Genomic DNA, 56,202 nt, shown 5'->3' with positions numbered 1-56,202 from the left:
GCGCGCCGCCTCCAGGAACAGCTGGACGACGTCCACTACTGCCTGCTCATCACCCCCGGACGGGTCAGGGTGAGCGCCTACGACGGGCAGGGGGACTACGGCGCCGAGGTCCTCGCCGACTTCGAGCGGTTCCGGCAGGGGGAGACGAAGGACCACCGGTCCCGCTTCCGCTCGGACGAGGTGATGAACCATGTCGAGGAAGCCGTCCTGGACCGGGTCGCCCTGCTGTACCCGGACGTCTTCGCGGAACTGGAGCGGTTCCGCGAGCGGCACGCGGACTTCCTCGACCCGGGGATCACGGCCTTCGAGCGCGAGATCCAGTTCTATCTGGCCTACCGGGCGTTCACCGCGCCGCTGGAGCGGGCCGGTCTGCCGTTCTGCCTGCCCGAGGTGGCGGCGGGCGCGAAGGGCGACCGGGAGCTCGGCGCGGAGGGGATGTTCGACCTCGTGCTCGCGGACAAGCTCGTCCGGGAGGGGGCCCGGGTGGTGCTCAACGACTTCCGGCTGAGCGGCCCGGAGCGGTTCCTCGTCGTGTCGGGGCCGAACCAGGGCGGCAAGACGACGTTCGCCCGTGCCTTCGGGCAACTGCACCGACTGGCCGCGCTCGGCTGCCCGGTCCCCGCGCGGCGGGCCCGGCTCCTGCTGTGCGACGGGCTGTTCACCCACTTCGAGCACGGCGAGCGCCTCGACGACCCGGGCGGAAAGCTGTACGACGACCTCCTGCGCGTGCACGCCGTCCTGGAGCGGGCGGCACCGGGCGGCGTCGTCGTCCTCAACGAGGTGTTCACCTCCACCACGCTCGACGACGCCGTGCTGCTCGGCACCCGCACCCTCCGGCAGTTCATCGACCGCGGTCTGATCGGCGTCTGCGTCACCTTCGTCGACGAACTGTCCCGGCTGGGCGAGGCCACCGTGAGCATGGTCGCCGCCGTCGACCCCGACGACCCGGCCGTGCGCACCTTCCGCATCGCACGCGGCCCCGCCGACGGCCTCTCCCACGCCGTCGCCGTCGCCGAACGCCACGGGCTCACCCACGACCGCCTGCGCGCCAGGATCCGGCCGTGAGGGCGCGGCTCCTGCACCGCGACCGCGACCCGGCCTGGGACACCGCGCCCGGCCCGCAGGAGGACGACCTGACGCGGGACCTGGACCTCGGGACGCTGTACGCGGCGATGGCCGACGGCGACGCCTTCCTGTACGAATGCGCCCGCCGGGTCATGATGTCCCCGCTCACCGACCCCGAGGAGATCCGCTACCGGCAGGACGTCCTGGCCGACTGCCTGCGGCAACCGGAGACGGTCCGCGAGCTGTACGCCCTGGCCACCGAGGCCCTGGCCCGCGAGAAGCGCGTCTTCGGCAGCTTCGTACGCTCCCCCGAAGCGTCCCTCGCCCGCTCGCTGGACGTCCTCGCGCTGTTCCTCGGACTCCTCCAGCGGCTGCGGCACCTGGCCGACACGCGTGCCGGGGAGTTCCGCTCCGCCGGGTTCCGACGATTCTTCGCCATGCTGGCCGCCGAACTCGACGACGACTGCCTCACCCGGCTGCGCGGCCACGCCGAGCGGCTGCGCTTCCGCGGCGGTGTCCTGGTCAGCGCCCGGCCGACCCACGGCTGCCGGGGCGCGGGATACGTGCTGCGCGAACCGCCGCACAAGCGCGGCTGGCGCGACCTGTTCACCTCCTTCGGACCCCCGGCGTACACGTACCACCTGCCCGAACGCGACGAAGCCGGGGCCAGGGCGCTCGGCGAGCTGCGCGGGCGCGGCCTCGACCTCGCCGCCGACGCGCTGGCCCGCTCCTGCGACCACATCCTGGCCTTCTTCACCGCGCTCCGCCGCGAACTGGGCTTCTGCACCGGCTGCCTCAACCTGCGCGCGGCGCTCGCCGCCCGCGGCGCACCGGTGTGCCGCCCCGATCCCGCGCCCCCGGGCACACCGGTCCTCACCTGCCGCGGCCTGTACGACGTGTGTCTCGCGCTGCGCGGCACCGGCCCCGTCGTCGGCAGCGACGTGGACGCGGACGGGGCCCGGCTGCTGGTGGTCACGGGGGCCAACGAGGGCGGCAAGTCCACCTTCCTGCGCGCCGTGGGACTGGCCCATCTCATGGCGCAGAGCGGCATGTTCGCCGCCGCCGTCTCCTTCGCCGCCGACCCGCGCGACCAGGTGTTCACCCACTTCCGGCGGGAGGAGGACCCGGACCTGGTCAGCGGCAAACTGGACGAGGAGCTGGCACGGATGAGCGGCATCGCCGACCGCCTCACCGCGCGCGGCCTCGTCCTGTTCAACGAGTCGTTCGCCGCCACCGACGAGCGGGAGGGCGCGGAGATCCACCGGCAGATCCTCGGCGCCCTGACCGAGGCGGGGGTGAAGGCGGTGTGCGTCACCCACCTCTACGAGCTGTCCCACGGCCTGTACACGCACCGCCCGCACGGCGCCGGGACCGTGTTCCTGCGCGCCGAGCGCACCCCCGACGGCCGCCGCACCCACCGGCTGGTCGAGGGCCCGCCCGAACCCACCGCCCACGGCGCCGATCTGTACGCGCGCGTCTTCGGCGAGCGGCCGACGGCTCCGGTGGGCGCGGCACCCCTCGACGAGCGCGGAACGGGACGCCCATGGACTGGCTGCGCACCGCGGTCACGGCCGATCTGATCGGCCTGGCGGCCAACTTCGACAACTGGGGGGTGGGCCTCGCCTACGGTGTCGCCGGGATCAGGTTCCCGCACCGGATCAACGCGCTCGTCAACACGGTCGGCCTGGGCAGCGTCCTGCTGGGCGCGTACGGGGGAGACCTCGTCTCACGCCGGGTGCCACCGGCCGCCGCCGGCCTGGTTGCGTGCGGGGTGCTCGTGTCGGTGGCGCTCCTCTACCTGTACCAGATGTACGTACGGCCCCGCCGCGTCCACCGCACCGCGCCGCCGGTGTCCGCGCCCCCCGGCCCGCGCCAGGGCCTGCTGCTCGGCGTCGGCCTGTCGTTCACCAATGTCGCCAACGGCTTCGGGGCCACGGTCTCGGCGGCGGTCCCGCTGTGGGGCGTCGCCGCGGCCGTCACGTTCTGGGGCTACGCGATGATCTGGCTCGGCAACAGACTGGGGACCGGGGTGGCCGCCAGGGTCGTCGGCGCCTGGTCGCCCGCCGTCGCCGCCGCCGTGCTGATCGGTGTCGGTGTGCACGAGGCGACCGGGACATAGCCCGGTTCCGGGCCCGCGCCGCCCGGCCCCACGGTCACTCCGCGGGCACCGGGCGGTACAGCAGCAGGGCGGCGGGCGCAGCCGTCAGGGTCAGCGCGTCGGGGGCGGTGGCCGTCTCGCCGTCGTAGGCGTAGGTCAGACCGCGCAGGCCGGTCAGCCGCAGCCGGGGCACGACGTGCTGTTCGGGAAGGACGAGCGCGTGCGGTGCGTCGACCGCCTCGGCCAGGAGGGCGGCCAGCCGCCCGTGCCGCTGCCCGGCGTCCGCGTCGAGCAGCCGCACGTCGAGCAGGCCGTCCGACAGCCGCTCGCGCGTCGGCAGGGCGTGCAGGGAGTGCTGCCGGTACACGCCGTTTCCCGCGAAGAGGAGCCAGAGGCGGCGTGGTGTGCCGTCCAGGCGCAGCGTGAAGGGCCGGGCGGTGCCGCTGGCCAGGGGCAGCGCCAGCGCCGTGGCGGCCCGCCGTCCGCAGCGGCGGCGGACCAGTTCCCGCAAGCGGACCAGATCGGCGTAGGCACCCAGGGCGAAGGTGTTCAGGAACACCCGGGGCGGCCGGTGGGCGCCCGGCGTGCCGATCAGGGCCACGTCGACGGCCGCTCCCCGGCCCTCCTGCACGGCGGCGGCCGCCACGGAGACGGAACGCAGACCGGCCGTACCGGCGAAGTGGTCGAGCGCGCCGCCGGGGAAGACGGCGAGCGGGAGGCCGTGGCGCAGCGCGGCGCGGGCCGCCGCGTTGACCGAGCCGTCACCGCCGACCACCCCCAGCGCCCCGCCCGCCTCGGCCGCCGAGCGGGCGGCCGCCTCCAGGGCGGCGGGCAGGCCGTCGGGGGAGCGGACGGTGACCGGGCGGGCCCGGGGCAGCAGGCTCCGCAACTCGGCGAGGGCGCGCTCCGCGCCGGTCGCGGCCGGGTTGGCCACCACCCGCAGTCCGGCCCCGCCGGGCAGCGGCCGTACGCGGGACGGGTCCGCGCGCCCCATCGGCGCCGGACGGCCCCGACGCTCCGCGGCCATGGCGCGCTCAGCCCCGTCCGGGCGTCACCGGGAACGGAACGGGGGGAGCAGGGGCAGCGCCGACAGGGCGCGGGTGACCCGGGTGCCGTTCTGCGGGCGCCACAGGTTGCCCAGGTAGGGCGCGTACCGGCGCCCGCCCCGGTGGAAGAGGCCCGGCAGATGGCCCGCCAGCGGCGGTTTCATGTCGAGCTCGCGCAGCCGGGGGAACGCCACGAACTCGGCCGTCATGCCCTCCTCCCGGGAGGCGGGCGTCTGGCCGGGCGCGCGGCCCGCGGTGAACACCAGGTCCACGGTCCGCCGCCCGCTGTCCGGATCGACGGCCTCCAGGACGAACGCGACCCGGGCCGGTTCCACCGCGAGGCCGGTCTCCTCGCGGGTCTCGCGGCGGGCGCAGGCCACCATGCTCTCGCCCGCGCGGGGGGTGCCGCCGGGCAGCACCCAGTCGTCCGCGCCCCGCGCGGTGCGGTGGACGAGCAGCACCGACTCGCCCCGGAAGACGACGGCGGAGCAGCGCAGCAGGACATCGTCGGGCATCCTCATGCCGATCTCCTCGCAGATGATGTGCGGGTGTTACCGGTAGAGGCCATCAGCAGGAGGTCCTGCGGTTGTGGCGAGCCCCATCGCCATGGCGACGCCCTCCCATTGTGGCGTACGTCCCCGGTCCGTCCGCAAGTCCTCCGCGCGGCCCGGCGGACCCCGCGCGCGGCCCGGCCGGTCACGCGATGCGCAGCCGGATGCCGACCCAGGTGGTCGCGACGCCGCCCGCCGCCATGGCCAGCGCCCACAGGACGGGGCGGGCGGTCAGGAGACGGGCGAGTGCGGCGCCGAGGACGGACAGGGCGAGGACGGCGAGGGCCACGACGATCCACGGCGGGCCGGGCAGGACCGCGCCCAGCGCGAGCGGCAGCGCGGCCCCCGCGAAGCTGGCCGCACAGGCGACGAGCGCGGCCCGCCAGGACCGCAGCAGGGCGAGCCGCCCCAGGTGCGTGGTGGCCATCTTCCGGTCGTGGCCGAGGCTGAGCTGCCGGGTGATGTGCGCGAGATGGGCCCGGCGTTCGGCGTAGTCGGCCACCATGACGGTGAAGGCGGAGGTGACCAGCGCGGCACAGCCGACCCGCACCGCCAGGCTCCAGCTGACCGGTGTGCCGGACCCGGTGAGGGAGGCGGAGGCGAGGGTGAGGGCGTTGAGCAGGCCGTCGGTGATCCCGAGGACGAGGGGGAGCCGGACGGTCTCGGCGGCCCTCATGACGGAGACGGTCATCTCTTGCGGGGGGTCCGGTCGAGTGTGTAGGCGCCCGCGACCACCTCGTCGGTGCTGTGCACGACGGCACCGGCGTGCTCGATGGCCCGCTGGATGGCCGGCAGGTCCAGGTCGTCGCCCTCGATGGTGACGTCGGTCCCGATGGTCTCGACGTCGATCTCGGTCACGGAGATGTTGACGGCCTGGACGCCCGGCACGTTCTCGATCTTCTGCGCCAGATGGGTGAGGCTCGGCTCGCTGATGGCCATGTCGACATCGAGGACCAGTCGGCGGATCGGCATGAGCGGTGTCCTTGTCGAAGTGCCTGCGTGTCCTGTCGGTGTGCCTACGCGCCGGGACGGTCGTCCGGGCCGAAGCGGACCAGTTCGCATTCCTCCAGGATGGCCGCCCCTTCGGAGACGATCCCGTCGAGCTCCGGCAAGAACGCCCGTACCTTCTCCGGGGAGTCGGCGAAGACGACCGCCATGGGCAGGTCCTCGCTCAGGGACAGGATGCGCTGGGTGTGGATGCGGGAGTGGGCGCCGTAGCCCTCGACACCGCGGAAGACGCTGGCCCCGGCGATGCCCGCCTTGTGCGCGCGGTGCACGATCTCGGTGGCCAGGGGCTTGTGGTGCACGGTGTCGTTCTCGCCCACGAGGACGGTGACCTTCAGTCCGGGGCGGGTGTGCCTGCTCATGCGCGGTTGCTCCGTTCGGTTGATGTACTGCTCGTGGGTTCCTGGTGCGGGGGCGTTCTCACCCGGTGTCCTCGGGGGGCGCCGCGGCGGGGACCACGAGCACGGGCAGGGCGGCCCGCTCGGTCACCCGCCGCACCACGTCGCCCAGCGGCCGGGCCCGCAGATGGCTGTCCGCGCCGTGGCGGCCCAGGACGATCAGGTCGCAGCCGTGCTCGGCGGCGCTCGCGACGAGGTCGGCGGCGATGTCCGTGCCGGTGCCCCAGTCCAGGCGGAGCTGCCCGGCGAAGGGCGGCAGCGCCTGCCACGCCCGGTCGAAGCGCTCCTGCGCCCAGGCGCGCTGGGCGCCGAGGTCGCGGGTGCGCTCACCGCCGGTCTCGGTGTGCTCGGACGGTACGAGCACGGCGCGCACCAGGACGCCGCCCCGGTCGCCCGCCAGGGCGACCGCGGCCGCCAGCGCCGCGCGGGCGGCGGGCGAGGCGTCCCAGCCGACGAGGATCCTGTGGAACGGTGACGCGGTCATGGGCCTCCTCCTTCACGAGGACGGGTCGCGGGCACGGCCGCCGCCGGGCCGCTCATGACAGGGCCGCCACAAGCGCCAGGGCGCCGACCAGGGCGATCAGCATGTAGGTCAGATAGGCGTCCAGGCGGCCGCACTGGAGGCGTTTGGCCGCGGCCACCAGCGCGCGCAGCGGACGGTAGAACGGCTGGTACAGATACACCTCGACGACCTCCACCACGTCGGACGCGTAGTCGAGGGTGCCTCCGGTCGCCGCCGTGCGCACCGGCCCGGCACCCTCCGGTCCCGGGTCCGGTCGCGCCGGTCCCGGTTCCGGTGGTTCTCCGGCAGGGGTGGCGCGGGTCCGGGTGCGCAGCACGGCGCCCAGGACACGCCGGGTCGGGTTGGCGTACCCGAAGGGGGTGTACCGGTCGTCGCCGTGCACACCGCCGCTCGCCGAACGCCACGCCGGGACCCGCCGCACCCGCAGGGCCCCGCCGCGCGAGGCCGCCACCAGCAGCACCAGGACGCCCGCGCACAGCACCGGCATCACCACCCACAGCCAGCTCGGGGAGAGGCTGGAGAACCCGGCGAAGACGGGCTGCACGACCCAGGGAGAGACCAGCGCGCCCGCGCTGACCTCCTGCGGCACCAGCGGTGCCAGACCCGCGCCGATCACCCGCAGCTGAAGCGGGGTCAGGGCGGCGGCGGCCAGGCCGCCCAGGGCCAGCAGCAGGACGCCCGCGCGCCCCGCGGCCCCCAGGTCCGCCCGGCACGGGGCGCGGCGGGCCGGACGGTCGTCCCGGGGGCCGAGGACGACCATGCCGACGATCCGGACGAAGGTGACCGAGGCGAAACCCGCGGTCAGCGCGATCAGGGCGCCCGCCACCGCGAGGGCGAGCCCATAGGGGAAGGCGGAGTACCGGAACTGCTGCATCAGGCTCTCCAGCAGGAACCACTCCGAGACGAAGCCCGCGGTGGGCGGCAGCCCGGCGAGGGTGACGGCACCGGCGGCGAGCCCGCCGGCCGCCCACGGCAGGCGGCGCGCGGTGCCGCGCAGCCGTTCGAGGTCGCCGGTCCCGGCGTCCGCTTCGAGGGCCGCGGCCCCGGCGAAGAGCAGTGTCTTGGCGACCGCGTGCGCGATCGTCTGGAGCGTGGCGGCGATCAGCCCGGCGGCGGTGAGCCGTTCGCTGCCCGTGAGCGCGCCGACGAGCGCGACGGCGTACCCGGTGCAGATCAGGCCCGCGTTCTCGATGCTGGAGCAGGCGATGACCCGCTCCAGCCGGGCCTGCACGGCCGCGTGGGCGATGCCGAGGAACGCGGTCAGCGCGGCCAGCAGGAGCAGGGTGACGGCGAGCCAGGCGGGCGGCGGACCCAGCAGCGCGAAGGTGCGCCACAGCCCGTAGAAGCCCGCGTTGACGGCGACACCGGCCAGCACCGGACGCAGTCCCGCGGGCGCGGCGGCGTAACCGCGCGGCAGCCACACCTGCACGGGAGCCAGCCCGGTCTTCACGGCGAAGGCGAGCACGAGCAGCGCCCAGGTGGCCGAACGCGCGGCGCCCGCGGGCAGTTCGGCGAGCCCGGCCAGGGAGAAGTCCCCGGTGCGGGTGGTGCCCGTCAGCAGACCGAGCAGCAGCGCGGCACCGGACACCTTGCCGAAGCCGAACGTCGCCACGGCCGGACCGATACGGCGGTGCCCGGCGGCGGTCAGCAGATAGAAGCCGAGGGTGATGCCCTCCCAGGCCATGACGAACAGGAAGACGTTGTCCGCGCTCTCCACCACGGCCACGGAGGCGAGCACCAGGGCGTGGTACGCGGCCGGGCCCCGGCCGGGCCGCCGCGCGGACGCCCAGCCCGCCGCGGTGAGACCGGCGGCGACGGCGACGGCGAAGGTCAGCAGCCAGAACAGGCCCGAAAGGGCGTCGACGCGCAGGGCGGCCGCGCCGAACCCGAGGGTGCCGCCGAGGTCCAGGCGCGGGGCGTGCCCCGGGCGGCCCAGAGCGACGGCGCCCACCGCGGCCAGGCAGCCGCTGCCCGCCGCGCCCAGCAGATACGGCACGGCGTACGGTGCCCGCCGCCCCGGCAGGACGTCGACGAGGGCGGCCGCGGCGAACAGCAGCAGACCGGCCGCGATCAGCTCACTCACCCCGGCCTCCCTCCGCCGTCCCGCCGTCCGCCGTCCCGCCGTCCGGGGGCTTCCGGTCCGGGGGCTCCCGGTCCGCGCGGCCGAGCCGGCCGGTGGCCAGCAGCAGCGCCTGGAGCAGCGAGAACGGGCTCGGCGGCGATCCGGGCACCCAGATGTCGACGTCCAGCAGGCCGCCGATGCCCGAGTGCGTCGCGTAGGTCCCGGCCCACATGCCGCCGCTGCACGCGTCGGTGCCGGCGGCGATCACCACGACGGGCCGCGCGGTCGCCTCGTAGGTGCGACGCAGCGGCGCGGCCATGCCCCGGGCGCCCGCCCCGGTCACGATCAGCACGTCGGCGTGGCGCGGACTGGCCGTCAGGAACATGCCCAGCCGGTGGATGTCGTAGACCGGATTGACCAGGGCGGCGATCTCCCATTCGTCGCTGCCGTCGGAACCGGCGTCCACGTGCCGGATGTGCAGGGAGCGGCGGAAGCGCGCGGTCCGCGCCGCGAGCCGGGCCCGCAGGGCGGCGACGGCCGCCTCGTCCTCCACGGCCCCGGGCACCACGAGCGCCGCCCGCGCGACGGCGGCCGTCGCGGCGCCGGACGCCGGCGCGAACACGTCGGGGCGGACCCGGACACAGCGCCGGCACAGCACACAGCGCCCCCGGTCCAGCCGGGGCGTGCCGTCGGGCGCGGCGTCCAGCGCACCGGTCGGGCAGAGCCCGCCCAGCTCGGCACGGGTGACGCGGGGCGCGGCGGGCCGCACGGTCACGGCGGCGGGGAAGTCCCGCTCGTACGGGTCGGTCCCGCGGGGGTAGTGCGTGGTGACGATCCCCTCCCGCAGCCCGCGCACGAACCAGGGCGTCACAGCGCCACCCCCGCGATCGAGAGACCGAAGCTCGCCTCGATGAACGGGAAGTCGGTCAGGACGTCCCCGGCGAACACCTCGTGGAACAGCACGAGGTTGTGGAAGGAGGCCGACCGCGGCACACAGCGGCTGATCCGGCCCTCCCGCAGCCGCAACAGGTACAGCGTCTCGCCCTGCGGCGCCTCGGCCGAGCCCACCGCGAACCCGCTCGGCGCGTCCGGAACCGGGACGCGCAGGGCCGCGTCGCCGTCGAGGGCGCGCAGCTCGCCGCTGGTCTGGTGCAGCAGCTCGAAGGACCGGGTGAGCTCCGCCCCGCGGACCAGGGTGCGGGCCATGACGTCGCCCTCGGCGAAGTCGGGCGGCGCGCCGAGCCCCAGGGACGGATAGGCGTCGTACGGGCGTTCGTAGCGGACGTCGGGTCCCGCTCCCGAGGCCCGGCCGAGCGGTCCGAGTGCGCCGTGCGCGCGGGCGACGGCCGGCGGCAGCGGGCCGGTGCCGCGCAGCCGGTCGAGGAAGGAAGGGGTGTGCAGGGCGGCGCGCCAGTCGGCCCGCACGGCGTCCCGCAGCGCGGCGAGCGCGCCGTCGAGAGCGGCCGGGGACAGGCACGGCAGACCGCTGACACCGCCGGGCACGACCGTGCCCCGCCCGAAGCGGCTCCCGCACAGGCGGCCGGTCAGCCGCAGGACGCGCTCCTTGTGCAGGGCGAACCGGGCGGTGGCGACGGCGAGTCCGGCCGCGTCGGTGAGTTTGACCATGACGTCGAGATGGTTGGCGACCCGCTCCAGCTCGGCGTACAGCACCCGGACCAGACGGGCCGCCCACGGGACCGTGAGACCGGCGCACCGCTCGACGGCGTGGCAGAACGCGAGGGCGTGCGCGACCGAGGCGATGCCCTCGACGCGCTCGGCGGCCGCCACGCCGTCCTCGACGGTGCGGCCCTCGAAGCGTTTGGAGACGCCGCGGTGCTTGTGGAACACCCGGATCTGGACCCGCGGGATGTCCTCGCCCGGGGTCTCCACCAGGTACTCGACGGACTCCACGACACCGGAGCGCACCGGGCCGTGCGGGATGGTGAACACGCCCGGACCGATGACCGCGCGCGGGAGCGCCGCCTCGTCGGGCACGAGCGGGCCCGGGGCGCGCGCGGTCCCGGGCAGCGGGGTCCGGCCGGGCTCCTGGAGCGGCAGCAGCAGCGGGTCGAGCCGCGGATGGCCCTCGGGGACGACGCCGAACAGATCGTGCAGGGCCCGCTCGTACCAGAACGCGGCCGGGAGCCACGGGCTCAGCGACGGATACGACAGGCGCCCCGGCGGCAGGACCGTCTCCAGCACCAGCGGCTCGGCACCGGTGTGCGGGAACAGCACGGCGAGCAGCCCTGCCGAGCCGTCCGCCCCGCCGGTGCCGAACAGGCCCGCGAACCGTGCTCCGGGCCGCCCCTCGCCCGCCGCCGTGCCCCGCAGCACCCGGCCCCAGGCGGCGGTGCTCAGCCGCCGCACGCCGCCGTCCGGTGCCGGTGCGCTCATGACGCGCCTCCCAGTTCCGCCGCGCCCCGGGCCAGCAGCGCGGCCAGCGCGTCGGGCGGATGCACGCCCAGGACCACCAGCGCCACCAGGCCCGCCGCCACCGGCACCACCATCCACACACTGCGCGCGCCCGGCTCCCCGGCTCCCGGCACGCCGTCCGCGGGGGCCGGGGTGAGCACGACCTGGGTGGCGGCGATCGCCAGGCCGAGGAAGGCCAGCGTCACCAGGACCACGAGCACCGCCGCCACCCCGTGGTGCCCCGACTCCAGGCCGCCCGCCACGATCTGGAACTCGCTGCGGAAGATCCCGGACGGCGGCAGCGCGGACAGCGCCAGGACCGTGGCCAGGAACATCGGACCCGACCAGGGCAGCACCCGGGCGGCGCCGCGCAGCCGCCGGATCTCCTTGGTGCGGTACGCGCGCACCAGCGCACCCGCGCCCATGAAGGCGTTGCCCTTCGCGGCCGCGTGCGCCAGGACGTGCAGCAGCACCCCGGCCAGCGCGATCGGCGCGCCGAAACCGACACCGACGGTGAGGATCCCCATGTGCTCGACGCTGGAGTACGCGAGCAGGCGCTTGATGTCGTGCTGGTCCAGGACGTACAGGGCGGCCAGCAGCAGCGAGGCGATGCCGAACACCAGCAGGACGGTGCGCGGGAAGTGCGGGCCGAGGGTGCCCGCGGCCACCTGGTGGTAGCGCAGGACGGCGTAGAAGCTGACGGCGAGCAGGGAGCCGGAGAGCATCGCGGAGACGGTGCTCGGCGCCTCGGCGTGCGCGTCGGGCAGCCAGGTGTGCACCGGCACCAGCCCCGCCTTGGTCCCGAATCCCAGCACGGCCAGCACGAACGAGAGCCGCACCGCGGTGTGCGGCAGGCGCGGCGCCGCCTCAAGCAGCGGGGCGAACCCCAGGTCGTAGGTCTGCCCGAGCACCCGGGAGCCCGCGTAGTACATGAAGATCGTGGCGAGCAGGGCGATGCCCAGCCCCGCCGAGGCGAGCAGCACGTACTTCCACGCCGCCTCGGTGGCGCCCTCGGTGTTCTCCACGGCCACCAGCAGGGCCGAGACGACGGTGGTCACCTCGACGGCCACCCACAGCAGGGCGAGCCCGTCGACCAGCGGCGCGCACAGCATCGACCAGGCGAACAGGTTGAGGCCGACGTAGAAGCGGCGCGCGTAGCGGGGGAAGTCGCGGCTGTGCTCGTCGTGCCGCAGATAGCCGACGCTGTGCGCGGCGCAGCAGGCGTAGACGAACGCGGTCGCCAGCACGAACACTGTCGACAGGGCGTCGGCGCGCAGGATGCCGGTGTGCAGGGCGGCCCGGCCGCCCCGGGGCACGAGGGCGCAGGCGAGCACGAAGCAGGCCGCGCCCGAGGCCACGGTCAGGCACTGCGCCAGGCGCACGGGCGCCGTCAGGGCGGCCGCCGCCGGGAGCAGCGGCAGCAGGGCCAGCAGGGTCAGTACGGCGGTCACGGGCTCTCCTCGCCTCCCCTCAGCCCTGGAGCGAGGTCAGGGACTCGGTGGACAGGGACGCGGTGCGGTGGTGGTGCACGCGCATCAGCACGCCGAACACCACGACGGCCACCAGCAGGTCGAACAGGAACGCCACCTCGATGATGAGCGGCATACCGGCGGCCACCACCAGCGAGGCGAGCGAGACGCCGTTCTCCAGCGAGTAGAAGCCGACCGCCTGCGAGACGACGTCGCGCCGCACGATCATCAGGACGAACGCGACCAGCACGACGGACACCGAAAGACCGAGCGCGGCGGGCGGCAGGAAGCGGCTGCGCAGATCCAGCGAGCCGACCGCGAAGAACCCGAACCCGGCGAGCGCGAGCGACAGCAGGGTGGCGGCGGCCACCCCGATCGCACCGGACCCGGCGATCTCCACCCGGGCGTCGCGCAGCAGCCGGCCGATCAGCCACGGCACCGCGACGACCTTCAGCAGCAGCGACACCACGGCCAGGGCGTACAGCTCGGGCAGGTCGCGGGCGGCGGCCACGATCACCGCGAGCACCGACACCAGGAAGGACTGCACCGCGTACAGACGCACCTGGGAGCGGGACAGGGAGGCCCGCAGCATGGCGAACTCGGTCAGCAGGAGCAGCACCGCGATGGTGTTGGTGGCGCCCTCGAAGGTGGTGGGCGCGGTGCCGGCGGCGAGCGGGGGAGTCATCAGCCGCCTCCCAGATAGAGGGTGAACACCGCGAGGACGGCGAGCAGGAACGCGGCCGCGACGAACTCACTGATCTTGAAGAGGCGCAGTTTGGCGAAGCTGTTGTCGATGACGGCCACCACACAGCCGAGCAGCGCCGTCTTGCCGATCAGGGCGCCGATCGCCAGGACCACCGAGAGCACGCCGGTGGTGGAGGACAGCCCCCAGGGCGCCAGGAAGACATCGAGGAGGATGGTGTAGAGGATCAGCTGCTTCATCGCCGAGCCCCACTTCAGCAGTGCCAGGTGGGGCCCCGAGTGCTCGAAGGCGCGCGCCTCCTCGATCATCCCGAACTCATTGGTCCCGGTGTGCGTCTCGACCGGGATGCGGGCCGTCTCGTAGAGGATCACCAGGAACAGCGCCGCGGAGGCCAGCAGATGCGCCGGGCGGATCACCTGGTCGCCCGAGGAACGCACGGCGGCGGCCTGCGCGTACGGCAGGTCGGTCGCCGTGATCATGGCGACGGTGAACACCACGAACAGCATCACCGGCTCGGTGATCGCCCCGAACGTCTTGGACCGGCTCGCCCCCAGCTGGGCGTACGGGCTGCCGCTCTCGGCCGCCGCGACGGCCACCGAGAAGCTCGCCAGCGCCAGCAGGAAGCTGCCGCCGATGATGTCGCCCGCGTAGCCCAGCGGCAGCCCGAACGTGGTCAGGACCGGGATGAGCAGCGGCACCGTCAGATAGCAGCACATCGCCACGACCGGGGCGGCCAGGAAGAACCGGCTCGCCCCGTACGGCGCCAGCGACTCCTTGCCGAACAGCTTCACCAGATCGTGGTACGGCTGCGACACGCGCGGCCCGCGCCGTCCCTGGAGCCGCGCCTCGACCTTCGCGATCCACCCGGACAGCCCGGGAGCGGCGACCAGCACCGTCAGCGGCTGGAGCGCCTGCACCAGGTACGGCGAGAGGGTCACCGCCACGGCGGCCCCCAGCCGTCCGGCCCCGGACGGCGCGTACGGAGCCGGGCCCGGTCCGCCCGGGGAGCGCGGCGGGCGAGGTCCGCGAGGGCCAGGCAGGTCCGGCCGAACAGCCAGCCGCCCAGCACGTCGGCGGGCCGGTGCGCGCGCAGCGCCAGCCGGGCCGCCGCGACGGCGCAGCAGATCCCCGTCGCCGCGCGGCGGTCCTCCAGCGCCAGCGCCCAGGCGACGAGGGCGGTCATGGTGTGCCGGGACGGGAAACTCGCCCCGTGGACGCGGGTGCGGCGCTCCTCGGCGGGGGGCCGCGGCCGGTCCACGGCCCGGCTCAGCAGCCGTCGGCCGGTCCCGGCGGCGGCGAGCACCGCCACCGGGGCCAGTCGCCCCCCGGGTCCGCGCCGGTGCGGCGGCAGCGCGCAGCGGACGGCGACGACGGTCCAGGCCACCGGGGCGGAGCCCGCCGCGCCGACGGCCCGCCACGCGCGGACCGCGCGCCCGCCGCGCACCGGCGCGGGCGACCAGCGGTCCTCCCACCCGGCGAGCCGCTCGTCGCGGACGGCGGCGGTCAGCAGGCCCAGGCACAGCACGTCCAGGGCCGCCGTGCGCGCGGCGCCGCCGGGCGCGGCGGTCACGGCGCCTCTCCTGGCGGCGGTGTCCGGCCGTCGGCGCGCCGGGGGAAGCGGTGGTGACGGCTCGTGGGCACCACGGCCGTGACGTACCGTCCGGGGACGGTCGTCGCGGCCCGGCTGAGGCATCCTGCGGTGCGCACCACCGCGCACTCGGCGACGGCGGCGGAGGCGGCGGCGTGCGCCATGGCCGCCGACAGCTCGGCGAAGGGGCCGGTCACCGTCAGGTTGCCCGCGAGGTCGGCCTCGTCCGCGTACAGCAGGGCGACATCGCAGCGCAGCGACGCCTTGTGCGCGAAGGGCAGCGCACCCAGGCGCAGATGCGCGGGCTTGTCCCGGGCCTGGTCCGGGCTCGGCGTCCGGATGGCGGTGTGCACCTCGCCGGGCGAGTAGAAGTCGGCCACGCCCGCCGCTCCCGCCCGCAGGCCCTCCGTCATCTCCTGCACGGTGAGCCATTCGACCCGCACCGGCGCCGTGGGCCCGGTGCCGCCCTCGGCGGGGGACGGGACGGCGACCGTGCAGCCGCTGAACCGCCCGTCGGCCAGGAGCTGCCGGACCCGGGGCGAGTCCAGCGCGGCACGGGCGCACAGGAGGTGCAGACCGCGCGGACCGGACCCGAGGAGGCGGGCGAGCAGCGACTCGGGCAGGGGCGGGCCGCCGAGGGCGAGCGTCGCCCCCTCGGCCAGGCCGGGCAGACCGGCCAGGGCGCGGGCCGGGTCCCTGACGATGTCGCGGGGTGTGGGCATGGCACGGGTCCTCCGCGTCGGCGGGATCCCCGGCCCCGCGGCGGTGCCGCCGCCCGGTGGCCGACGGGACCACCGGGCGGTCCGCCGCCGGGAGCGGGCGGACAACTGAGGGCAGCGGGCGGACCGCCGCCGGACGAGCGGGATCCGCGGCCGGGAGCGGGCCGGGCCCGACCGGCGGGGCCGGTCACCGCCGGGCCGCACCCGGCGGGCGCGGAGCGGCCCGGGTGGCGCGGTCTGTGCGGGAGCGTCGGCCATGGTGCTGTCTTCCTCCGGAGTGCGGGCGCACGCGGGACGGACGGGACAGGAACCATTGGCCTCACGGCGGTTCGGTCTCCGGCGCGCCGGAGACCACGGCGGGATCCACCACCGTTCGGCGCGGCGGGCGCGCCTTCTCGGTTCACCGTAACCGCCGGGGCGGTGCCTGTCCGCTCGTGCGGTCCGAACAGGTCAGCCGGGGCGCGCGGCGGGCGGAGCCGGGCAACGGCGGGGCTCCGGCCGGAACCGGCCCGCCCCTCCTGCCCGCGCCCGTGACCGTGTCCGCGCCCGCGTACGCGCTCGGGCGCGGTCCGTCGAAGAAGGGCCGCCGCCCGGCCGGACGGCCCGAACCGTCCGACCGGGCGACGGCCCGTGCCGTCCCGCGAAGACCCGGTCGTCCCCCATTGACCCGTGCCGTCCCGTGACGGCGGATGCCGCCCCGCGCCGTCCCGTGCCGCGCGCGGCGGCGGACCTGAGGCGCCGTCAGTCGCGCGCGGCGCGGCGCCGGCGGCGCAGCAGGAGCGTGCCGACGCCCGCGCCCGCGGCGGCCAGGGCGCACCCGGCGGCGACGACGGGCCCGGGGGACACGGGGGCGGCGCCTTCCCCGGTGTCCGCCGCGCCCTTGGGCAGCGTCACCGGGGCGGACGCGGCGGTACCGGGGACGGTGGCGGCGGACGCGCCGCGCCCGGCCAGCCAGGCCGAGAAGCCCGCGATCTCCGACTCCTGGCCGGTGGCGCCGGTGGCGGCGGCCGACCGCAGTTCGGCGTGCACGGCGCGGGCCTGCGGCTCCAGGAACTGGATCAGACCGGAGGTGTGGAGCGGGATCATCATGTCGGCGTACGCCTGGTCGAAGCCGGTGCCCTTGCCGGTGCCGCGCAGCCCGGACAGCAGGCGCTGCACCTCCTGCTCCAGCGCGGCCAGCGTGGTGCGGACGTCGGGGGAGAGCCTGGCCAGGGCCTGGGCCGGTGTCATCGCGTACCACTGCCGCAGCCAGCCGGTGAACTGCTCCACCTGGCGCTGGTGCGCGGTGATCAGGGTCTGGGCACGGGCGCGCAGGGCGCTGTCCGTGCCGCGGTCCAGTTCCAGGCGGGCCATGGCGACGGCCGCCTCGTCGTGCGCGATGATCCCCGCGAGGAACGCGGTCTCCAGGTCCGCGCCCCGCAGCGCCGTCAGCTTCTCGCCGAGACGGCAGGCGAGCGGCGAGACGGGCGCCGCCCCGCCGTCCCCGGCGCGGGCCGCGGGGGACGCGGCGGGTGACGCGGCGGGGACCGCCGGGGGAGGGGAGGCCGCCGCGGAGGACAGGGCGGTGGCCGGTGCGGCGGGCCCGCACAGGACCGCGCCGAGGGTGAACAGCACGGCGCCTCGGCGGCGCCAGGGTATGGGTATGTGCACGGCAGAGCCCTTCAGGGGAGAGGCCGGAAGACAGCCCGGTCGGACCTGGCGCGAGCGGTTCCGCGCGGGTCACGGGTGCGGGGAGCCGTACGGGGTGACCGCGTGACCGGCTCGCTCCTCACCGTAGGTACCGTCCCGGGCGCGCACCGCTCCGTTGTGCTCCATCTGGACGTACGTCCTCCGGCGCCCGCGGCCTGCGACAGGGCCGGGACCGCGGACCTCCCCGGGAGGGCCGCGAGGACCGCGACCGGGGGCCGCGGGGCGTAGGACCTCCGCCCGTTACGCCGCCCGGTGCCGCCCGTCTAGCGTCCTCGCCATGGATGCGACAGGGATGCTCGACGAGGCGTTGCAGCGGCTGCACCGGACGGGTCCGGAGCGCCTCGGACGGCTCACCAACCACGCCCCGATGGCGGTGGAGGCGCTCGCCGCGCACGGGCAGGCGGGCGCCGTGCACCGCTGGCTGGACCGGTACGCGGACAAGCTGGAGGAGTTCCCGGCCACGGTCGGACCGGTCACCCGCGCCGACTGACGCACGGCGCTGGGCGATCCGCGCCGCGCCGCCGACTGGATCGGCCACTTCACGCGCGAGACGGCCGAGCGGCCCTGGCGCGAGGTGCTCACCGAGTGGTGGCCCCGGCTGCTGCCCGGTCTGTACGGCGGCTCGGCCCACCCGGTGATCCGGGTGGGCCACGCCGTCCGCACCCTGCTGGGCGGCGAGGCCACCGGGCCGCGGCTGACCGAACTCGCCCACGGCCTCGGCTACTGGGCCGCCCGCCACCGCCCCGTCACCGGCCTCGCCCCGCTGCCCGGCGCGCACAGCGCGGCCGCCGCCCTGGACGCCGTGGTGCCCCTGACCGATCCGGAGGGCGGCTTCCCGGCCCGCCTCGAACGGGTGACGGCGCTGCCCGTGTGGGCGGCCGGGGTCACCGACCCCGACGAGGCGCACCGGCGGCTGACCGAACTGGTGCGCGCGGCCACCCACCGGTACGCCACCCACGGCCACGGCGAGGAGACGATGCTCGTGCACGCGGCCACCGCGCCCAACGCCGTGCTGCGCACCCTGCCCGCGCTGCCCCGCGCCCTGTGGGTGCCGAGCCTGCGGGCCGCCTGGACGGCGTCGGCGGCGGTGACCGCCATGTACGCGCCGAAGACACCGGTGCACTACCGCCCCTCGGGCACGTTCGCCCCGGAGGAGGTCGTCGCCCTCGCCCTGGCCCACGGCGACGAGCACGTCATCAAGCTGACCGACACCGCCCTCGACGTCGGCGGCGACCGTGCCCTCGCGGCGGCCCTGCGCGCGGTGGAACTGAGCGAACCGCTGCGGTGAGCACCGGGCGGTCCGGCCGTCGGTCCGCCCGGTCCGCCCGGTCCGGCTCAGCCCTTCGCCTCCGCCTCCGTCTCCGCCTCCGTCTCCGCCTCGACGGCAGGCGCGAGGACTTGAACGTCCCCGCGCCGGACAGCGCCGCCCCGGCGCCCGGTGCAGGTGCTCGGTACCGCTGCTCAGTGCCGCCCGGGGCCGCCGCTGCCGAACGATCCGCTGCCGCCCGCGTCCCAGCGCGGACGCGGGGCCGGGGCACCGGTCCGGGTGCCCGCGTTGCCGTGGCCCGGCAGCCGGTGCGGCGTCAGCCGGCCGCCGTCGCGCGGTACTTCGTCCGGTTCGCGGTTCTCCAGCACGGAGCCGACCGGGCCCGAGCCGGGCAGCCGCGGCTGCTCGTCGGGGCGCGGTGGCGCGGGCTCGCGGCGGCGGATGCGCGCGCCCATCCAGAAGGCGCCGATCAGCAGGGCCACCAGGACGAGCCCGGCGACGAACGGCCAGATGCCGATCGCGGCCCCGTGGGCCGCGGCGATGTCCAGCGGTGCGTTGTCCATGGGCCGCGGGTACCCGAGGCCCCCGCCGCGAACCCGGGGCCTCGCGGACCCGGGGCCTCGCGGACCCGGGACCGGTCCGCCGCGCCCGCCGGTCCCGGCCCGCTGGTGCCCCCGGCCGGGTGACGGAGGACGGCCGCGACCCCCGCGCGGCCCGGGTTTGGCGGCCGTGGCACCGGCTACTCGCAGGACGTGACCACGATGCGTACGACATCATCGACGCCTTCGCAACAGGAACTCGTCCGGTTCCTGGAGGACCGCTTCGCGTGTGCGCAGGCGTGTACGGAGTGCGCGCGGGCCTGCGCGCTGCGCGCCAGTCTGGTGGACGTCGGCCAGGGTGAGGAACAGGAGCTCCTGCGGCGCAGGGGCATCATGTGCGCGGAGGTCTGCGACGCCACCTGCAGAGCGCTGTCCGAGCAGAACAGCGAGGACGAGGACGCCGTCCGCGCGCAACTGGAGTGGTGCGTGACCGTCTGCCTGGAGACCGCGCACGTCTTCGACCGGCACTCCGGTGCCGGACAGGCCGCGGACGCCTGCCGCACCTGCGCCAAGGCGTGCGGCGAGTTCACGGCGAGCCTCGGCTGAGCATCCGCGCCGCGCGCGCCCGGTCCGGCCCGGCCGTCGACCCGCCGCGGGCGCCGCGTTAGCCTGCCTGCGTGGAGACCATACGCACGGGCGACCCCGGCCTCTTCGGCCCGGGTTCGGTGACGTGGCAGGCGCACAGCGACCCCATGATGTGGATCGCGGGCATCCGGGCCCTGTACCTCCAGGCCCTGCACCCGCGCGCGGTGCGGGGCGTGATGGAGAACTCCGACTTCCGCCGCGACGCCTGGGGCCGGCTGCTGCGCACCGCGCACTTCGTCGGCACCACGACGTACGGCACGACGGACGCCGCCGAGCAGGCGGGCGCCCGGGTCCGCAGGATCCACCGGCTGCTGTCGGCCACCGACCCGGACACCGGCGCGCGGTTCGGGATCGACGACCCCGAACTGCTGCTGTGGGTGCACTGCGCGGAGATCGACTCCTATCTGCACGTGCTGTGGCGCTCCGGCTTCCCGCTCACCCGCGCCCGCGCCGACCGCTATGTCGCCGAGCACCGCACGAGCGCCCGCCTGGTCGGCCTCGACCCGGACACCGTGCCCGCCTCCCGGGCCGGACTGGCCGCCTACTTCGCCCGGGTCCGCCCGCAGCTCGCCGCCGGTGCCGACGCCCGCGCCGTGGACGACTTCCTGCGCCGCCCGCCCGTCCACCCGCTGCTCGTCCCGGCCCGCGAGGTGCTCTGGCGGCAGGTGGCGCACCTGGCCTACGCCTCCCTGCCCCCGTACGCGCACGACCTGTACGGCAGGCCCGCCCCGGCGCCCGCCGTGGTCACCCGGCGGCTGCGGACGGCGGGCGCGCTGCTGCGCTGCGTGCCCGCGCAGGTGCGCTGGCAGCTCCCGCCCCGGCACATCCTGAGCGCGGTGGCGCGGCTCGGCCCCGCCGCCCGCCCCGCGCCCCGCCGCTCCCGCACCCCCTGACCGGCACGCCGCACCGGCGTCCGCGCCCTGGCCGCCGCGGAACTCCTCGTGCTACCAAGAGCCATGAGCGCACACGAGGCATCCGGCGGCTACGACGTGGTGATCGTCGGCGGCGGGCACAACGGCCTGGTCGCCGCCGCCTACCTGGCCCGCGCCGGGCGGTCGGTGCTGGTGCTGGAACGGCTGGACCACACCGGCGGCGCGGCCGTCTCCACCCGCCCGTTCGCCGGGGTGGACGCCCGGCTGTCCCGCTACTCCTACCTGGTCAGCCTGCTGCCCGGGAAGATCCTGCGGGATCTCGGCCTGGACGTCCGGCTGCGCCCGCGCACCGTCTCCTCGTACACCCCGGCCCGGCGGAACGGCCGGGCGACCGGGCTGCTCGTGGGCGGCGGCGAGGAACGCACCCGGGAGGCGTTCGCCCGGCTCACCGGCTCGGACCGCGAGTGGCGGGCCTGGCAGCGCTTCTACGCCCTGACCGGCCGGGTCGCCCGGCAGGTCTTCCCCACCCTGACCGAGCCGCTGCCCGGCCGCGAGGAGCTGCGCCGCCGGATCGGCGACGAGGACGCCTGGCGGATGCTGTTCGAGGAGCCCGTCGGGGTGGCCGTGGAGCGGTTCTTCGCCGACGACCTGGTGCGCGGGGTGGTCCTCACCGACGCCCTCATCGGCACCTTCGCCGACGCCCACGACCCGGCCCTGCCGCAGAACCGCTGCTTCCTCTACCACGTGATCGGCGGCGGCACCGGCGCCTGGGACGTGCCGGTCGGCGGCATGGGCGCGCTCACCGACGCCCTCGCGGACGCGGCGCGCGCGGCGGGCGCCCGCCTGCTCACCGGCCACGAGGCGGTGCGTATCGCCACCGACGGGCGCCGCGCCGAGGTCACCTACCGCACCGGGGACGGCGAGGGCACGGTGGACGCCCGGCACGTCCTGGTGAACGCCTCCCCGCAGGCACTGGCCGCCCTCACCGGCGAGCAGGCGCCCGAGCCCGCCGAGGGCGCCCAGTTCAAGGTGAACATGCTGCTGGAGCGGCTGCCCCGGCTGCGGGACACCGCCGTCGATCCGCGCGAGGCGTTCGCGGGCACCTTCCACATCGCCGAGGGCTACCGCGAGCTGGCCGCCGCCCACGCCCAGGCCGCGGCGGGCGAGCTGCCCGCCGCGCCGCCCTCCGAGATCTACTGCCACTCGCTGACCGACCCCACGATCCTCGGCCCGGACCTGCGCGCGAGCGGCCACCAGACCCTCACCCTGTTCGGCCTGCACACCCCGGCCCGGCTGTTCGCCCGCGACAACGACGCCGTACGGGAGAAGCTGCTGGCGGCGACCCTCGCCCAGCTCGACGCGCACCTGGCCGAACCGCTCGCAGACTGCCTGGCGCGGGACGCCGAGGGACGGCCGTGCGTCGAGGCCAGGACGCCGCTGGACCTGGAGCGCGACCTCGGCCTGCCCGGCGGCAACATCTTCCACCGGGCGCTGAGCTGGCCCTACGCCCAGGAGGGCACCGGCCGCTGGGGCGTGGAGACCGCACACGCCAACGTGCTGCTGTGCGGGGCGGGCGCGGTGCGCGGCGGCGGGGTCAGCGGCGTACCGGGGCACAACGCGGCCATGGCGGTGCTGGAGGCGCCCGCCGGGCAGGGCGGCTGAACGCCCCGGTCCCGCGCGGGCATCCCGGCGGGAGACGGAACCCGCGGCAGGACCGGCCGCCCTCCCCGCCGCCCGGCCCGTCCGCGAACCCGCGAACCCGCCGTCCTGCCGGGAGGCGGGTCCGCCGTCCGTGCGGCGGCCGTCGTGCGCTCAGTCGGCGGACGCCGTCCAGCCCCGCGCCTCCAGCCGGGCCGCGTCCGCCGGACGGGACTCGTCGAACAGCACCCGTCGGCGCGTCTGGACCCGCTGGGCGTCGACGTACGCGCCGCGCCCCACATAGAGGCGGTCCGTGGTGTAGCGCCAGCGCAGCGCCAGTTGCCGGGCCGCCGGGAGCGTGGCGGTCACCTCGTGCCAGCGGCGCCCGGAGTAGCCGGTGGCGATGCCGTCCGGATGCTGCTCGGGGCGGCCGCCCCGGCGTACGGCCGTGAACGGCACCGGCTGCCAGGCCGCGCCCCCGTCGGCGGACGCCTCCAGCACGAGCACGTCCGACTGCGGCTCGGTGTCCCACCACAGGGAGCAGCGCAGCCGCGCCCCGCCCGCCGAGGTGTCGAGCGCGGGCAGCGCCAGCGTCGCGGTGCCCGCGCTCGCCATGCCGGAGAACCAGGCCGTACGGCCCCGCTGCGGGCGGACCGCGACGGCCCGCGCCAGGTCGTTGCCGGTCGCCACCCGGGGAGCCGAGCCGGAGCGCCAGCTGCGCACCGGATGCACCGAGTTGCCGAGCACCACCAGGAACGAGTCGGTCGTCGGGTCCAGCACCAGCGACGTACCGGTGAAGCCGGTGTGGCCCGCCGTGGTCGGCGTGGCCATCGCGCCCATGTACCAGTGCTGGTACAGCTCGAAGCCGAGGCCGTGCGCGTCACCGGGGAAGGCCGTGTTGAAGTCGGTGAACATCAGCTGCACCGACTCCGGCCGCAGGATGCGGGCCCGCCCGTAGGCGCCGCCGTCGAGCAGGGTCCGGGCGAGCACCGCCAGATCCCAGGCGCAGGAGAACACCCCCGCGTGCCCGGCGACCCCGCCCAGGCTGTACGCGTTCTCGTCGTGCACCTCGCCCCACACCAGGCCCCGGTCCAGGGCCGACCAGGGCCTGCGGGCGTCCTCGGTGGCGGCGATCGACGGCTTCCAGGAGGCGGGCGGGTTGTAGCGGGTGCGGCGCAGACCGAGCGGCCCGGCGATCTCCTCGGCCAGTTGGACGTCCAGCGGGCGGCCCGTGATCTTCTCCAGCACCAGTTGCAGGGAGATCATGTTCAGATCGGAGTACAGGTACACGGTGCCGGGCGGGTTCAGCGGCGCCTCGTCCCAGATCATCTCCAGCTTCCGCTCGTACGTCGGCGCGTCGTACAGCGGCAGGTCCGGCCGGAAACCGGAGGTGTGGGTGAGCAGTTGACGGATCGTCACGGACTGCTTGCCCGCGCGCGCGAAGTCCGGGAGGTAGGAGGCGACCGTGCCCTCCAGCTCCAGCGCGCCCCGCTCGATCTGCTGGACGGCCAGGATCGAGGTGAACAGCTTGGACAGGGACGCCAGGTCGAAGACGGTGTCCCTGGTCGTCGGATGCTGCTGCTCGGGCGGGAACTCCACGGCGGTGTCGGTCTTCTCGTCGTACGACGCGTAGCGCACCGCCATGCCGATCGGCTCGTGCAGGGCCACGGTGGAACCCCGTCCCGCGAGCAGCACCGCGCCCGCGTACCAGGGGTGCACGGGGGACGGCCCGAGGAACACCTCGGCGTCGGCGACGAGTTGCCGCAGCGGGCCGGGGGAGCAGTCCCGCCTGCTGCGGGGAGCCGTGCCGCAGGGTCGCTCGCGCGGCGGCGGACCCCGGCCGGGTGGACGCGGCGGCCGGTGCCGCCGGGAGGGCGGCGACGCCGAGCGCGCCGCCCAGGAGCAGGGACACCTGGCCCAGTCGGCGCCGGGTGAGGCCGCGCCCCTCCGCTTCTGCCGTGCCGTCACTCATCGTGGAGACCTCCCGCGCGCCGCCTGAAAGTATCTTTCGAGACTTGCTGTGCGGGGTGAAACTTTTATGTCAGGAGCGGCCGTTGTCAACGGGGCGTGCGCGAACACACGCTCAGGTGACGGCACATGGGGGGCGGCGGCCGGGCGGCCCCCGCCCCGCACGCGGACGTCACCCACTCATGCGCCGAGCACAGCCGCGTGGCCGCCGTGCGCCGGGTCCCACGCCGACTCGACCTCGTTCCACACACCCAGCGCCTCGGTGCCGCCCGGCACCGGGACGCGCTCGCCGTCGCGCACGACGAACTGGTGCTCCCCGAGCGGCGCGTCGAGCGCGCCCCGGCTGCCGGTGCGCACCGTGCGGTCCCAGCGCGCGAGCACCCGGCAGGCGTCCGCACGGCGCAATGCTGCCGCGGGAGGTCCGCCCGGAACGCGCTGCACTCAGGTGACGGCAGCGCAGTCGTGCTGTGCGACGTTTCGGCCATGGGCCGCAGCACTACACAGCAGCCTGGGGCCAGGTGTCTGCCGCCTCCGGGCGGATGGCTCTCGGACTTGATCGCTTCGGAGCGATGTGACAGGGGAGCCGTTCCGGGGCCCGGTGGTCTTTTCCGCCGGCGTCGAAGGGGGTAGAAACGGTTGGTGGCACCGGGCCGACCGACCATCGGCGCGCTCGCACGCGCGGGCATCAGGTGCCTCTCGGACCACCAGGGCCGCCACCAGGGCGCCCATAAGGGGGATTTCGTGCGTAAGTGGAACAAGGCGGCCGTCACAACGGCGGCGTTCCTTGCCGTCGGCTTCACTGTCACCGCCGCGGCCGAGCCTGTGTCGGCGACACCTGGGCCCGCCGCGTCCGCCCGTCCGGCTTCGGCAGGCACCATCTACTGCCCGAACGACGCCGACTTCGCCGGAACGGGCATCCGTATCCGGTCAGCCCCGGACCTGGGCTCCTCCACGAGGGGCTATGGGAATCATCACGACTGCTTCACCGGGGGCTTCCAGACCACCGGCGCGAGTGTGAACTGCGGGACGAACTCGACCAACCAGTGGCAGTACGGAACGAACCGCCGCACCGGGGTCACCGGATACGTCAGCTGGTGCTACCTGGAAGTCGACGGGACCGGCTGACCTGTCGCCCAGCCAACGCGCCAGGCACAGGAACTGGTGTGCAACACGGCTACGGTTCCCAGGAGGTGCTGAGGGCCGCCAACGCTTGCCGTAGGGGCGGGTGTCGGTGCCCCCGACACCCTGCTCCGCACCCCAGGTGGTGGGGCCGCCGAAGACGGACTCCCCGCCGCGCCTGGGCATCCGGCCCGCCCTTCGGGGGCCGGGCAGACCGCCTGTCGCCGTGTCAGCGAGATGATCAGCCGGCCGAGGAGCGCGCCGACAGAAGCACCGTGCATGTCCACGACTGATCCACTGCGCGGGATCCGGCCAGGTCCGATGGCTTTGTGCCATTTGTCAGCAACCTGTCTCCCACATCACCAAGACGCCGCTACACAAGAGGACTGGACGGCGTTCCGCCGTGCCGGTGTGGTGGTGGCTGGTCGGTGGGGAGGTCTGGACGGTTGCTGACCATCGACGTGGCGGTGCTGCTCGCGGTCATCGTCGTCCGGCGACTGCGGCGGCGTACGGAAGCCTGCAGTCGCTTCGACGAGAAGATGACCGTCGTCATCGTCCTGGCGCTGGGCGTCCTGATCGCCCCCACCGCGGGCCATTTTCCGTAGAAGTGGGGGAGTGATGGCGGCACGCCGACGAAGCCGGCGCCTGAAGAAGCGGACCCGCAGGCAGTTGCAGAGCTGGGGTGCGGTGGTGGCACTGGCCACCGTGGTGTGGGCGGCCGGGCACTGGTCGGTGGTGTGGCCGGTCCTGGTGGCCATGGTCGCCGCGGCCGTGGCGGGCGCGGCCGGATGGGCGCTGTGGCGGGCGCACCGATCGGCGGTCGGCCGGGACCGCGCGTGGCGGGCGCAGGAGGAGGCCCGAGCCCGCGAGTTGTCGATGACCGAGGTCGACGCGCTGTCGTGGCAGGAGTTCGAGACGTATGTCGCCGAGTTGTGCCGGCGGGACGGCTGCACGAAGGTCGTCGTCAGCGGCAAGAGCGGCGACCTGGGCGCGGACGTCGTCGGCTACCTGGCCGACGGCCGCAAGCTGGTCGTCCAATGCAAGAAGTACGCGCCGCACCGGAGCGTGTCCTCACAGGACATGCAGAAGTTCGTCGGCACCGCCCGCCTCGAACATGGCGCCGACGTCGCCCTGTTCGTCACCACCTGCCGCACGTTCACGAAGGCCGCACTCGGCCTGGCGCTGCGCCAGGACATCGTGGCCCTGCACCGCGATCTGCTCGGCTCCTGGGTCAAGGGCGCTCACCTGGAGACCCTGATCCCGCTGAACGGCAGCGGCGGCGGCACCAGGCGACGCCCCTCTGCCTGACTGAACAGGCAGACGGCCCCGGCGGGCCAGCGCGAGCGGTTCGGCTCACTCGTCCTGGGCGCTCGAAGGTGGCCGTGGACCGGCTCATCGGCCCCCGCGATGTCCATTTGCGGGGAAAGACGCGCCAACCAGGTCCCTTTCAAGCCAACTTGTAGCAGTCCTGTCGCCGCTGTTCCTCCCTGCAAAACAGACTGGCACCGGTCACCACGGGGGTGGCCGGGGTAGTCCGGAGGGAGCTGGGCAATGGTGTTCCTGGATGTGTCGGGGATCGATCGTCGCGTGCGGAACGAGGTGACAAAGCGGGGTCTGTTCCTCGTCTCGCCCGAGGAGGACGACAGGGAGGTCTATGTCTTCGTGTGTACCGATCCGAACCCGAACGACTGTGGGTTCACCAGGGTGGGACAGGTGGTCGGGACGGGGACGTCGGGCGAGCTCTGCAAGCCTTATGTGATGGACGGCAGGGACACGGAGCCGCCGGTGTCGCTCACGATGCTCCGGGGGGTCTTCAGGAACTGGGAGGACGGGATCAAGGCCGTGCTCGATGCGTACGACACGCGGACGTGAACCACGTGCCGTAATTGCCCGAGCCGTAGGGGCCCCAACTCGATCCTGTTCACGGCCCGGTCTTCGTCACCCACCGCCGTGCCGGACCGAGGAAGGCGGTCAGCGCTGAGTCACCAGCCTGGGCCGAACGGGCGACCCGGCGTGGTCGGCCGCCGACGCCCCGGCTCCATCCCCGTTCGCCCTCAGGGGTGACCCGAGCTGCCGGACGGGTCACCCGCCTGTGCGAATCCGGCCGTGTTTCTCCTCCTCCGGTGCGGGTGGCCGGGGTCTGTCTGCCGAAACGATTCCCTCCGTGCCGGACCTGTGTCGCGGAGCGGAGGGAGAGCGGCTGAGCGTCTGTTCCGTCGCCTCCTCGGCCGCACACGGTGCCCGGTCGCGGGCTCCATGCTGAGCAAGTGGCGCTGGCCGGTACGACCACGGTTCGTTCCGGGCCGTCTCCAAGCCGACGCCGTGAAACGTGATTGCCGAAATACCGCCTTTTGAGGAGAACGACGCTCATGTTCCGCCCCCTCCGGACCCTCACCGCGGCCGCAGCCGCGGCCACCCTCCTCGCCACCTTCGGCGCGGGAAGCGCCTCGGCGGCCAACCGCACAGGCCAGGATCTGATCAACCGGACGGACGGGAGCCGCCTCGCGCTGTACGGCGACTCCACGGCGGACGGCGCCACCGCAGTCTCCCTCCGCGACCCGGGGTGGAAGCACAAGACCGAGGCCTGGGACGAAGCAGACGGCAGGTGGGAGGGCAGCCGCTACACGCTGACCTTCAAGAACAAGGCCGCCGACAAGTGCCTCCAGCCGGCCGACGCGAAGCCCGCCCGCGGCACCACGATCGTCGTACGGACCTGTGACGGGTCCGACCTCCAGCGCTGGGTCCTGCGTCCCGAGGGCGACAACAACTCCCGCTGGTGGATCTGGCAGCCCAAGGTCGACACCGACCTCGCCATGACCCTCAACCGCTACAACGACGGCAGCTGGAACACCCTCTACCTGGACACCTCCTACCCAAGCGCCGACCGCCTCTGGCACCTCGCGGACGACAACACCAGCTGGTGACGACAACCCCCAAGTCGTCCGGCGATCGCCGACGACGCCGGGGCGTCGGGCACACGACGACTCAGCAGGGGGAAGACACGGCGGCCAGCCCCGCCGTCGTCGAGGAAGAGGTGATCCGGCGCGCGGTGGCGGCCCAGATGTCCTGGGACGCCCTGGATCAGGAGCCGGGCAAGCCATGTCCGTGCGGCTCTGCCACGGGTAGTGCGGGTTGCCCAGCAGCAGCCCGCGCCCACCGGCGGTTCTCGCGCCGCTGAAGGCGACCGGGTTGGAGCCCATGTCCGCGTCCCCGGGCGAGAACGACGCGCGGGCCGCCCCGGCGAGCACCGCGAAGGCCAACAGCCGTGCCGCCACGTCGAGTTCGCTCACCGGGCGCACCCAGGCGGCGCCCCGGCAGGCCGGGTCGGTGACGCGGTGCTGCTGCCGCAGCCAGGCGTTGTACCCGATGGCGAAGCCGCGGTGGAGAAGTCCTTGGCCGCGCGGCTCGGCCCGCGCGCCGCGGATCCGGTGAGCAGGGCGACGGCCGCGACGAGGAGTCTTCTGAAGCGGGTGGTACGCATCGTGCCTCCCGGCGTCGGGGTCGGACGAAGCGGGCGGGCGCGCCGACCCGGCGGGTGGCCGCGCCGACCGCCCCGGTGGAGCGGGGAGCGCGCGATGCTTGACCTCCTCCGGCGGCGGACCCAGGATCATGTGCCATGACGCCTGGACACCGCAGCACGGTCGACGGGGTCCTGCTGCGCAGCGCCCGGCGCACGCCCGCGCGGACCGCCGTCGAGTACGGCGACCGCTCCTGGTCGTACGCCGCACTCGACGACGCCGTCTCCCGCGCGGCCTCCCTGCTGCGCGCCCGCGGCCTCGTCCCCGGCGACCGGGTCGCCGCCTACGGGCACAACTCCGACGCGTATCTGATCGCCTTCCTCGCCTGCGCCCGCGCGGGCCTGGTCCATGTGCCCGTCAACCAGAACCTCACCGGCGACGATCTGGCCCACCCCGTCCGGCAGTCGGGCAGCGCGCTGGTCCTGACCGACCCGGACCTCGCCCACCGGCTGCCCGGCGGCACACCGTCCTGGGCGCTGCGCGACACCGACGGCTCGCTGCTCGCCGCGCTCCCGTCCGCACCGCCCTACGACGGCCCCGTGCCGCACGCCGAGGACCTGGTCCAACTGCTCTACACCTCGGGCACCACCGCCCTGCCCAAGGGCGCGATGATGACCCACCGGGCCCTCGTCCACGCCTATCTGAGCGCGATCACCGCCCTCGACCTGTCGGCGGACGACCGGCCCGCGCACGCGCTGCCGCTCTACCACTCGGCGCAGATGCACGTGTTCCTGCTGCCCTACCTCGCCGTGGGCGCGACCAACACCGTCCTGGACGCGCCCGACGGCGACCGCGTCCTCGATCTGGTGGAGGCCGGCCGCGTCGACAGCCTGTTCGCCCCGCCCACGGTCTGGATCGCCCTGGCGGGCCGGCCCGACTTCGCCCACCGGGACCTCACCGGTCTGCGCAAGGTCTATTACGGCGCCTCCGTCATGCCGGTGCCCGTCCTGGAACGGCTGCGCGCGCGTCTGCCGCACCTCGCCTTCTACAACTGCTTCGGCCAGAGCGAGATCGGCCCGCTGGCCATGGTGCTCGGCCCCGGCGAGCACGAGGGGCGGCTGGACTCCTGCGGCCGGCCGGTGCTCTTCGTGGAGGCCCGTCTCGCCGACGAGCACGGACAGGACGTGCCGGACGGCACCCCCGGTGAGATCCTCTACCGCTCACCGCAGTTGTGCGAGGGCTACTGGGACCGGCCCGAGGAGAGCGCCGAGGCGTTCCGGGACGGCTGGTTCCGCTCCGGCGACCTGGCGGTGCGCGACGCCGACGGCTTCCACACGGTCGTCGACCGGGTGAAGGACGTCATCAACTCCGGGGGAGTGCTGGTGGCCTCCCGCCAGGTCGAGGACGCGCTGCACACCCACCCCGCCGTCGCCGAGGCCGCCGTCGTCGGCCTCCCCGACGAGCAGTGGATCGAGGCCGTCACCGCCGTCGTCGTCGCGCGCGGCGAGGTCACCGAGGCCGAGCTGATCGCCCACGCCCGCGCACGCCTCTCGCCGTTCAAGGCGCCGAAGCGGGTGGTCCTCGTGGACGCCCTGCCGCGCAACGCCAGCGGGAAGATCCTCAAACGCGAACTGCGCGACCGGCTCCGCGACGACGCGCCGCTGTAGGGCACGATGAGCCGTATGCCGACGCGCCCGCCCGCCCACGAGTCCACCGGCCGCCTGGAGGCACCGGCGACCGCCACGGCGCCCGCGCTCCTGCTGCGCCCCTGGCGCGCGGCGGACGCCGCCGAACTCGCCGTGCTGTACCGCGACCCGCTCCTGCGCCGCTTCCTCAGCCACTCCATCCCGGACGCGGCGGCCGCGCTGCGCTGGATCGACGGGCAGCGGTGGCGGGAGGGCGGCGACCGGTTCGCCTTCGCCGTCGTGGAACGCTCCGGGGCGGCGGAGCGCCTGGCGGGGCACGTGGTCCTCAAGGACCTCGCCCCCGGCTCCCCGTCCGCCGAGGTCGGCTACTGGACCGCCGCCCACGCGCGCGGCCGGGGTGTGGCGCCCCGGGCGCTCGACGCGCTCACCGGCTGGGCCTTCACGGCGTTCGGCGCCCGGGGACCGGCCCGGCTCGTCCTGCGGCACCAGGAGGACAACGCGGCGTCCTGCCGGGTCGCGGCCAAGTGCGGCTACGAACTGACCGGGACGCTGCCCGCCGCGCCACCGGCGTACCCGCACGCGGGACATGTGCACACCCGCGTCCGGGTCACGGACGCAGGTCCACGATCCGCCTGATCTTGCCCACCGACCGCTCCAGGGACTCCGGTTCCACGATCTCCACCCCGACCGACACCCCGACCCCGTCCTTGACGGCCGCCGCGATCGAGCGGGCCGCGGCCTCCCGCGCCTCGGGCCCGGCACCGGGCCGCGCCTCGGCACGGACCGTGAGGGCGTCCAGCCGGTCCTCGCGGGTGAGCCGGAGCTGGAAGTGCGGCGCCACGCCCGGGGTGCGCAGCACGATCTCCTCGATCTGCGTCGGGAACACGTTCACCCCGCGCAGGATCACCAGGTCGTCGCTGCGGCCGGTGATGCGCTCCATCCGCCGGAAGGCCCGCGCGGTGCCCGGCAGCAGCCGGGTCAGATCCCGGGTGCGGTAGCGGATCACCGGCATCGCCTCCTTGGTGAGCGAGGTGAACACCAGCTCGCCCGCCTCGCCCTCGGGCAGCACCTCGCCGGTGAGCGGGTCGACGATCTCCGGGTAGAAGTGGTCCTCCCAGATGTGCAGGCCGTCCTTGGTCTCCACGCACTCCTGCGCCACCCCCGGCCCGATCACCTCCGAGAGGCCGTAGATGTCGACCGCGTCGATCCCGAGCCGCTCCTCGATCTCCCGCCGCATCTCCTCGCTCCACGGCTCCGCCCCGAACACCCCCACGCGCAGCGAGGTGCCGCGCGGATCGACGCCCTGCCGCTCGAACTCGTCGAGCAGCGTGAGCATGTACGACGGGGTGACCATGATGATCCGGGGCTCCAGGTCCTGGATCAGCTGCACCTGCCGGGCCGTCATGCCGCCCGAGGCGGGCACGACCGTGCAGCCGAGCCGTTCGGCGCCGTAGTGCGCGCCCAGGCCGCCGGTGAACAGCCCGTAGCCGTACGCCACATGGACGACGTCGCCGGGCCGGGCGCCCGCCGCCCGCAGCGAACGGGCGATCATGTCCGCCCACATCGACAGATCGCTGTCCGTGTAGCCCACCACGGTCGGGTGTCCGGTGGTGCCGCTGGAGGCGTGCAGGCGGCGCACCCGCTCCCGGGGCACGGCGAACATTCCGTACGGGTAGTGCGCGCGCAGGTCCTCCTTGGCCGTGAGGGGGAAACGGGCCAGGTCGGCGAGCGAACGGCAGTCGTCGGGGTGCACCCCGGCCGCGGCGAAGGACTCCCGGTGGAAGGGGACGTTCTCGTACGCGTGCCGCAGCGAGGCGCGCAGCCGCTCCAGCTGGAGCGCGCGCAGTTCCGCCACGCCGAGCCGTTCCCCCGCGTCCAGCAGACCTGCCGCATCCGCCATCGGGACTCTCCCTCACCTACTACGAAAAGCATGACAATCGGGTCAACTGAACGACCGATCATTCGGTCGAGATGTTGGAGATCAGTAATCCAGGCCGGGGCGCCGCAGGCAAGAGCCCGGCGGGGAAAATCCCTGGCGGCCCGCCCTTCCCACCGGCCAGGATCGGCCCATGCCGACCTTCACCGCGCCCGACGGAACCCGCCTCGCCTACCGGCTGCGCGGTCAGGGCGACCCGCTGGTGGTGCTGCCCGGCGGGCCGATGCGGGCCTCCGCCTACCTCGGGGACCTGGGCGGGCTCACCGCACACCGCCGGTTGGTCCTGCTCGACCTGCGCGGCACCGGCGCCTCGTCGGCCCCGGCCGACCCGGCGACGTACCGCTGCGACCGGCAGACCGACGACATCGAGGCACTCCGCGTCCATCTGGGCCTGGAGCGGCTGGACCTGCTCGCGCACTCGGCCGGCGGCAGCCTCGCCGCGCTCTACGCCGCCCGGCGGCCCCGGCGCGTCGGCCGCCTCGCCCTGATCAGCGCCGCCCTGCGCCCGCTCGGACTGAGCCCGGCCCCCGCCGACCGGCTCGCCGCCGCCCGGCTGCGGAGCGGCGAACCGTGGTTCGAGCGGGCGTACCCCGCGCTGGCGGCCTGGCTCACGGGCGAAGGACCGTACGACGACGTGTTCACCCCCTTCTTCCACGGCCGCTGGGACGAGGAGATCCGCGCGCACGCCGACGCCGAGGAAGCGCAGACCAACGAGGAGGCCGCCGACCGCTACTTCGCCGACGCCGCGTTCGACCCGGCCGCCACCCGCGCGGCCCTCGCCGCGCTGACCGCGCCCGTCCTCGTCCTCACCGGGGAGCTCGACGGCGGCCCCCGCCCGGACCTGGCCCGCCGCGCCGCCGCCGCGTTCGCGCACGCCGAGTTCGCCCTCCAGCCGGGCGCCGGGCACTACCCGTGGCTGGACGACCCGCGGTGGTTCGTACGGCGAGTCGCCGCCTTCCTCGCCGGAGAGCGGGCCGCCGCTTCGCCGTCGGCAGAATGACGGCGCCGCCGCCGTCCGTCCCGGCTACCTTCCCCGCATGGACACCGGACCGCACACCGCCGACGTCGACGGCGTCACGCTCGCCTACCGCGCCTGGGGCCCGGCGGACGCGCCGCCCGTCGTCCTGCTGCACTGCCGGGGCGCCGACGGCACCGACTGGGCCCCGGTCGCGCGCCGCCTGGCGGGCGGACCGCGCCCGCGCCGCGTCTACGCCCCGGACCTGCGCGGCCACGGCGCCAGCAGCCGCCTCGGAGCCCGGCCCGGCGCCTACGCCCACGAGGCGCTGCGCGACGACGTGCTCGGCCTCCTCGACGCGCTGGGCATCGAACGGGCCGACATCGTGGGCCACTCGCTCGGCGGCGCCGTCGCCTGCCTGATCGCCCAGCACGCGCCCGCGCGCGTACGGCGGCTCGTCCTGGAGGACGTGCCCGCGCCCGTCCCGCTGGACCCGCCCCGGCCGCTCGCCACCCGGCCGCGCGGCGAACTGCCGTACGACTGGGAGATGATCCTGGCCACCGACCGGCAGCGCAACGCGCCCGACCCCGCCTGGGCCGCGGGCATGGGCCGGATCACCGCGCCCGCGCTGCTGGTCGCGGGCGGGCCGTCCAGTTCCGTCCCCCAGGACCAGATCACCGGCCTGGCCGCGCTGATCCCCGGCGCCCGCGTCGTCACCGTGGACGCGGGGCACCTGGTGCACGAGAAGCGGCCCGAGGAGTTCCTGGCCGTGGTGACCCCCTTCCTGACCGACCTCCCCGCCTGACCCTCCCGCCCCTCCCGACCGGCCGGACGCCCCGCGCGGATGGCCTGTCGGCGATGCCACCCGATCGCTAGGCTGAGCCGCGGACGACGGAATCGGGAGGAGCACGGACGTGGCCGAGAGCACTGTCCAGCAGCACCCGCTCGCGGGATGGGACAAGCCCGAGCTGGACCTCACCAGCGCCGAGTGGCAGTCCAGCAGTCGTGGCCTGGGGGATGTCCAGATCGCGTTCGTCGAGGGGTTCATCGCGATGCGCAACAGCCGTCGCCCCGAGAGCCCCTCGCTGATCTTCACCCCCGCGGAGTGGGGCGCGTTCGTCTCGGGAGCACGGGAAGGGGAGTTCGACCTCACCTGAGCGGGGGCGCCGGAGGCCGAACCGGGGGTGTTCCCGCCGGTTTTCCGGACACGCGACCTTCAAAGCCCCGTCCGCGCCGACGCCTTTGCCAGGCTGGCGCGGCAGGGAAGGCCGCCCTCCGGAGATGAGGTACCCATGAGCACTCCGCCGGTCGTCGCAGCGGTCGACGGCTCCGACGACAGCCTGCGCGCCCTCGACTGGGCGCTGGACGCGGCCCGGCGCCGCCGGGCGCCGCTGCGCGTCGTCCACGTCCGCCAGTACGCCCCCTGGACCCAGCCCGACGTCCTGGTCACCGGGCCGCCCACGGACGCCGGGGACGAGGTGCTCGACGCGGCCCGCGCCCACGTGGCGGCGCGGGGCGACACCGGGACGGACGTCGGGTACGACGGACTCGACGGGCTGCCCGGCGCCCTGCTGCCCGAACTCGGCGCGACCGCACAGTTGCTGGTGCTCGGCTCCCGGGGCCGCGGCGGCTTCAGAAGCCTCCTGCTGGGCTCCAACGGCCTGGCCGCCGCGCGCGACGCGGAGTGCCCGGTCGTCGTGGTGCCCCGGCCCGGACGCGAGGTCGACGACGACGAGGCCCCGGCCGTCGCCCCAGGGCCGCGGGTGGTGGCCGGTCTGAACGTCGACAGCCCCGACGACGCCGTGCTGGCCTTCGCCTTCGCCGAGGCCGCCCTGCGCGGGGCCCGCGTCCAGGTGGTCACCGCCTATCCGTGGCCGGTGCGCACCTGGGGAGCGGCGGCGGGGGAAGTGCCCATGCCGGTGATCGCCCAGGACGAGGTGGAGAGCGAGGTCGGCACCCTCGCCGACGGCTTCCTCGTCCCGCACCGGACCCGGCACCCCGACGTACCGGCCGAAGTGCAGGTCCTCCCCGGTGACGCGGCCGGCCGGCTGGTCGGCGCCTCCCGCGACGCCGAACTCGTCGTGGTCGGCCGCCACCGCCGCCGCCTGCTGGCCCCTGCCCGCATGATGGGCTCCGTCACCCAGGCGGTCCTGCTGCACGCCCCCGGCCCCGTCGCGGTGATCCCGCCGTCCCCGCCCGAGGAGTAGCGCGCACCGCCGCGCTCCGCCGGGGCGGCGGCCGGGCGACGGCGTCCGGGCTCCGCCTTCCGCCCTCCGCTGCCGTGGGCCGGGGCCCCGGCGCGCGGACGCGTCACGCGGGGCGCCGTCCGGTGACGGCCGTGCGGTGACTTCCCGCCCCCGGCCGGGCGGCCGGGGCGGGCGTGCACCGGGAGGTGGCGCGATGAGGCGCGGGGCCGGGTGACGAGGTCCGCCGCACGGGCGGAGGACCGGCGGACGCCGGGGCCGGAGGCCGGTCCCGGCCCGGTCGGCGGGGGACACCGCGCCGCCGACCCGGAGGCGCGGCGGACCGCTGTGCACCCCGTCCGGCGGCCCGGCGGCGGCCGGATCGCCGGGCGCATCCGTACGGTTCGACGGGCACCGGCCCTTCCACCACCGCCCGCACACAGGAACCGCCCGGCAGGGACACCCGTCCCCTGCTCGATCTCGTGCTGACCCTCCGTTACGACGGCGTCGGCGGTGTCCCGGACGAGTCGGCCGACGCCGCCGGGCTCGCCGCCCGGGTGCGGGGCCGTCCGGATGTCCTCCCGGGCGCCGGGGCGTACACCGCCGACGGCCGCCGTACGGGCGCTCTTCGCACCTCCGGCCTGCCGCGCCCCGCCCCTCCCTGCCCTTCTCTGCCGACGCCACCCGGCTGCTGCCCGTGCCCGGAGCGGTCGAACGGCTCGACGCCGCCGCGCGCACCCCCACCATGCCCGTCCCGCACCGGACCACCGGACCACCGGACCACCGGACCGAGCACGAGGGCCCGTTCCTCGCCCGGTGCCCTGCGCCGGGCCCAGGCACCCGCCGACCTCACCGCGGCGTTCGCCCAGGCCGCCGCCTCCTTCCTCGCGGACCCCGACCGCGCACGGCCGCGCGCCTGCCCCGCCCCCTCCGTCCCCCCGTCACCACCGGCGGCGCCGCGACGGCGGACCGGCCGGTTCCGGGGGAGGTCCGCCCCGGACGGAGGCCGCCCGCACGTCGCGCGGCACGCCGGGGCACGTACCATGGCGGCATGTCGTTCCTCCGTCGCCGCAGCGCCACGCCCGCCGGGCCCGACTTCGACGTTCTGGCCATGGACCCGGGCGACTGGCCCGGCAATCTCGGCGCCGGGCTGCTGCCCGCGCCCGACGGCACCTGCCAGGGTGTGTTCCTGCGCTACGACCTCTTCGGCGGCCGCGGCACCGCGATGATCATCGGGAATCTCCCCGAGGGCTCCCCGGCCCGCGAGGTCCCCGAGGGCGAGGTGCCCTTCGAGGTGGCCCAGCTGCTGCTGGCCCTGGAGAACGACGAGGAGATCACCGTCGTCGGCACCGAGGACATGCCGGTGCTCCAGGGCGACAATCTGCTGATCGTGCGCCGCCTCAAGCTCTCCGAGAGCCGGATCTCCTGCGTCCAGTTCGACCGCAGCGACGGCGTCCTGGTGACCATCGCCGCCTGGGACCGTCCGATCACGGACGACCTGTACGCGCTGCTCAAGCCGCTGCCCGCCGAGCTGTTCCAGCAGGGCTGAGCAGCCGACCGGCACACCTGTGCGGGGCGGCCCCCTCCCGGAGGGGGCCGCCCCGCACGCGGTCACCGGCCCGAGGGCCGCACCTGTACGTCCGCCGCCCGGACGAACGCCACCCGGTGGCCGAACTGGATCTCGTAGTACAGGTCCTTGCCGACCACCACCCGGTGCGAGTCGGTGGTGAACGTGACCGAGTAGAGGTACTCGCCGGGCACCGCGTCCCCGACCACGTACTCCTGGCCGGCCGGGAGCGTGTACGGCAGTGGTGTCACGGCCTGCACCGGCACCCCGGCCGGATACGCCTCCTTCTCCGGGTACGCCCTGCCGTACACGGGCACGTCGGCCACGCCCGGCTTCGGCGTGACCACCAGCCCGGCCGCGTTCACCGCGGTGGCCTGCCGCGCGGGGTTGCGGAACCAGGCCTTCTGGCCGAGGTACCAGATCGCCGTCCAGTCGCCCTGCCGCCCGGCCACCGCGTACTGCTGGCCGGTCTCCGCCCGCGAGGCCACGTCGTTCACATCGGTCGTGGAGTCACCGCCGCCCGGACGCAGCCCGATGTCCTTGACCAGCGGGGCGGACGCGTCCGGCCGGGTGTACAGCCGCACCTCGTTGGAGCCGTGCGCCGCGCACGGTGTCCCGGCGGTGACACAGCCCGTGTACTCCGTCCCGTTGGCCGCGTAGTCCGGGCGGATCGTCACCAGACCGCCGCCGCTGCCCGCGGTCGGCACGAAGGGGCGGCCCAGCAGCTCGAAGTAGTGCCGCCAGTCCCAGTACGGGCCGGGGTCGGTGTGCATGCCCGGGATGGTCCCGGCGGTCGTCCCCGGCACCGTGTCGTGCCCCAGGATGTGCTGCCGGTCCAGCGGGATGCCGTACTTCCCGGCGAGATAGCGCACCAGCCGCGCCGAGGAGCGGTACATCGCCTCCGTGTACCAGGCGTCCGGGTCGGCGAGGAAGCCCTCGTGCTCCAGCCCGATCGACGTGGCGTTGACGTACCAGTTGCCCGCGTGCCACGACACGTCCTTGTTGTTCACGTGCTGGGCGATGTGCCCGTCGGTGGAGCGCAGCGTGTAGTTCCACGACACATAGGTCGGGTCCTGGACCAGATTGAGGACGCCGTCCCAGCGGCCCTCGGTGTCGTGGATGACGATGTACCGGATCCGCTCGGACCTCGGCCGGTCGCCCAGGTCGTGGTTGCCGTAGTCGTCGGTGCCGAACTCCTGGTACGGCGCCGGGACCCACTCGCAGGACACCGAGGCGGGGCACTCCGTCCCGGCCGAGGACTCCGGTGCGAGGCCGGTCCGCGCCAACAGGGCCCGGTCGGGGGCCAGCCGCGGCCGGGCCGTGAGCACGACGCGCTGCCCGGCGTCCGTCGTACGCCGCTCACCGGAGCGGATCACGGAGTACACGTCGTCGGCGTAGGCCGCCGCCGTGCCGCTGTCCTGCGCGCCGGAGAACCGGGCCACCGCCCCGTACCAGGCGGCGGGGTCCGCGCTCAGCGGCTCGCCCAGCCGCCGCTGCGCGTCGGCCAGCAGGGCGGCGCCGCCCGCGATGTTCGCCGCCGCGTCCGCGCGCAGTCGCTCGGCGGGCGTCCCGGTCAGGACGGCCGCCCGGGTCAGGGTCTTCAGCCGGTCCGGCAGCGCGGAGTCCGCCGGTACGGCGGCGGGCGCCGCCGGATGCAGGGCGGGGCGGGCACCGTCACCGCGCGGGTCCTCGTCCCCCGCGCCGTGGTGCTCCCCGGCGCGGGCCAGCGCCGTCCGGGCGTCGGTGAGGTGCATCGGGCCGTAGCCGCCGCTCACGCTCGGCGCCCCGGCATGCCCGTCCCAGCGGGACTGGAGGTAGGAGACGCCCAGCAGGACGCTGAGCGGCACGTGGTAGCGCCCGGCCGCGGCGGAGAACGCCCGCTGGAGCCGGCCGGTGTCGTCCGCGGCACCCGCGGACGGGGCGCCCAGCAGCGGCAGCAGCAGCGCGGCGCAGGCGAGGGCACCGCCCGCCGTACGCGCGGCGGCCCGCCCCGGCGTGGCTCTGCGGCCCCTGGTGACGTCGGAGTCGCTGACGGATCCTCGCAATGCTGCCTCCTGGGGCGCTCGGGCGTGCGTGACGGGGCGTGCGGGGCCGGCGTGGGTCAGTGGTACCGGCTGGCCGACGATCCGTCAATCATGCGCGCGAGGAGGCGATTTCCCATGTCAGGCCGGGGCCCGGCGAGTTTCGCCGCGGCGCCGCGCGGGCCTGCGGCGCGTCAGTGGCGTACACCTGTGATCGGCGTACACCTGTGCCGCTGTGCACACGAAAGAGGTCTGCGGCACGCCCGTCCCGACGGGGTGCCGCGGACCTCCCTCGTGCGCTGTCAGCGGGTGCCGACCGCGGCGCGCACGGCCCGGCGCGCCAGTTGGCAGTCGTCGTGCAGCCGCCGCAGCAGCAGCCGCTGCTCCTCGCCGGCCGGGGCGGCGGCCGGGTGGGGCAGGCCCGGTGCCGCCGGGGCCGGGTCGTGCATCGAACGCTGCACGGCCGTCTCGTAGGTGCGGATCTCCCGGGTCAGCACCAGCATCAGGTTCACCAGGAAGGCGTCCCGCGCCGCCGGTCCGGCCGCCTGGGCGAACTGGCTGATGTGCCGCCGGGCCTCGGGCGCCTGGCCGAGCACCGACCACAGCGTCGCCAGGTCGTAGCCCGGCAGGTACCAGCCCGCGTGCTCCCAGTCCACCAGGACCGGTCCGGCCGGGGAGAGCAGGATGTTGGCGAGCAGCGCGTCGCCGTGGCAGAACTGGGCCATGCCCTGCCGGCCCGCCGCGTGCGCGATGCCGTGCAGCAGCTTCTGGAGGTCGCCCATGTCGCGGTCGGTGAGCAGGCCCAGCTCGTGGAAGCGGGCGATCTCGGCGCCGTAGTCCAGCGGGGCGTCGAACGTCCCCGAGGGCGGCCGCCAGGTGTTCAGCCGGCACAGCGCGCCGAGGGCCGCGCGGATGTCCGCCCGCGGCGGCGTCTGCGACGGGTGCCGCTGGAGCGCGGCCACCCGGCCCGGCGCGCGCTCGATGACAAGGGTGCAGTTGTCCGGGTCCGCCGCGATCAGCCGGGGCACACGGACCGGGGGCCGGTGCCGGACGAACGAGCGGTAGACCGCTATTTCGTGGCGGTACCGCTCGGCCCACTCGCGGGACGGGTCCAGTAAGCACTTGGCGACCGCCGTGGCGCGCCCGGTCGTGCCGACCAGGAGCACCGAGCGGCCGCTGCGGCGCAGCACCTGGACCGGGGCGAACTCCGGACAGATCCGCTGCACCGAGGCGAGGGCGGTGCGCAGGAGGGCGCCCTGCGGGCCGGACAGGTCGAGCCTCCCGCTGAGGGGTGGTGTGCCGAGCCCCGCGGCGCGCCGCGGCCGGCCCACGCCGAGCACGGGGGCCGCCGGACGCGCGGGGTCGAGGAGGGGGCCGCCGACGCCCGGACGGGGACGCAGCGGCCGGGGCGGGGCGGACACGGAGGACGATGCTGCGTACATGGGCGAGACAGATCCCTTCGTGTGCCTGCTGCTCGAAGTGCGCTGCCCGGCCCGGACGCCCGGGTGCACCCTGGGGAATGTCCCTGGCGACCGGGTCGGGGTGGCGCTTTCCTACCTGACACCGGTCGCCCCGTGGCACACCATGTGGCGTGCCCTGGCGAACCCTGGCGAATAGTCGCCCGGCAACTCTCACCGGGGCTACTGTCAACTCAGCCGAGTACCTGGGGGCTTGACGTGACAGGACAACCCAACGCCCGTCTCGCGGATCTGTTCGGCCTGGCCGGCTGGTCCAAGGGGGAGCTCGCGAGGCTGGTCAACCGGCAGGCGGCGGCCATGGGCCACCCCCAGCTGGCGACCGACACCTCCCGGGTACGGCGCTGGATCGACATGGGAGAGATCCCGCGCGATCCCGTGCCACGGGTGCTGGCGGCCCTGTTCACCGAGCGTCTCGGCCGTGTCGTGACCATCGAGGATCTCGGTCTGGTACGGCACGGGCGCACAGGGAGACGGCAGGGCGACGGGGAAGCGGAACATCCCGACGGCATGCCGTGGGCGCCCGAGCAGACCGCCGCGGTCCTCACCGAATTCACGGGAATGGACCTCATGCTCAACCGACGCGGCTTGGTGGGCGCGGGTGCCGCGCTCACCGCGGGATCAGCACTCAGCGGTGCCCTGCACGACTGGCTGCACACCGAACCGGCCCTGACGGGCGACGCCCCCCCACTCGACCACCCCCTCAACGCCGACCCCGCCGGATTCGACCGCTACGACGCCGCCCCGGTCGGGGCGGAGGAGGTCGAGGAACTGGAACGCTCCGTGGAGGTGTTCCGCGCCTGGGACGCCGCCCGCGGCGGCGGCCTCCAGCGCAAGGCGGTGGTGGGCCAGCTCAACGAGGTGGGCGGCATGCTCGCCTACCGCCACCCCGCCCATCTCCAGCGGCGCCTGTGGGGCGTCGCCGCCAATCTCGCCGTCCTGGCCGGCTGGATGTCGCACGACGTCGGCCTGGAACCCACCGCCCAGAAGTACTTCGTCATCGCCACCCACGCGGCGCGCGAGGGCGGCGACCGGCCCCGCGCGGGCGAGGCGCTGTCGCGCGCGGCCCGCCAGAAGGTGCACCTGGGCCGGCCCGACGAGGCGCTGGACCTGATGAAGCTCGCCCAGTCCGGTTCCGGTGACCGGCTTCAGCCGCGCACCAAGGCGATGTTCCACACCATCGAGGCCTGGGCGCAGGCCGCGATGGGCAAGGGACAGGCCATGCGCCGCACCCTCGGCCGGGCCGAGGACCTGTTCGTCGCCGACAGGGGCGACGGCGAACCGCTGCCCTGGATGCAGACCTTCAAGGCGGAGGACCTGTACGGGATGCAGGCGCTCGCCTACCGCACCCTGGCGGAGTTCGACCCGGGCGCGGCCGTGCACGCCCAGCACTACGCGGAGAAGGCGCTCGCGCTGCGGATCGACGGCCGTGAGCGGTCGAAGATCTTCGACCATCTGTCCATGGCCTCGGCCTGCTTCATCGCGGACGACCCCGAGCAGGCGGACCGCTACGCGCGGCTGGCCCTGATGTCGATGGGGTCCAACTCCTCGCGGCGCACCTGGGACCGGCTGCGCGAGATGTACCGGCTCACCGCCCAGTACGCCGGATATCCGGGGATCCATGAGCTGCGCGAGGAGATCCGTCTCGCCATGCCCCGGCCCCGGGGCAAGGGCGCGGGCGGCACGCCGGTGTAGCGCACGGGCCCGGCCGCGTCCGCCGCAGGGGCGGGTGCCGGACCGATCCCACCACCGTCACGCCGGCCGGGACGTCGTCCGGGCGGCGAGCACACCGGTGCCGTCCTCGCGCGCGCTCGCGCCGGACTCCTCCGGGACCGCCCGCAGGCGCTGCCGTGCGTCGCGCGCGGCGGCGCACCGCGGCGCGGGTACCGGCGGTCGCCGACCCCTGGCCGCCCGGCCGGAGGGTGCGTCCGGCGTGCGGTACCGCCGGGCGCCCTCCCGTCCCTCGCCGGTCCGGGCGCTCCCCCGGCGGTGGGCCGGGGGAGCGGTCCGCGGACAGGGGGGACGGCATGGCGCACTCCGATGCGGGGGCGGGGATCGCGCGGGAAGAGCGGGAAGAGCGGGAAGAGCGGAAAGAGACGTGACGAGACGGTAGGCGCGGGAAGCGACGGGCCCGCGAAGAGAAGGACCCGCTACGACTGTGGCACAGCGGACGGCGGCCCGTAAGGGATTCGGCGACACCCGATACGGTGGTGCTTCTGGCATATGCCACTGTCTTTTCGGAGCGGCTCGGCCTCCGTCGTCCGCGTACTGCATCCGATGGCTGGAGCGTATGCCGTCTACGTCTTTTGACGGACCGTCGAGCTGCCGGAGGCGCCGTTCGTGTGTGCGTTCGACAGCTCGACACCCCCCGCCGGTGGCGTGCGGGAGTCCGGCACGGCCGGAGTGACGCAGGTCACATGAATTGGGGGGCGGTCAGGCGTAATGCGAACGGCACCTACGGGCTCCTAAGAACACACGGCAGAACGGCCGACCTCCGACCCGCAGGGGAGACCGACCATGGACATCACCCTCGAACAGTCCGCCCGCGCCCGTCTGATCACCGCGGACGGGCAGGAACTCCCCGTCCCCGCCACGCTCCGCTACGCCTCCGTGGACCCCCTGGCCGTGCACGTGGACTTCCCGCCCGAGGCGTCACTGGACGGGGAGGAGGTGACCTGGACCTTCTCCCGCACCCTGCTCGAAGAGGGGCTGGGCCAGCCGGCCGGAGCGGGCGACGTGCACTTCTGGCCCTGCGGCGACGCCCGTACGGCGGTCGAACTGCACTCCAGGTCGGGCATGGCCCTCCTCCAGTTCGACACCCCGGCGCTCCACCGCTTCCTGCTGCGCAGCTACGCCGTCGTCGCGGCCGGCCAGGAGGACGTCGGCGCGGCCGTCGACCGGGGCCTGACCGCGCTGTTCGGCGCGGTGTGAGGCGCGCCGGACAGCGCGGTGCCCGCGCAGCGCGCGGCGCCCCCGCGCGGCGTGCCCGCGCTCAGCGGCCGCCCGGCCCGTACAGTCCCGGGCGCGGGGCGAGGGCGACCGGCACCCGGCCGCCGCTCTCCAGCGAGCGGACGCCCGCCTCGGCGACGACGGAGGCGGCATAGCCGTCCCACGCGCCGGGACCGGTGACCCGTCCGCCGCGCGTGGCGTCGACCCAGGACTGCACCTCGCGGTCGTAGGCGTCGGCGAAGCGCACGAGATAGTCCTGCGGCACCTCCTCGTGTGCCCGGCCCCGCGCCGTGACGAGCATCCCGTGGTCGTCGCCGATCCGCGCGCAGCCCGTCTCGCCCACCGCCTCGCAGCGCACCTGGTAGCCGAATCCGCAGTTGACGAAGACCTCGACGTCCACCAGCGCGCCCCGCTCCGTCTCGAAGAGCACGAACTGCGGGTCCGCCAGCCCTTCGGGTGACCGGGCGGAGGACGCCGGACGCAGCACGGTCACGGCGGTCAGCTCCTGCCCGAGCAGCCAGCGGGCCGCGTCGATCTCGTGCGACACCGAGCTGTTGATCAGCATGGCGCTGGTGAAGTGCGGTGGCGAGGAGACGTTGCGGTGCGTGCAGTGCAGCATCAGCGGGCGGCCCAACTCCCCGCCGTCCAGCAGGGCCTTGAGCCGCAGATAGCCGGTGTCGTAGCGCCGCATGAAGCCGATCTGCGCCAGCCGCCGCCCGAGCCGCGCCTCCGCCTCCACCACCCGCAGGGCTCCGGCCGGGTCCGGCACCATCGGCTTCTCGCACAGCACCGGCAGACCGCGCGCGAAGGCCGCGAGCAGCGCCTCCTCGTGCGCCGGACCGGGTGAGGCGATCAGTACGGCGTCCACCCCGGGCGCTGCCAGCGCGGCCTCGGCCTCGGCGTGCACCGAGGCGCCCCCGATGCCGCCCAGTGCCGCTTCGGCCCGCGCGGTGTCGGGGTCGGCCACGGCGGCGACCCTGGCTCCGCTCACCACCCGGTCGAGACGCCTTATGTGATCGGCGCCCATGTGTCCGGCACCCAGTACGGCCACCCCCAGCAGCTCGCCCATGTGCGCTCCCTCCCTGTCGGCCGTTGTCGGCGCTTGTCGGCGGATTCCGCCGTAGCGTAGACGCCTTCAAGGAGGGTTCTGAGGGGAGCCGGGGGCCGCTGGTCCGGTGGCCCGGGGCCGCTGTTCAGTAGCGCAGCACGGCGGCGATGCGCTGCTCCTCGCCGAGGGTGCCGTCCGGGACGAAGCGCACCTCGGCCCCGGTCTCCAGGCACTGCTCGACGATCTCGTCCACGATGTCCTCGCGGGCGTCGAGGTCGCCGCCCGCCGCCGGGATCAGATGGTCCCCGGCGTCGTCGCGCACGGTCACCCGGTAGTTCTCCTCGACGACCAGCAGCCGCACCCGCCCCTCGCGGGCGCTGCGCCACAGCTCGTCGACGCCGGCCGCGAACTCCTTGCGCCCGCGGGCCGCCTCCAGCTCCCGGGTGACGGCGTCGGTCTCCTCGCGGGCCCGCGCCCGGAGCACCGGTTGCAGCGCGCGCCGCACGGCCTCGGGCGTGGCGTGCGCCAGCCCCCCGTGCGGGACGTGCACCGCGTGCCGGGCGACGCCGCCGCACTCGTCGAGGACCGCCAGCGCGCCCGGCTCACCGGTGACGTAGAGCGGGCGCGGACGCGCGCGCAGCACCGCGCCCAGCGCGGCGTCCGCCTCCCGCAGGAACCGGCGGGTGCGCTCGTCGCGGAACGTGCTCGGCGCGTCGCCGGTCCGCTCCTGGCGCTCGGCGTCGAAGTTCTCGGTGAGGTCCCGGGTCAGCGGGAAGCCGCCGGTGCGGGCCTCGGCGACCCGGCCCCCGCCGCCGCTCCACAGGGTCATCCGGTCGGCGGAGACCGACAGGACCCAGAAGGGGCTCCCGGCGGCGTTCGCGGAGACCAGGTTGCGGGTGAGGAAGGTGTCCGAGAGCACCACCCGCTCCGGCACGCTGCGGCCCAGCGACCACACCTGGTGCTCCCCGGGGGCGGCGAAGATCAGCAGTCCGTCCTCCGCGTAGGTCAGGTCCACCTCGGCCAGGGCCTCGTCGAGCTGGCGTTCGACGTCGGCGCGGCGTTCCCGGGTGACCGCCGGATCGGTCTCCAGCTGCTTCTTGGCCTCGGCCACGGCATTGCGCAGCCGGACCCGGTCCTGGGCGTTGTCGGGCTCCCTGCGGTGTGTCGGCGTGAGCACGGACACGGCGGGGTAGCTGCGCGGGCGCCGCAGCTCGGCGAGGGTCGCGGGACTCAGATCGTGCTCCATGACAGCACCATAGGGCCGATTCACGTATCGGGCATTTGGAGTAATCAGGTGCCGGTCGGGGGTAACTCGTCGCTCCGGGCTCCCGCTTGCCCGGCCGTCCGCCGGATCGCATACGGGCGGCCGGCCGAGGGCGCCGTTGGAGAAGTCTTTGCCGGTGGCCGGTTCCCGGTGGACCACCCCTGGCGGCACGTGTACCGGCGGGCCTCGCGAAGGCAAAGTCCGGCCGAAAGCGCGGGGGTGGCCCGGCCGCCCGGACGACGGCCGCGTTGACCGGCCCGGGGTGCGTGAAACACGCTCGTCATATAGGTGCTTGCTACAACTGCTTCGCCTGGAGGTAGGGACATGTGCGGTATCACCGGCTGGGTCTCCTTCGACCGCGACCTGCGTTCCGAGGCGGCGGCACTGGACGCGATGACGGAGACGATGGCCTGCCGCGGCCCCGACGACCGGGGCACGTGGGTGCAGGGCCCCGTCGCCCTCGGACACCGCCGGCTCGCGATCATCGACCTGCCCGGCGGACGCCAGCCGATGAGCGCCACCACCCCGGACGGCACCGTGGCGATGGTCTACTCGGGTGAGGCCTACAACTTCACCGAACTGCGCGCCGACCTCGCCGCGCGCGGCCACCGCTTCACCACCGACTCCGACACCGAGGTCGTGCTGCGCGGCTATCTCGAATGGGGCGACGCCGTCGCCGAGCGGCTCAACGGCATGTACGCCTTCGCGATCTGGGACGGCCGTCACGACAAGCTCGTCATGATCCGCGACCGTATGGGCATCAAGCCCTTCTACTGCTATCGAACGCCCGACGGAGTCCTCTTCGGCTCCGAGCCCAAGGCGATCCTCGCCAACCCGCTGGCCCGCCGCCGGGTCACCCTGGACGGCCTGCGTGAACTGTTCACGTTCGTGAAGACCCCCGGCCACGCCGTGTGGGACGGCATGTGCGAGGTCCAGCCCGGCACCGTCGTCACCGTCGACCGCGAGGGCCTGCACACCCGCGTCTACTGGCGGCTCGACACCCGCCCGCACACCGACGACCGCGACACCACCATCGCCACCGTGCGCTCGCTCCTCGACGACATCGTGCGCCGCCAGCTCGTCGCCGACGTGCCCCGCTGCACCCTGCTCTCCGGCGGCCTCGACTCCTCGGCGATGACCGCGCTGGCCGCCCGGCAACTGGCCGAGCAGGGCGAGAAGGTGCGCAGCTTCGCCGTCGACTTCGTCGGCCAGACGGACCGTTTCGTCGCCGACGAACTGCGCGGCACCCCGGACACCCCGTTCGTGCACGACCTGGCCCGCGCCGCCGACACCGACCACCAGGACATCGTGCTCGACGCGCAGTCGCTGGCCGACCCCGAGGTGCGGGCGCGCGTCCTGAGCGCCCGTGACCTGCCCATGGGCTTCGGCGACATGGACGCCTCGCTGTACCTGCTGTTCCGCAGCATCCGCGACCACTCCACGGTCGCCCTGTCCGGCGAGTCCGCCGACGAGGTCTTCGGCGGCTACCTCCAGTTCTTCGACGAGGAGGCCCGCCGCGCCGACACCTTCCCGTGGCTGGTGCGCTTCAGCCGCGACTTCGGCGACGACAGCGACGTGCTGCGCCCCGACCTCACCCGCGTCCTGGACCTCCCGGCGTACATCGCGGACGGCTACCGCACCGCCGTCTCCGGTATCCGCCGCCTCGACGGGGAGAGCGACTTCGAGTTCCGGATGCGGCGGATCTGCCATCTGCACCTGACCCGCTTCGTCCGGGTCCTGCTCGACCGCAAGGACCGGATGAGCATGGCGGTCGGCCTGGAGGTCCGCGTGCCGTTCTGCGACCACCGGCTCGTGGAGTACGTCTACAACACGCCCTGGTCCCTGAAGTCGTTCGACGGACGGGAGAAGAGCCTGCTCCGCGAGGCGACCGCGGACGTGCTGCCCAAGTCCGTGTACGACCGGGTCAAGAGCCCCTACCCCTCCACCCAGGACCCGGCGTACGCGCTCGCCCTCCAGGGCCACGTCAAGGATCTGCTCGCCCGGCCGAGCCACCCGGTCTTCGACCTGGTCGACCGCGAGCGGGTGCGCCGGGCCGCGCACGTCGACACCCCCGTCAGCACGCAGGCGGCGCGGCGCAGCCTGGAGAAGACCCTCGACCTGGCCGTCTGGCTCGACCTCTACCGGCCCGAGATCGTCACCGGCTGAGCCCGATCGCCCGGTCCGCCGCGGCGGCCGACGCCTGCCACCAGGTCGTCACCGGCTCCCACACCCGGACCGAGCCGCCCGCGCCCAGCTCCGAGGCGGTGAACGTCCGGCCCGGCAGCGCCGGGTCCGCCGCCACGGTCAGGGTGGCGACCCGGCGGGCCTCGGGGTCCGCCGGGTCGGCGACGGTACGCACCGCCGCGTAGGCCGTGCCCCCGGCGGCCAGCCGGTACGGGCCGCTCTCGCCCGGCGGCACCGGGGTCGCCGCGCCGTCCAGGTCCCCGAAGGTCACCGTGGGAATCCGGTCCACCGCGCAGACCCGCCCCCGGTTGGTGACCTGGAGGCGGACCACGGACGGCTCGGCGGGCACCGCCCGCGCCCGGACGGTCAGTTGCGAGGCGGCGCAGGCGGCGGGCGCGGGGGCCGCCTGACCGGGCGCGGCGGCCAGCAGCAGGGCGGCGACGGCGGCCGGAGCGGCCGACAGGGCGACGGCGGTACGGATACGCATGGTTCCCCCAGAGACGGTCGTGGTCGCGTACGGGAGCGGCGGACGACCGGCCCCGAGGCCGTCGCCCCGCCCACCCCTTCAGTGGGACCACCCAGGGAGCCGTCCGGTTGCGTCCCCGCGCCCGAACCACCCGAACCGGTCGTCGTGGCCGGTTCGCTCACCCGCCCGTGTCCGGCTCCCGGTCCGCCGGGCACGAACTGCCGTCGGCGGGCAGGGAACCGTAGAGCAGGAAGTCGTCCACCTTCCGGTGGACGCACCGCGACGACCCGTACCCGGTGTGCCCCTCGCCCCGGTTGTCGAGCACCACGGCCGAGGAGCCGAGGCGCCGCGCCGTCTCCACGGTCCAGCGGTACGGGGTCGCCGGGTCGCCCCGGGTGCCGACGAGCAGCATCTTCGCTGTGTCGACGTCCTTCACCCGCTCCCGGACGAAGTCGGTGCCCCTGGGGCGTCCGTAGCACATCAGCAGCTCGTTGAGCCGGTAGCGGCCGAAGACCGGGGAGACCTGCGTGTACTCGGCGCTCAGCCGGCCGAGGTCCCGGACGAGCCGCTCGGCGTCCGGGCGGTCCGGGTCGTCCGCGCAGTTGATCGCCATCATCGCGGCCGGCAGGTTGTCCAGCGGCACGGCCCCGTTGTCGGTGAGGCCGCCGCCGGACGCCTGCCCCGCCGCCCGGACCGGCCCGCCGCGCGCCACCGGCAGCGCGATGCCGCCGGAGGCGAGGGACTGCACGGGCCGGGTGTCGCCGTCCTGCACCAGCGAGGCGACCGCGCGCTCCAGCGACGGCCACAGCGCCTTGCTGTACAGCGCCTGGCCGACGGCGCCCACGAGCTGCTGGCCGGTCAGCCGTCCGCCCAGCCCGGTCGGCACCGGGTTCTCGTCCAGCGACCGGACGAGCTGGACGACCTGGTCGCCCGCCCGGCGCCGGTCCTGGCCGAACGGACAGGCGATGTCCCGCACACACCAGTCCAGGAAGTCGTCCAGCGCCGTCTGCTGGCCCTGCGCCGCCACCAGCCCCTGCTGCTGAGACGACTCGGTCAGCGTGTCCACGCCGTCCAGGGCCATCCGCCCCACCTTGCCGGGGAACTCCGCGGCGTACACCGCGCCCAGCCGGGTGCCGTAGGAGAAGCCCAGGTAGTTGAGCCCGCGGTCGCCGAGCGCCTGGCGGATCACATCGAGGTCGCGGGCCGCGTCGACGGTGCCTATGTGGGGCAGCACCGGCCCGGAGTGCCGGGCGCACTCGGCCGACACCCGCTTCCACTCGGCCAGCGCCTTGCGCGCGGCCCGCGCGTCGCCCAGGTCGGCGACGGCGTCGCCCGAGCCGCCCTCCTGCGCGTCACCGGCGTCGACACCGCAGCTGACCGGCGAGGACCGGCCGACGCCCCGCTGGTCGAAGCTCACCACGTCGTAGCCGTCGGTCAGGTCCATGAACTGCTTGCCGCTCAGCGCGAGTTCCGACACCCCCGGAGCGCCGGGCCCGCCGAAGTTCAGCACCACCGACCCCTGCCGGTGTCCCGTGGCCCGGTAGCGGGCCAGCGCCAGATCGAGGGTGCCCGCGCCCGGACGGGAGTAGTCGACCGGCACGGTGACCTTGCCGCACTGGAGGTCCTTGGGCGCGCCCGCCTCGCACGCCGACCACGTCACCTTCTGCCGGTAGAAGCGGTCCAGACCCGGCTGCCCGCCGTCCGCCGCGGCCGCGGGCAGGCACGCGCCGAGGAGGGCCAGCGTGACGGCTCCGGAGCAGGCGCAGCGCCGCGCCAGGGACCGCGTCGAGGGCTTGACCGGCATGGGCGCCTCCAGAGGCGCCGTGCCGCGGACCGGGACAACGCCCTCGCCCACCATAAGCGGGCCCCGAGCCCCCCGCCTCCCGGTGCCGGACCGTTGCGGCGCACGTACGACAGGTGCCGCGCCGTTCGAGTCCCAGCCCCGGAACCGGGCCGGGCGCATCGCCCGAAGGGGTGAAAGCCGCACAAGCCATAACTCGGATGGCCGACCCGCGTTCTACCCGGTGCGGGCGCGTGCCCGCGCCCCTTTCTGGAAGGCACAGGACCTATGAAACGGGTTACCCGAAATGGTGTGATCGCCCTCGCCGCCTCCGGCGCGGTGGCGATGGCGGTGCCGGTGTCCGCCGCGTTCGCGGCCGACGCGGACGGCGTCGCGGCCGGCTCACCCGGGCTGCTCTCCGGCAACGGCGTCCAGCTCCCGGTGGACGTCCCGGTGAACGCGTGCGGCAACACGGTGAACGTCGTCGGCCTGCTCAACCCCGCGGCGGGCAACCGCTGCGCCAACACCTCCTCCGCCGCCGCCTCCAGCGGTCACGGGACGCACGGGACGCAGTCCGGCGGCGGCGCCGCGGCGCACGGAGGCGCGAAGGACTCGCCCGGCGTGCTCTCCGGCAACGGCGTCCAGCTCCCGGTGCACCTCCCGGTGAACGTCAGCGGCAACAGCGTGAACGTGGTGGGCATCGGCAACCCGGCCACCGGCAACACGTCCGTCAACACCTCCACCGACCGGCCCGTCCCGCACCCGGTCACCCCGCCCGCGCGCCCCACCCCGCGCCCGGCGCCCCGGCCCGTCACGCACCCCGCGCCCGCGGCCGTACCGCACACCGAGGTGTCCCTCGCCCACACCGGCGCGGACCACACGATGCCCGCCGTCGCCGCGAGCGCCGCGCTCCTGCTCGGCGGAACCGTCCTCTACCGGCGCTTCCGGCCCGGGGCGGCCCGCTGACCCGGGCCAGGACGACACAGGGGAGTGTCCCACCGCGGCCGTCGGCCGCTCCCCCCACCGGTGGGACCCCCGGCACCCGCCCGCGCGGCCCGCGCACCCGCCGGGCGCCGCACGCGGCTTGATCCGGCCGTGGCGCGCCCGCCCGTGATCCGGAAGGATGCTGCGCGCACCCGCCCCCACGGAAATGGAGCGCACCGATGGCCCCGGAGGCCCACGACGACCTCGTCCTCACCCCGGCGACCCTGGAGGACTGGCCGGTCATCAGCGGCTGGGCGGCCGACGAGGGATGGAACCCCGGGCTGTCCGACGGCCCGGCCTTCTTCGCCCAGGACCCGGACGGCTTCTTCCTGGGGCGCATCGGCGGCGAACCGGTCTCCGCGATCTCCGTCGTCAACCACGGCCCGGACTTCGCCTTCCTGGGCTGCTACCTCGTCCGCCCCGACCTGCGCGGCCGGGGCCACGGCCTGACCACCTGGAAGACCGGCCTCGCGCACGCCGGAAGCCGCACCGTCGGGCTGGACGGCGTCGTCGCCCAGCAGGACAACTACCGGCAGTCCGGCTTCCGCCCGGCCCACCGCACCGTCCGCTACACCGGCCCCGCGCCCGCCACCACCGCCCCTGGCGGCATCCGGGCGTTCGCCGCCGCGGACCTCGCGGACATCACCGCCTACGACGCCGCCTGCCACCCCGCCGACCGGCCGAGATTCGTCGCCCAGTGGCTGAGCACCCCGGGCCACCGCGGTCTCGTCCGCCGCGCCGCCGGCCGTGTCACCGGCTACGGCGTGCTGCGCCCGGCCCGCGACGGGGTGCGGATCGGGCCGCTCTTCGCCGACACCGCCGAGGACGCGCGGGCCCTGTTCGACGCGCTCTGCGCCGACGTCCCGGGCCGCCAGGTCTCCCTCGACGTCCCGGCGACCAGCACGGCGGGCGTCGCCCTGGCCGAACAGGCGGGTCTCGCCCCGTCCTTCGAGACCGCCCGCATGTACACGGGCCCGGTGCGGCCGTACGCCGGTGAACGGGTCTTCGGCGTCACCACCCTGGAACTGGGGTAGCAGCACGGCGGCCGGGGTGGCCGCACGGCGGCCGGACGTCAATTCCGTTGCCCCGGGCGGCCGGCTCTGATGAGGTCGGGCGCATGGATCACGCCACTGTTCTCGCCCGTTACGACCGGGAACTGCGCGAGCACGCGCGCCCCGACAGCCCCGCCGCGCGCGTCGAGCGCGCCGGAAAGGTGGTGCGGCAGACCGGCCGCGGCGCACAGGACTGGAACGGCGTGCTGTGGTCGGCGCTGGACGACGCCGGAGCCGACGCGGAGATCGCCGCGCAGGTCGCCCACTTCGGCGCGCTCGGCCACCCCTTCGAATGGAAGCTGTACGGACACGACCGGCCCGCCGACCTCGGGCAGCGGCTGACGGCCGCCGGGTTCACCGCAGAACCGCCGGAGACGCTCATGGTCGCGGAGACCGCCGGGCTGGCCCTGGACACCGCGCTGCCCGACGGCGTGAGCCTGCACGCCGTCACCGACGAGGCCGGGGTGGACCTCATGGGCGAGGCCCACGCGAAGGCGTTCGGCTCGGACCCGGCGGACCTGTGCCACCGTGTCCTCACCCAGCTCTCCACCGCCCCGGACACCCTGGCCGCGTTCGTCGTCCTGGCCGACGGGGAACCGGTCAGCTCGGCCCGCGCGGAACTGCTGCCGGACACCCGGTTCGCCGGTCTGTGGGGCGGCGGCACCGTGGAGGGCTGGCGCGGCCGCGGCATCTACCGCGCCCTGGTCGCCCACCGCGCCCGGATCGCCGCCGAACGGGGCTACGCGTACCTCCACGTCGACGCCTCCGACGAGAGCCGCCCCATCCTCCGGCGCCTCGGCTTCGAACCGCTGACCACGACGACGCCGTACGTCCGTACGCCCTGAACAGCCGTACGCCCTGACCCCGGGCCGGGGTCAGGGCGTACGCGGGCGGGCCGGCGCGCGGGGAAGCGGCGCCGGCCCGCCCCGGGCGGTTCCCGCGGAGTCAGCGCGCGGGCGACTTGGCCCGGTCCAGCGCGGCCACTCCCACCGCGGCGAGCGCGATCTGGATGAGCCACTCGATCCAGTCCACGCCCTTGGTGTCGTCGACGCCGAGCGCGGAGGCGATCGCCGCGCCGATCAGCGCGGCGATGATGCCGATGACGATCGTCCAGATGACCCCGATGTGCTGACGGCCCGGAACGACGAGTCGTCCCAGGACACCGATGATGATGCCGATGACGATGGCACTGATGATGCCGCTGATCTCCATCTTCGCCTCTCCGTGCCGTGGTGGTCGTTGTCCCCGCGCTGACCGGATGCCCGCTGGACGCGCGGACACTCCCCCCGGGCCGTCACCTGCCTTCGGCCGACATGAGCACGCCCGCACGGGGCAGGCGCAGGAGGAGACGGTCGTACACGCCGCCGCTCCCGGCGGCCCGGCGCGGAGGTGAGCACACCATGGACGCGAAGGTGCTGGCACGTTTCCCGGCGGGCGGTCCGCGCGGGTCCTGGCCCGCCGAGGAGTACGCGGCGCGCCGCAGGGCCGAGGGCCGCTCCGCGACCGTGGTGATGGATCTGCGCACGGACGCCTTCCTCGTGGTGACGCCCGCCCGCGAAGAGGAATGACGGAACCCGTCCACGGGACGAACGAAGGGAAATGAACGGGGATCGCGTATCGCGCCGGAGGTCCGCGATACGAGACCTGCCGGGTCCTTCTTGACTGCCCCACCGGCGGGTGTCAGGATCGTCGACATGAACACGCGACCGGACCTCACGCGGCGACGCCATGTCGACCTCGCCCGTGTCTCCAGCGCCTCCTGTCGCCCCGCTCTCTGAGCCGCCGCGCCTCGTCCGCGCCGCACCGCCCCGCGCACCGAGCCGTCCGGCCGACGACGCCCCGACCGCGCCGCGCATCCCGTCACGCTGAAGCCGCGCACCCGTCGTGAGCCACCGGGCGGCCGCGTTTTCCTTTCTTCTCGGCTTCTTCTCCGCTCCTTCTTCGCTTTCTCTGCTTTCTCCACTTCCTCTGCCTACTCCGCTTTCTCCGCTCTCTTCTCCTCTCTTCACGTCTCTTTTCTTGTTTTCCCCGTGAGCGTTCCGCGCGTATTCCCGCCCGCGGTCGCCGACGCGTTCCCCGGTGTTCCGGTCCGGTGATTCCCGGACCGTCCGGGACCGTCGGCCGCCGCTCGCTCCGCCGTGCCAGAAAGAGGACCCATGGCCACCGTCCTGTCCGTCTCCGGGAGCCCCTCCGCCTCCTCCCGCACCAACCGTCTGCTGCGCCATCTCGACCAGCGGCTGACCGCCCAGGGCCACGAGGTGGTCCCGCTCGACATCCGCACCGTCCCCGCCGAGGCCCTCCTCGGCGCGGACTTCCGCCACCCGGCGATAGTGGAGGCCACCGAACTGTTCGCCCGCGCCGACGGCGTGGTCGTGGGCACGCCCGTCTACAAGGCGTCCTACTCCGGGGTCCTCAAGGCGCTGCTCGACCTGCTCCCGCAGTACGCCCTCACCGGCAAGACCGTGCTGCCCCTGGCCACCGGCGGCTCCGTCGCGCACGTCCTCGCCATCGACTACGCGCTGCGGCCCGTCCTCAACTCCATGGGCGCCACCCACATCGTGCAGGGCTGGTTCACCCTCGACAAGGACATCACGGTGCACGAGGACGGGACGCTGACCGTCGCGCCCGCGGCGAGCGAGGCGCTGACCCAGGTGGTCGACCAGTTCTCGCTGGCCCTGGGCCGCGTCCCGCTGCTGGCCGCGGCGAGCTGACCACCGCCCGCCCGCCCGCACCGCCGCACGCCCCCGCCCCGGACCCCCGCACCGTACGGGCACTCGCGAACGGAGACCCCGTGTCCCTCACCTTCCACTGGTTCCTGCCCACCAACGGCGACAGCCGCCATGTGGTCGGCGGCGGCCACGGTGCTCCGGGCGGGGCCGCCGGGCAGGACCGGCCGCCCACGGTCGCCTATCTGAGCCAGATCGCCCGCGCCGCCGAGGACCTCGGCTTCGCCGGTGCGCTCACCCCGACCGGGGCCTGGTGCGAGGACGCCTGGCTCACCACCGCCATGGTCAGCCGGCACACCGAGCGGCTGAAGTTCCTGGTCGCCTTCCGGCCCGGGTTCGTCTCCCCGACGCTCGCCGCGCAGATGGCGGCCACCTTCCAGCGGCACTCCGGCGGGCGGCTGCTGCTGAACGTCGTCACCGGCGGTGAGAGCCAGGAGCAGCGGGCCTACGGCGACTTCCTCGGCAAGGACGACCGCTACCGGCGCACCGGCGAGTTCCTGGAGATCGTCCGGGAGCTGTGGGCGGGCAGGACGGTCGGGCTGAGCGGCGCGCACCTGCGGGTCGAGGACGCCCGGCTGGTGCGGCTGCCCGATCCGGTGCCCGAGGTGTACTTCGGCGGGTCCTCGCCGGTCGCCGGAGAGATCGCCGCCCGGCACGCCGACGTCTACCTCACCTGGGGCGAGCCGCCCGCCCAGGTCGCCGCGAAGATCGCCTGGATCCGGGACCTGGCCGCCCGGCACGGGCGCGCCCTCCGCTTCGGCATCCGGCTGCACGTCATCGCCCGGGACACCGCCGAGTCGGCCTGGGCCGAGGCGCACCGCCTGCTGGCCGGGTTCGACCCCGAGACGGTGCGGTCTGTGCAGGCCGGGCTCGCCCGCAGCGAGTCGGAGGGCCAGCGGCGCATGCTGGCGCTGCACGGCGGCGGCCGGGACGGGCTGGAGATCCACCCCAACCTGTGGGCCGGGATCGGACTGGTGCGCGGTGGCGCGGGCACGGCCCTGGTCGGCAGCCACCGGGAGGTGGCGGAGCGGATCAAGGAGTACCACGCCCTGGGCATCGACGAGTTCGTCCTGTCCGGCTATCCGCATCTGGAGGAGGCGTACTGGTTCGGGGAGGGCGTCCTGCCGCTGCT

The 56,202-nt window shown here is 74.9% G+C and carries 52 protein-coding genes, 4 pseudogenes and 1 riboswitch (2 of these 57 cut by a window edge); of the genes and pseudogenes, 29 read left to right on the top strand and 27 right to left on the bottom strand.

Going from position 1 to position 56,202, the window contains the following annotated elements:
• The 3 genes in view from ACWDYF_RS32560 to ACWDYF_RS32550 are tightly spaced (each overlapping or abutting the next) and all read left to right on the top strand, a layout consistent with a single transcriptional unit that may run on beyond the window.
• On the top strand, positions 1-1,065 hold the 3' portion of the coding sequence (locus tag ACWDYF_RS32560; protein ID WP_389472622.1) for a MutS-related protein. Its footprint begins 525 nt before the window's first position; the window shows 1,065 of its 1,590 coding nt (coding positions 526-1,590); its start codon lies beyond the left edge, outside the window; the stop codon is at positions 1,063-1,065.
• Positions 1,062-2,645: a MutS-related protein gene (locus ACWDYF_RS32555; RefSeq protein WP_389472619.1), complete on the top strand. Its 1,584-nt coding sequence runs from the start codon at positions 1,062-1,064 to the stop codon at positions 2,643-2,645. Before ACWDYF_RS32560 ends, ACWDYF_RS32555 begins: the two co-directional genes overlap by 4 nt.
• On the top strand, positions 2,609-3,184 hold the full coding sequence (locus ACWDYF_RS32550) for a manganese efflux pump MntP (RefSeq protein WP_389472616.1): 576 nt from the start codon (positions 2,609-2,611) through the stop codon (positions 3,182-3,184). The genes ACWDYF_RS32555 and ACWDYF_RS32550 overlap by 37 nt, the downstream gene beginning before the upstream one ends.
• 34 nt (positions 3,185-3,218) lie before the next feature.
• On the opposite strand, the gene ACWDYF_RS32545 is transcribed toward ACWDYF_RS32550, so the two are convergent.
• The 15 genes from ACWDYF_RS32545 to ACWDYF_RS32475 all read right to left on the bottom strand — a co-directional run bounded on the left by ACWDYF_RS32545 (position 3,219) and on the right by ACWDYF_RS32475 (position 17,289).
• On the bottom strand, positions 3,219-4,190 hold the full coding sequence (locus ACWDYF_RS32545; protein ID WP_389472612.1) for a diacylglycerol/lipid kinase family protein: 972 nt from the start codon (positions 4,188-4,190) through the stop codon (positions 3,219-3,221).
• 24 nt (positions 4,191-4,214) lie between these two features.
• Positions 4,215-4,730, bottom strand: coding sequence for an NUDIX hydrolase (locus ACWDYF_RS32540; RefSeq protein WP_389472608.1), 516 nt, complete (start codon positions 4,728-4,730; stop codon positions 4,215-4,217).
• Positions 4,731-4,760: 30 nt separating this feature from the next.
• A riboswitch (Fluoride riboswitch) is annotated at positions 4,761-4,824 on the bottom strand.
• Between the two features lie 81 nt (positions 4,825-4,905).
• Positions 4,906-5,436, bottom strand: coding sequence for a hypothetical protein (locus tag ACWDYF_RS32535; protein WP_381738129.1), 531 nt, complete (start codon positions 5,434-5,436; stop codon positions 4,906-4,908).
• Positions 5,437-5,447: 11 nt separating this feature from the next.
• Positions 5,448-5,732, bottom strand: a complete 285-nt coding sequence (locus ACWDYF_RS32530; protein ID WP_018569626.1) for a DUF211 domain-containing protein — start codon at positions 5,730-5,732, stop codon at positions 5,448-5,450.
• 44 nt (positions 5,733-5,776) lie between these two features.
• Positions 5,777-6,127 (bottom strand): DUF190 domain-containing protein, encoded by a 351-nt coding sequence (locus ACWDYF_RS32525; RefSeq protein WP_389472604.1) that lies wholly within the window; start codon positions 6,125-6,127, stop codon positions 5,777-5,779.
• Between the two features lie 58 nt (positions 6,128-6,185).
• A complete protein-coding gene (locus ACWDYF_RS32520; RefSeq protein ID WP_381738131.1) occupies positions 6,186-6,647 on the bottom strand; it encodes a universal stress protein in 462 nt (153 codons plus the stop codon).
• 52 nt (positions 6,648-6,699) lie between these two features.
• Positions 6,700-8,769, bottom strand: a complete 2,070-nt coding sequence (locus ACWDYF_RS32515; RefSeq protein WP_389472600.1) for a proton-conducting transporter transmembrane domain-containing protein — start codon at positions 8,767-8,769, stop codon at positions 6,700-6,702.
• Complete coding sequence (locus ACWDYF_RS32510) at positions 8,762-9,619, bottom strand: NADH-quinone oxidoreductase subunit B family protein (protein ID WP_389472597.1); 858 nt, start codon at positions 9,617-9,619, stop codon at positions 8,762-8,764. The genes ACWDYF_RS32515 and ACWDYF_RS32510 overlap by 8 nt, the downstream gene beginning before the upstream one ends.
• Positions 9,616-11,142 (bottom strand): hydrogenase large subunit, encoded by a 1,527-nt coding sequence (locus ACWDYF_RS32505; protein ID WP_389472594.1) that lies wholly within the window; start codon positions 11,140-11,142, stop codon positions 9,616-9,618. The genes ACWDYF_RS32510 and ACWDYF_RS32505 overlap by 4 nt, the downstream gene beginning before the upstream one ends.
• On the bottom strand, positions 11,139-12,611 hold the full coding sequence (locus ACWDYF_RS32500) for a proton-conducting transporter transmembrane domain-containing protein (RefSeq protein WP_381738136.1): 1,473 nt from the start codon (positions 12,609-12,611) through the stop codon (positions 11,139-11,141). Before ACWDYF_RS32500 ends, ACWDYF_RS32505 begins: the two co-directional genes overlap by 4 nt.
• 19 nt (positions 12,612-12,630) lie before the next feature.
• Positions 12,631-13,314: a hypothetical protein gene (locus ACWDYF_RS32495; protein ID WP_018569619.1), complete on the bottom strand. Its 684-nt coding sequence runs from the start codon at positions 13,312-13,314 to the stop codon at positions 12,631-12,633.
• Complete coding sequence (locus ACWDYF_RS32490; RefSeq protein ID WP_381738138.1) at positions 13,314-14,276, bottom strand: respiratory chain complex I subunit 1 family protein; 963 nt, start codon at positions 14,274-14,276, stop codon at positions 13,314-13,316. Before ACWDYF_RS32490 ends, ACWDYF_RS32495 begins: the two co-directional genes overlap by 1 nt.
• Positions 14,267-14,902: a phosphatase PAP2 family protein gene (locus ACWDYF_RS32485; protein WP_389472591.1), complete on the bottom strand. Its 636-nt coding sequence runs from the start codon at positions 14,900-14,902 to the stop codon at positions 14,267-14,269. The genes ACWDYF_RS32490 and ACWDYF_RS32485 overlap by 10 nt, the downstream gene beginning before the upstream one ends.
• On the bottom strand, positions 14,899-15,642 hold the full coding sequence (locus tag ACWDYF_RS32480) for a CoA-transferase (protein WP_389472588.1): 744 nt from the start codon (positions 15,640-15,642) through the stop codon (positions 14,899-14,901). The genes ACWDYF_RS32485 and ACWDYF_RS32480 overlap by 4 nt, the downstream gene beginning before the upstream one ends.
• 738 nt (positions 15,643-16,380) lie before the next feature.
• Positions 16,381-17,289, bottom strand: coding sequence for a DUF305 domain-containing protein (locus ACWDYF_RS32475; RefSeq protein ID WP_389472586.1), 909 nt, complete (start codon positions 17,287-17,289; stop codon positions 16,381-16,383).
• Positions 17,290-17,605: 316 nt separating this feature from the next.
• Here ACWDYF_RS32475 and ACWDYF_RS32470 point away from each other — a divergent pair.
• Positions 17,606-18,616, top strand: a pseudogene (locus tag ACWDYF_RS32470) (questin oxidase family protein).
• A 173-nt stretch (positions 18,617-18,789) separates the two neighbouring features.
• Here the strand turns inward: ACWDYF_RS32470 and ACWDYF_RS32465 are convergent.
• Positions 18,790-19,158 carry a DUF6479 family protein gene (locus tag ACWDYF_RS32465; protein ID WP_018569613.1) on the bottom strand — a complete coding sequence of 123 codons (369 nt, stop codon included), beginning with the start codon at positions 19,156-19,158 and terminating at the stop codon, positions 18,790-18,792.
• A gap of 198 nt (positions 19,159-19,356) precedes the next feature.
• Here ACWDYF_RS32465 and ACWDYF_RS32460 point away from each other — a divergent pair, with 198 nt between their 5' ends.
• The 3 genes from ACWDYF_RS32460 (at position 19,357) to ACWDYF_RS32450 (ending at position 22,313) form a co-directional block, all read left to right on the top strand.
• Positions 19,357-19,740 carry a ferredoxin gene (locus ACWDYF_RS32460; protein WP_381738258.1) on the top strand — a complete coding sequence of 128 codons (384 nt, stop codon included), beginning with the start codon at positions 19,357-19,359 and terminating at the stop codon, positions 19,738-19,740.
• A 71-nt stretch (positions 19,741-19,811) separates the two neighbouring features.
• Entirely contained in the window at positions 19,812-20,672 is an 861-nt protein-coding gene (locus tag ACWDYF_RS32455) for an oxygenase MpaB family protein (protein WP_389472581.1), read from the top strand.
• 63 nt (positions 20,673-20,735) lie between these two features.
• Complete coding sequence (locus ACWDYF_RS32450) at positions 20,736-22,313, top strand: phytoene desaturase family protein (protein ID WP_389472578.1); 1,578 nt, start codon at positions 20,736-20,738, stop codon at positions 22,311-22,313.
• A gap of 150 nt (positions 22,314-22,463) precedes the next feature.
• Here ACWDYF_RS32450 and ACWDYF_RS32445 read toward each other — a convergent pair.
• Positions 22,464-24,261: pseudogene (locus ACWDYF_RS32445) on the bottom strand (serine hydrolase).
• 188 nt (positions 24,262-24,449) lie between these two features.
• Positions 24,450-24,689 (bottom strand): annotated as a pseudogene (locus ACWDYF_RS32440) (hypothetical protein); the annotation flags it as partial.
• 309 nt (positions 24,690-24,998) lie between these two features.
• On the opposite strand from ACWDYF_RS32440, the gene ACWDYF_RS32435 reads away from it, so the two are divergent.
• The 5 genes from ACWDYF_RS32435 to ACWDYF_RS32415 all read left to right on the top strand — a co-directional run bounded on the left by ACWDYF_RS32435 (position 24,999) and on the right by ACWDYF_RS32415 (position 28,300).
• Positions 24,999-25,382: a hypothetical protein gene (locus ACWDYF_RS32435; protein WP_381738155.1), complete on the top strand. Its 384-nt coding sequence runs from the start codon at positions 24,999-25,001 to the stop codon at positions 25,380-25,382.
• A 440-nt stretch (positions 25,383-25,822) separates the two neighbouring features.
• Positions 25,823-25,981, top strand: coding sequence for a hypothetical protein (locus ACWDYF_RS32430; protein WP_389472576.1), 159 nt, complete (start codon positions 25,823-25,825; stop codon positions 25,979-25,981).
• 13 nt (positions 25,982-25,994) lie between these two features.
• Positions 25,995-26,684, top strand: a complete 690-nt coding sequence (locus ACWDYF_RS32425; protein WP_389472573.1) for a restriction endonuclease — start codon at positions 25,995-25,997, stop codon at positions 26,682-26,684.
• A gap of 243 nt (positions 26,685-26,927) precedes the next feature.
• Entirely contained in the window at positions 26,928-27,248 is a 321-nt protein-coding gene (locus ACWDYF_RS32420; RefSeq protein WP_381738160.1) for a hypothetical protein, read from the top strand.
• Positions 27,249-27,745: 497 nt separating this feature from the next.
• Positions 27,746-28,300, top strand: coding sequence for an RICIN domain-containing protein (locus ACWDYF_RS32415; protein ID WP_381738161.1), 555 nt, complete (start codon positions 27,746-27,748; stop codon positions 28,298-28,300).
• Positions 28,301-28,489: 189 nt separating this feature from the next.
• Here ACWDYF_RS32415 and ACWDYF_RS32410 read toward each other — a convergent pair.
• Positions 28,490-28,812: pseudogene (locus ACWDYF_RS32410) on the bottom strand (penicillin acylase family protein); the annotation flags it as partial.
• A 180-nt stretch (positions 28,813-28,992) separates the two neighbouring features.
• Here ACWDYF_RS32410 and ACWDYF_RS32405 point away from each other — a divergent pair.
• A complete protein-coding gene (locus ACWDYF_RS32405) occupies positions 28,993-30,501 on the top strand; it encodes a fatty acyl-CoA synthetase (protein WP_389472569.1) in 1,509 nt (502 codons plus the stop codon).
• Between the two features lie 15 nt (positions 30,502-30,516).
• Positions 30,517-31,116: a GNAT family N-acetyltransferase gene (locus ACWDYF_RS32400; protein WP_389472566.1), complete on the top strand. Its 600-nt coding sequence runs from the start codon at positions 30,517-30,519 to the stop codon at positions 31,114-31,116.
• On the opposite strand, the gene paaK is transcribed toward ACWDYF_RS32400, so the two are convergent.
• Positions 31,088-32,380, bottom strand: a complete 1,293-nt coding sequence (gene paaK, locus ACWDYF_RS32395; protein ID WP_389472563.1) for a phenylacetate--CoA ligase PaaK — start codon at positions 32,378-32,380, stop codon at positions 31,088-31,090. The genes ACWDYF_RS32400 and paaK overlap by 29 nt on opposite strands.
• Before the next feature lie 169 nt (positions 32,381-32,549).
• Between paaK and ACWDYF_RS32390 the strand changes: the two genes are divergently transcribed.
• From ACWDYF_RS32390 to ACWDYF_RS32370, 5 genes are all read left to right on the top strand, one after another.
• Positions 32,550-33,416 carry an alpha/beta fold hydrolase gene (locus tag ACWDYF_RS32390; protein ID WP_389472560.1) on the top strand — a complete coding sequence of 289 codons (867 nt, stop codon included), beginning with the start codon at positions 32,550-32,552 and terminating at the stop codon, positions 33,414-33,416.
• A 37-nt stretch (positions 33,417-33,453) separates the two neighbouring features.
• Positions 33,454-34,176: an alpha/beta fold hydrolase gene (locus tag ACWDYF_RS32385; protein WP_389472557.1), complete on the top strand. Its 723-nt coding sequence runs from the start codon at positions 33,454-33,456 to the stop codon at positions 34,174-34,176.
• A gap of 109 nt (positions 34,177-34,285) precedes the next feature.
• On the top strand, positions 34,286-34,528 hold the full coding sequence (locus ACWDYF_RS32380) for a DUF397 domain-containing protein (protein WP_018569437.1): 243 nt from the start codon (positions 34,286-34,288) through the stop codon (positions 34,526-34,528).
• 135 nt (positions 34,529-34,663) lie between these two features.
• Entirely contained in the window at positions 34,664-35,578 is a 915-nt protein-coding gene (locus tag ACWDYF_RS32375) for a universal stress protein (protein ID WP_389472552.1), read from the top strand.
• A gap of 1,027 nt (positions 35,579-36,605) precedes the next feature.
• Entirely contained in the window at positions 36,606-37,103 is a 498-nt protein-coding gene (locus ACWDYF_RS32370; protein ID WP_018569435.1) for a hypothetical protein, read from the top strand.
• Positions 37,104-37,165: 62 nt separating this feature from the next.
• Here the strand turns inward: ACWDYF_RS32370 and ACWDYF_RS32365 are convergent, their stop codons facing one another.
• Positions 37,166-39,166, bottom strand: coding sequence for an N-acetylmuramoyl-L-alanine amidase (locus tag ACWDYF_RS32365; RefSeq protein WP_389472549.1), 2,001 nt, complete (start codon positions 39,164-39,166; stop codon positions 37,166-37,168).
• Positions 39,167-39,444: 278 nt separating this feature from the next.
• Positions 39,445-40,584 carry an aminoglycoside phosphotransferase family protein gene (locus ACWDYF_RS32360; RefSeq protein ID WP_389472546.1) on the bottom strand — a complete coding sequence of 380 codons (1,140 nt, stop codon included), beginning with the start codon at positions 40,582-40,584 and terminating at the stop codon, positions 39,445-39,447.
• Positions 40,585-40,818: 234 nt separating this feature from the next.
• On the opposite strand from ACWDYF_RS32360, the gene ACWDYF_RS32355 reads away from it, so the two are divergent.
• Complete coding sequence (locus ACWDYF_RS32355; protein WP_381738189.1) at positions 40,819-42,312, top strand: DNA-binding protein NsdB; 1,494 nt, start codon at positions 40,819-40,821, stop codon at positions 42,310-42,312.
• An 822-nt stretch (positions 42,313-43,134) separates the two neighbouring features.
• Positions 43,135-43,548, top strand: a complete 414-nt coding sequence (locus ACWDYF_RS32350; protein ID WP_018569431.1) for an SsgA family sporulation/cell division regulator — start codon at positions 43,135-43,137, stop codon at positions 43,546-43,548.
• Between the two features lie 61 nt (positions 43,549-43,609).
• Here ACWDYF_RS32350 and ACWDYF_RS32345 read toward each other — a convergent pair whose 3' ends face one another.
• The gene (locus tag ACWDYF_RS32345) at positions 43,610-44,635 is read right to left on the bottom strand and encodes a Gfo/Idh/MocA family protein (protein ID WP_389472543.1); all 1,026 of its coding nucleotides are present in this window, start codon (positions 44,633-44,635) and stop codon (positions 43,610-43,612) included.
• A 124-nt stretch (positions 44,636-44,759) separates the two neighbouring features.
• Complete coding sequence (locus ACWDYF_RS32340; protein ID WP_381738193.1) at positions 44,760-45,860, bottom strand: baeRF3 domain-containing protein; 1,101 nt, start codon at positions 45,858-45,860, stop codon at positions 44,760-44,762.
• 342 nt (positions 45,861-46,202) lie between these two features.
• Between ACWDYF_RS32340 and asnB the strand changes: the two genes are divergently transcribed.
• The gene (asnB, locus tag ACWDYF_RS32335) at positions 46,203-48,044 is read left to right on the top strand and encodes an asparagine synthase (glutamine-hydrolyzing) (RefSeq protein WP_389472540.1); all 1,842 of its coding nucleotides are present in this window, start codon (positions 46,203-46,205) and stop codon (positions 48,042-48,044) included.
• Here asnB and ACWDYF_RS32330 read toward each other — a convergent pair.
• Together ACWDYF_RS32330 and ACWDYF_RS32325 are read right to left on the bottom strand one after the other, a co-directional pair.
• Positions 48,034-48,549: a DUF4232 domain-containing protein gene (locus ACWDYF_RS32330; RefSeq protein ID WP_389472538.1), complete on the bottom strand. Its 516-nt coding sequence runs from the start codon at positions 48,547-48,549 to the stop codon at positions 48,034-48,036. The genes asnB and ACWDYF_RS32330 overlap by 11 nt on opposite strands.
• Positions 48,550-48,706: 157 nt before the next feature.
• Positions 48,707-50,332 carry an alpha/beta hydrolase gene (locus tag ACWDYF_RS32325; protein WP_389472535.1) on the bottom strand — a complete coding sequence of 542 codons (1,626 nt, stop codon included), beginning with the start codon at positions 50,330-50,332 and terminating at the stop codon, positions 48,707-48,709.
• 264 nt (positions 50,333-50,596) lie between these two features.
• Between ACWDYF_RS32325 and ACWDYF_RS32320 the strand changes: the two genes are divergently transcribed.
• The 3 genes from ACWDYF_RS32320 (at position 50,597) to ACWDYF_RS32310 (ending at position 53,189) form a co-directional block, all read left to right on the top strand.
• Complete coding sequence (locus ACWDYF_RS32320; protein WP_389472532.1) at positions 50,597-51,274, top strand: chaplin; 678 nt, start codon at positions 50,597-50,599, stop codon at positions 51,272-51,274.
• A gap of 197 nt (positions 51,275-51,471) precedes the next feature.
• Positions 51,472-52,326 (top strand): GNAT family N-acetyltransferase, encoded by an 855-nt coding sequence (locus ACWDYF_RS32315; protein ID WP_389472530.1) that lies wholly within the window; start codon positions 51,472-51,474, stop codon positions 52,324-52,326.
• 83 nt (positions 52,327-52,409) lie between these two features.
• The gene (locus tag ACWDYF_RS32310) at positions 52,410-53,189 is read left to right on the top strand and encodes a GNAT family N-acetyltransferase (protein WP_381738202.1); all 780 of its coding nucleotides are present in this window, start codon (positions 52,410-52,412) and stop codon (positions 53,187-53,189) included.
• Positions 53,190-53,289: 100 nt separating this feature from the next.
• Here the strand turns inward: ACWDYF_RS32310 and ACWDYF_RS32305 are convergent, their stop codons facing one another.
• Entirely contained in the window at positions 53,290-53,556 is a 267-nt protein-coding gene (locus tag ACWDYF_RS32305) for a hypothetical protein (protein WP_018569422.1), read from the bottom strand.
• A 188-nt stretch (positions 53,557-53,744) separates the two neighbouring features.
• On the opposite strand from ACWDYF_RS32305, the gene ACWDYF_RS32300 reads away from it, so the two are divergent.
• From ACWDYF_RS32300 to ACWDYF_RS32285, 4 genes are all read left to right on the top strand, one after another.
• Positions 53,745-53,912, top strand: coding sequence for a hypothetical protein (locus ACWDYF_RS32300; protein WP_018569421.1), 168 nt, complete (start codon positions 53,745-53,747; stop codon positions 53,910-53,912).
• Positions 53,913-54,038: 126 nt separating this feature from the next.
• Positions 54,039-54,122, top strand: a complete 84-nt coding sequence (locus ACWDYF_RS32295; protein WP_381738261.1) for a putative leader peptide — start codon at positions 54,039-54,041, stop codon at positions 54,120-54,122.
• 378 nt (positions 54,123-54,500) lie between these two features.
• The gene (ssuE, locus tag ACWDYF_RS32290) at positions 54,501-55,055 is read left to right on the top strand and encodes an NADPH-dependent FMN reductase (protein ID WP_018569419.1); all 555 of its coding nucleotides are present in this window, start codon (positions 54,501-54,503) and stop codon (positions 55,053-55,055) included.
• An 80-nt stretch (positions 55,056-55,135) separates the two neighbouring features.
• Positions 55,136-56,202, top strand: the 5' portion of a protein-coding gene (locus ACWDYF_RS32285; RefSeq protein ID WP_389472525.1) for an LLM class flavin-dependent oxidoreductase. Its footprint extends 76 nt past the window's final position; 1,067 of the gene's 1,143 nt are visible here — the first part of the coding sequence; it begins with the start codon at positions 55,136-55,138; its stop codon lies off the right edge, out of view.

The sequence above is a fragment of the Streptomyces sp. NPDC003284 genome (assembly GCF_053589675.1).
This window is presented reverse-complemented; position numbering and strand designations above follow the sequence as displayed.

Coding starts and splice junctions, on each gene's coding strand:
- ACWDYF_RS32520 (WP_381738131.1), bottom strand. CDS start 6,647: ATGACCGCGTCACCGTTCCACAGGATCCTCGTCGGCTGGGACGCCTCG.
- ACWDYF_RS32540 (WP_389472608.1), bottom strand. CDS start 4,730: ATGAGGATGCCCGACGATGTCCTGCTGCGCTGCTCCGCCGTCGTCTTC.
- ACWDYF_RS32300 (WP_018569421.1), top strand. CDS start 53,745: ATGGACGCGAAGGTGCTGGCACGTTTCCCGGCGGGCGGTCCGCGCGGG.
- ACWDYF_RS32495 (WP_018569619.1), bottom strand. CDS start 13,314: ATGACTCCCCCGCTCGCCGCCGGCACCGCGCCCACCACCTTCGAGGGC.
- ACWDYF_RS32315 (WP_389472530.1), top strand. CDS start 51,472: ATGGCCCCGGAGGCCCACGACGACCTCGTCCTCACCCCGGCGACCCTG.
- ACWDYF_RS32310 (WP_381738202.1), top strand. CDS start 52,410: ATGGATCACGCCACTGTTCTCGCCCGTTACGACCGGGAACTGCGCGAG.
- paaK (WP_389472563.1), bottom strand. CDS start 32,380: ATGGCGGATGCGGCAGGTCTGCTGGACGCGGGGGAACGGCTCGGCGTG.
- ACWDYF_RS32465 (WP_018569613.1), bottom strand. CDS start 19,158: ATGGACAACGCACCGCTGGACATCGCCGCGGCCCACGGGGCCGCGATC.
- ACWDYF_RS32405 (WP_389472569.1), top strand. CDS start 28,993: ATGACGCCTGGACACCGCAGCACGGTCGACGGGGTCCTGCTGCGCAGC.
- ACWDYF_RS32390 (WP_389472560.1), top strand. CDS start 32,550: ATGCCGACCTTCACCGCGCCCGACGGAACCCGCCTCGCCTACCGGCTG.
- ACWDYF_RS32340 (WP_381738193.1), bottom strand. CDS start 45,860: ATGGAGCACGATCTGAGTCCCGCGACCCTCGCCGAGCTGCGGCGCCCG.
- ACWDYF_RS32345 (WP_389472543.1), bottom strand. CDS start 44,635: ATGGGCGAGCTGCTGGGGGTGGCCGTACTGGGTGCCGGACACATGGGC.
- ACWDYF_RS32370 (WP_018569435.1), top strand. CDS start 36,606: ATGTCGTTCCTCCGTCGCCGCAGCGCCACGCCCGCCGGGCCCGACTTC.
- ACWDYF_RS32415 (WP_381738161.1), top strand. CDS start 27,746: ATGTTCCGCCCCCTCCGGACCCTCACCGCGGCCGCAGCCGCGGCCACC.
- ACWDYF_RS32530 (WP_018569626.1), bottom strand. CDS start 5,732: ATGCCGATCCGCCGACTGGTCCTCGATGTCGACATGGCCATCAGCGAG.
- ACWDYF_RS32325 (WP_389472535.1), bottom strand. CDS start 50,332: ATGCCGGTCAAGCCCTCGACGCGGTCCCTGGCGCGGCGCTGCGCCTGC.
- ACWDYF_RS32525 (WP_389472604.1), bottom strand. CDS start 6,127: ATGAGCAGGCACACCCGCCCCGGACTGAAGGTCACCGTCCTCGTGGGC.
- ACWDYF_RS32350 (WP_018569431.1), top strand. CDS start 43,135: ATGGACATCACCCTCGAACAGTCCGCCCGCGCCCGTCTGATCACCGCG.
- ACWDYF_RS32295 (WP_381738261.1), top strand. CDS start 54,039: ATGAACACGCGACCGGACCTCACGCGGCGACGCCATGTCGACCTCGCC.
- ACWDYF_RS32550 (WP_389472616.1), top strand. CDS start 2,609: ATGGACTGGCTGCGCACCGCGGTCACGGCCGATCTGATCGGCCTGGCG.
- ACWDYF_RS32375 (WP_389472552.1), top strand. CDS start 34,664: ATGAGCACTCCGCCGGTCGTCGCAGCGGTCGACGGCTCCGACGACAGC.
- asnB (WP_389472540.1), top strand. CDS start 46,203: ATGTGCGGTATCACCGGCTGGGTCTCCTTCGACCGCGACCTGCGTTCC.
- ACWDYF_RS32385 (WP_389472557.1), top strand. CDS start 33,454: ATGGACACCGGACCGCACACCGCCGACGTCGACGGCGTCACGCTCGCC.
- ACWDYF_RS32360 (WP_389472546.1), bottom strand. CDS start 40,584: ATGTACGCAGCATCGTCCTCCGTGTCCGCCCCGCCCCGGCCGCTGCGT.
- ACWDYF_RS32450 (WP_389472578.1), top strand. CDS start 20,736: ATGAGCGCACACGAGGCATCCGGCGGCTACGACGTGGTGATCGTCGGC.
- ACWDYF_RS32400 (WP_389472566.1), top strand. CDS start 30,517: ATGCCGACGCGCCCGCCCGCCCACGAGTCCACCGGCCGCCTGGAGGCA.
- ACWDYF_RS32545 (WP_389472612.1), bottom strand. CDS start 4,190: ATGGCCGCGGAGCGTCGGGGCCGTCCGGCGCCGATGGGGCGCGCGGAC.
- ACWDYF_RS32535 (WP_381738129.1), bottom strand. CDS start 5,436: ATGAGGGCCGCCGAGACCGTCCGGCTCCCCCTCGTCCTCGGGATCACC.
- ACWDYF_RS32480 (WP_389472588.1), bottom strand. CDS start 15,642: ATGCCCACACCCCGCGACATCGTCAGGGACCCGGCCCGCGCCCTGGCC.
- ACWDYF_RS32420 (WP_381738160.1), top strand. CDS start 26,928: ATGGTGTTCCTGGATGTGTCGGGGATCGATCGTCGCGTGCGGAACGAG.
- ACWDYF_RS32425 (WP_389472573.1), top strand. CDS start 25,995: ATGGCGGCACGCCGACGAAGCCGGCGCCTGAAGAAGCGGACCCGCAGG.
- ssuE (WP_018569419.1), top strand. CDS start 54,501: ATGGCCACCGTCCTGTCCGTCTCCGGGAGCCCCTCCGCCTCCTCCCGC.
- ACWDYF_RS32505 (WP_389472594.1), bottom strand. CDS start 11,142: ATGAGCGCACCGGCACCGGACGGCGGCGTGCGGCGGCTGAGCACCGCC.
- ACWDYF_RS32330 (WP_389472538.1), bottom strand. CDS start 48,549: ATGCGTATCCGTACCGCCGTCGCCCTGTCGGCCGCTCCGGCCGCCGTC.
- ACWDYF_RS32320 (WP_389472532.1), top strand. CDS start 50,597: ATGAAACGGGTTACCCGAAATGGTGTGATCGCCCTCGCCGCCTCCGGC.
- ACWDYF_RS32460 (WP_381738258.1), top strand. CDS start 19,357: ATGCGTACGACATCATCGACGCCTTCGCAACAGGAACTCGTCCGGTTC.
- ACWDYF_RS32305 (WP_018569422.1), bottom strand. CDS start 53,556: ATGGAGATCAGCGGCATCATCAGTGCCATCGTCATCGGCATCATCATC.